This is a genomic window from Ruegeria sp. HKCCD7221 (assembly GCF_013031225.1).
Lineage (GTDB): Bacteria > Pseudomonadota > Alphaproteobacteria > Rhodobacterales > Rhodobacteraceae > Ruegeria.
Map to the genome: position 1 here is coordinate 1 of NZ_WPZE01000012.1, position 57,671 is coordinate 57,671.

50 protein-coding genes (1 of these 50 running past the window's edge) are annotated in these 57,671 nt (G+C 55.7%); 6 read left to right on the forward strand and 44 right to left on the reverse strand.

Features of this window, described 5'->3' with window-relative positions; genetic code table 11:
* Positions 1-63: 63 nt before the first annotated feature.
* Both gap and pyk read right to left on the reverse strand, forming a co-directional pair.
* Positions 64-1,065: a type I glyceraldehyde-3-phosphate dehydrogenase gene (gap, locus tag GOX73_RS19355; protein WP_171124699.1), complete on the reverse strand. Its 1,002-nt coding sequence runs from the start codon at positions 1,063-1,065 to the stop codon at positions 64-66.
* Between the two features lie 17 nt (positions 1,066-1,082).
* Positions 1,083-2,531, reverse strand: coding sequence for a pyruvate kinase (pyk, locus tag GOX73_RS19360; RefSeq protein ID WP_171126945.1), 1,449 nt, complete (start codon positions 2,529-2,531; stop codon positions 1,083-1,085).
* A 179-nt stretch (positions 2,532-2,710) separates the two neighbouring features.
* Here pyk and GOX73_RS19365 point away from each other — a divergent pair, with 179 nt between their 5' ends.
* Entirely contained in the window at positions 2,711-3,475 is a 765-nt protein-coding gene (locus tag GOX73_RS19365; RefSeq protein ID WP_171124702.1) for a DeoR/GlpR family DNA-binding transcription regulator, read from the forward strand.
* Between the two features lie 50 nt (positions 3,476-3,525).
* Here the strand turns inward: GOX73_RS19365 and GOX73_RS19370 are convergent, their stop codons facing one another.
* The 7 genes from GOX73_RS19370 to GOX73_RS19400 all read right to left on the reverse strand — a co-directional run bounded on the left by GOX73_RS19370 (position 3,526) and on the right by GOX73_RS19400 (position 10,757).
* The gene (locus GOX73_RS19370; protein ID WP_171126946.1) at positions 3,526-5,148 is read right to left on the reverse strand and encodes a dihydroxyacetone kinase subunit DhaK; all 1,623 of its coding nucleotides are present in this window, start codon (positions 5,146-5,148) and stop codon (positions 3,526-3,528) included.
* Between the two features lie 11 nt (positions 5,149-5,159).
* Positions 5,160-6,155: an ABC transporter ATP-binding protein gene (locus GOX73_RS19375; RefSeq protein ID WP_171124706.1), complete on the reverse strand. Its 996-nt coding sequence runs from the start codon at positions 6,153-6,155 to the stop codon at positions 5,160-5,162.
* Entirely contained in the window at positions 6,148-7,245 is a 1,098-nt protein-coding gene (locus GOX73_RS19380) for an ABC transporter ATP-binding protein (protein ID WP_171124708.1), read from the reverse strand. Before GOX73_RS19380 ends, GOX73_RS19375 begins: the two co-directional genes overlap by 8 nt.
* Positions 7,246-7,249: 4 nt before the next feature.
* Entirely contained in the window at positions 7,250-7,438 is a 189-nt protein-coding gene (locus GOX73_RS19385; RefSeq protein WP_170488331.1) for a hypothetical protein, read from the reverse strand.
* On the reverse strand, positions 7,435-8,373 hold the full coding sequence (locus tag GOX73_RS19390; RefSeq protein ID WP_171124710.1) for a carbohydrate ABC transporter permease: 939 nt from the start codon (positions 8,371-8,373) through the stop codon (positions 7,435-7,437). Before GOX73_RS19390 ends, GOX73_RS19385 begins: the two co-directional genes overlap by 4 nt.
* Positions 8,370-9,317, reverse strand: coding sequence for a carbohydrate ABC transporter permease (locus tag GOX73_RS19395; RefSeq protein ID WP_171124711.1), 948 nt, complete (start codon positions 9,315-9,317; stop codon positions 8,370-8,372). Before GOX73_RS19395 ends, GOX73_RS19390 begins: the two co-directional genes overlap by 4 nt.
* A 123-nt stretch (positions 9,318-9,440) precedes the next feature.
* Complete coding sequence (locus GOX73_RS19400) at positions 9,441-10,757, reverse strand: ABC transporter substrate-binding protein (RefSeq protein WP_171124713.1); 1,317 nt, start codon at positions 10,755-10,757, stop codon at positions 9,441-9,443.
* A gap of 181 nt (positions 10,758-10,938) precedes the next feature.
* On the opposite strand from GOX73_RS19400, the gene GOX73_RS19405 reads away from it, so the two are divergent.
* A complete protein-coding gene (locus GOX73_RS19405; RefSeq protein ID WP_171126947.1) occupies positions 10,939-11,997 on the forward strand; it encodes a LacI family DNA-binding transcriptional regulator in 1,059 nt (352 codons plus the stop codon).
* A 155-nt stretch (positions 11,998-12,152) separates the two neighbouring features.
* Here GOX73_RS19405 and GOX73_RS19410 read toward each other — a convergent pair whose 3' ends face one another.
* The 7 genes from GOX73_RS19410 to GOX73_RS19440 all read right to left on the reverse strand — a co-directional run bounded on the left by GOX73_RS19410 (position 12,153) and on the right by GOX73_RS19440 (position 20,190).
* The gene (locus GOX73_RS19410) at positions 12,153-13,826 is read right to left on the reverse strand and encodes an aspartate:alanine exchanger family transporter (protein ID WP_171124717.1); all 1,674 of its coding nucleotides are present in this window, start codon (positions 13,824-13,826) and stop codon (positions 12,153-12,155) included.
* A 39-nt stretch (positions 13,827-13,865) separates the two neighbouring features.
* Positions 13,866-15,491 (reverse strand): bifunctional aspartate transaminase/aspartate 4-decarboxylase, encoded by a 1,626-nt coding sequence (locus GOX73_RS19415; protein WP_171126948.1) that lies wholly within the window; start codon positions 15,489-15,491, stop codon positions 13,866-13,868.
* 248 nt (positions 15,492-15,739) lie between these two features.
* On the reverse strand, positions 15,740-16,474 hold the full coding sequence (locus tag GOX73_RS19420) for an MBL fold metallo-hydrolase (protein WP_171124720.1): 735 nt from the start codon (positions 16,472-16,474) through the stop codon (positions 15,740-15,742).
* The gene (locus GOX73_RS21090; RefSeq protein ID WP_171126949.1) at positions 16,474-17,523 is read right to left on the reverse strand and encodes an ABC transporter ATP-binding protein; all 1,050 of its coding nucleotides are present in this window, start codon (positions 17,521-17,523) and stop codon (positions 16,474-16,476) included. The genes GOX73_RS19420 and GOX73_RS21090 overlap by 1 nt, the downstream gene beginning before the upstream one ends.
* Positions 17,520-18,293 (reverse strand): ABC transporter permease, encoded by a 774-nt coding sequence (locus GOX73_RS19430; RefSeq protein ID WP_171126950.1) that lies wholly within the window; start codon positions 18,291-18,293, stop codon positions 17,520-17,522. Before GOX73_RS19430 ends, GOX73_RS21090 begins: the two co-directional genes overlap by 4 nt.
* Positions 18,290-19,135: an ABC transporter permease gene (locus GOX73_RS19435; RefSeq protein ID WP_171126951.1), complete on the reverse strand. Its 846-nt coding sequence runs from the start codon at positions 19,133-19,135 to the stop codon at positions 18,290-18,292. The genes GOX73_RS19430 and GOX73_RS19435 overlap by 4 nt, the downstream gene beginning before the upstream one ends.
* 2 nt (positions 19,136-19,137) lie before the next feature.
* The gene (locus GOX73_RS19440) at positions 19,138-20,190 is read right to left on the reverse strand and encodes an extracellular solute-binding protein (RefSeq protein WP_171126952.1); all 1,053 of its coding nucleotides are present in this window, start codon (positions 20,188-20,190) and stop codon (positions 19,138-19,140) included.
* A gap of 127 nt (positions 20,191-20,317) precedes the next feature.
* On the opposite strand from GOX73_RS19440, the gene GOX73_RS19445 reads away from it, so the two are divergent.
* The gene (locus GOX73_RS19445; RefSeq protein ID WP_171124731.1) at positions 20,318-20,953 is read left to right on the forward strand and encodes a TetR/AcrR family transcriptional regulator; all 636 of its coding nucleotides are present in this window, start codon (positions 20,318-20,320) and stop codon (positions 20,951-20,953) included.
* 251 nt (positions 20,954-21,204) lie between these two features.
* Here GOX73_RS19445 and GOX73_RS19450 read toward each other — a convergent pair whose 3' ends face one another.
* From GOX73_RS19450 to GOX73_RS19525, 16 genes are all read right to left on the reverse strand, one after another.
* Positions 21,205-22,179, reverse strand: coding sequence for a sugar-binding transcriptional regulator (locus tag GOX73_RS19450; RefSeq protein ID WP_171124733.1), 975 nt, complete (start codon positions 22,177-22,179; stop codon positions 21,205-21,207).
* Complete coding sequence (locus GOX73_RS19455) at positions 22,176-23,198, reverse strand: ABC transporter permease (RefSeq protein ID WP_171124735.1); 1,023 nt, start codon at positions 23,196-23,198, stop codon at positions 22,176-22,178. The genes GOX73_RS19450 and GOX73_RS19455 overlap by 4 nt, the downstream gene beginning before the upstream one ends.
* A complete protein-coding gene (locus GOX73_RS19460) occupies positions 23,198-24,226 on the reverse strand; it encodes an ABC transporter permease (RefSeq protein ID WP_171126953.1) in 1,029 nt (342 codons plus the stop codon). The genes GOX73_RS19455 and GOX73_RS19460 overlap by 1 nt, the downstream gene beginning before the upstream one ends.
* Entirely contained in the window at positions 24,223-25,749 is a 1,527-nt protein-coding gene (locus GOX73_RS19465; RefSeq protein ID WP_171135067.1) for a sugar ABC transporter ATP-binding protein, read from the reverse strand. The genes GOX73_RS19460 and GOX73_RS19465 overlap by 4 nt, the downstream gene beginning before the upstream one ends.
* Before the next feature lie 208 nt (positions 25,750-25,957).
* The gene (locus tag GOX73_RS19470; RefSeq protein ID WP_217351022.1) at positions 25,958-26,974 is read right to left on the reverse strand and encodes a substrate-binding domain-containing protein; all 1,017 of its coding nucleotides are present in this window, start codon (positions 26,972-26,974) and stop codon (positions 25,958-25,960) included.
* 356 nt (positions 26,975-27,330) lie between these two features.
* Complete coding sequence (locus GOX73_RS19475) at positions 27,331-27,615, reverse strand: putative quinol monooxygenase (RefSeq protein WP_171126955.1); 285 nt, start codon at positions 27,613-27,615, stop codon at positions 27,331-27,333.
* A 3-nt stretch (positions 27,616-27,618) separates the two neighbouring features.
* Positions 27,619-29,232 (reverse strand): GMC family oxidoreductase, encoded by a 1,614-nt coding sequence (locus tag GOX73_RS19480; RefSeq protein ID WP_171126956.1) that lies wholly within the window; start codon positions 29,230-29,232, stop codon positions 27,619-27,621.
* Between the two features lie 19 nt (positions 29,233-29,251).
* Positions 29,252-30,262 (reverse strand): zinc-binding alcohol dehydrogenase family protein, encoded by a 1,011-nt coding sequence (locus GOX73_RS19485; protein ID WP_171124747.1) that lies wholly within the window; start codon positions 30,260-30,262, stop codon positions 29,252-29,254.
* Positions 30,259-31,779, reverse strand: coding sequence for an FGGY-family carbohydrate kinase (locus GOX73_RS19490; protein ID WP_171126957.1), 1,521 nt, complete (start codon positions 31,777-31,779; stop codon positions 30,259-30,261). Before GOX73_RS19490 ends, GOX73_RS19485 begins: the two co-directional genes overlap by 4 nt.
* Positions 31,772-32,614, reverse strand: a complete 843-nt coding sequence (locus tag GOX73_RS19495) for a class I fructose-bisphosphate aldolase (protein WP_171126958.1) — start codon at positions 32,612-32,614, stop codon at positions 31,772-31,774. Before GOX73_RS19495 ends, GOX73_RS19490 begins: the two co-directional genes overlap by 8 nt.
* Complete coding sequence (locus GOX73_RS19500; protein ID WP_171126959.1) at positions 32,605-34,326, reverse strand: glycerol-3-phosphate dehydrogenase/oxidase; 1,722 nt, start codon at positions 34,324-34,326, stop codon at positions 32,605-32,607. The genes GOX73_RS19495 and GOX73_RS19500 overlap by 10 nt, the downstream gene beginning before the upstream one ends.
* 33 nt (positions 34,327-34,359) lie before the next feature.
* Positions 34,360-35,355 carry an aldo/keto reductase gene (locus GOX73_RS19505; RefSeq protein ID WP_171126960.1) on the reverse strand — a complete coding sequence of 332 codons (996 nt, stop codon included), beginning with the start codon at positions 35,353-35,355 and terminating at the stop codon, positions 34,360-34,362.
* Positions 35,345-36,325, reverse strand: a complete 981-nt coding sequence (locus GOX73_RS19510) for a sugar-binding transcriptional regulator (RefSeq protein ID WP_171126961.1) — start codon at positions 36,323-36,325, stop codon at positions 35,345-35,347. Before GOX73_RS19510 ends, GOX73_RS19505 begins: the two co-directional genes overlap by 11 nt.
* Positions 36,325-37,320: an ABC transporter permease gene (locus tag GOX73_RS19515; RefSeq protein ID WP_171126962.1), complete on the reverse strand. Its 996-nt coding sequence runs from the start codon at positions 37,318-37,320 to the stop codon at positions 36,325-36,327. Before GOX73_RS19515 ends, GOX73_RS19510 begins: the two co-directional genes overlap by 1 nt.
* A gap of 14 nt (positions 37,321-37,334) precedes the next feature.
* The gene (locus GOX73_RS19520; RefSeq protein WP_217351023.1) at positions 37,335-38,864 is read right to left on the reverse strand and encodes a sugar ABC transporter ATP-binding protein; all 1,530 of its coding nucleotides are present in this window, start codon (positions 38,862-38,864) and stop codon (positions 37,335-37,337) included.
* Between the two features lie 94 nt (positions 38,865-38,958).
* Positions 38,959-39,975, reverse strand: a complete 1,017-nt coding sequence (locus tag GOX73_RS19525) for a substrate-binding domain-containing protein (RefSeq protein WP_171124768.1) — start codon at positions 39,973-39,975, stop codon at positions 38,959-38,961.
* A gap of 528 nt (positions 39,976-40,503) precedes the next feature.
* Here GOX73_RS19525 and GOX73_RS19530 point away from each other — a divergent pair.
* Together GOX73_RS19530 and GOX73_RS21095 are read left to right on the forward strand one after the other, a co-directional pair.
* Positions 40,504-40,839: a hypothetical protein gene (locus tag GOX73_RS19530; RefSeq protein ID WP_171126963.1), complete on the forward strand. Its 336-nt coding sequence runs from the start codon at positions 40,504-40,506 to the stop codon at positions 40,837-40,839.
* Between the two features lie 362 nt (positions 40,840-41,201).
* Complete coding sequence (locus GOX73_RS21095) at positions 41,202-41,435, forward strand: HAD hydrolase-like protein (RefSeq protein WP_171124772.1); 234 nt, start codon at positions 41,202-41,204, stop codon at positions 41,433-41,435.
* Here the strand turns inward: GOX73_RS21095 and GOX73_RS19540 are convergent.
* From GOX73_RS19540 to GOX73_RS19560, 5 genes are all read right to left on the reverse strand, one after another.
* Positions 41,392-42,231, reverse strand: a complete 840-nt coding sequence (locus tag GOX73_RS19540) for an EamA family transporter (protein WP_171126964.1) — start codon at positions 42,229-42,231, stop codon at positions 41,392-41,394. The genes GOX73_RS21095 and GOX73_RS19540 overlap by 44 nt on opposite strands.
* Complete coding sequence (locus GOX73_RS19545) at positions 42,228-43,583, reverse strand: aspartate aminotransferase family protein (protein WP_171126965.1); 1,356 nt, start codon at positions 43,581-43,583, stop codon at positions 42,228-42,230. Before GOX73_RS19545 ends, GOX73_RS19540 begins: the two co-directional genes overlap by 4 nt.
* A gap of 99 nt (positions 43,584-43,682) precedes the next feature.
* Positions 43,683-45,125 (reverse strand): phosphonoacetaldehyde dehydrogenase, encoded by a 1,443-nt coding sequence (gene phnY / locus GOX73_RS19550; RefSeq protein WP_254429260.1) that lies wholly within the window; start codon positions 45,123-45,125, stop codon positions 43,683-43,685.
* A gap of 18 nt (positions 45,126-45,143) precedes the next feature.
* The gene (gene phnA / locus GOX73_RS19555) at positions 45,144-46,391 is read right to left on the reverse strand and encodes a phosphonoacetate hydrolase (protein WP_171126967.1); all 1,248 of its coding nucleotides are present in this window, start codon (positions 46,389-46,391) and stop codon (positions 45,144-45,146) included.
* Positions 46,392-46,410: 19 nt separating this feature from the next.
* On the reverse strand, positions 46,411-47,598 hold the full coding sequence (locus GOX73_RS19560; protein ID WP_171126968.1) for a 2-aminoethylphosphonate--pyruvate transaminase: 1,188 nt from the start codon (positions 47,596-47,598) through the stop codon (positions 46,411-46,413).
* A 116-nt stretch (positions 47,599-47,714) separates the two neighbouring features.
* On the opposite strand from GOX73_RS19560, the gene GOX73_RS19565 reads away from it, so the two are divergent.
* Entirely contained in the window at positions 47,715-48,605 is an 891-nt protein-coding gene (locus tag GOX73_RS19565) for a LysR substrate-binding domain-containing protein (RefSeq protein WP_171126969.1), read from the forward strand.
* A gap of 33 nt (positions 48,606-48,638) precedes the next feature.
* Here GOX73_RS19565 and GOX73_RS19570 read toward each other — a convergent pair whose 3' ends face one another.
* The 7 genes from GOX73_RS19570 to GOX73_RS19600 all read right to left on the reverse strand — a co-directional run.
* Positions 48,639-50,648: a putative 2-aminoethylphosphonate ABC transporter permease subunit gene (locus tag GOX73_RS19570; RefSeq protein WP_171135068.1), complete on the reverse strand. Its 2,010-nt coding sequence runs from the start codon at positions 50,646-50,648 to the stop codon at positions 48,639-48,641.
* The gene (locus GOX73_RS19575; protein ID WP_371808672.1) at positions 50,648-51,778 is read right to left on the reverse strand and encodes a putative 2-aminoethylphosphonate ABC transporter ATP-binding protein; all 1,131 of its coding nucleotides are present in this window, start codon (positions 51,776-51,778) and stop codon (positions 50,648-50,650) included. The genes GOX73_RS19570 and GOX73_RS19575 overlap by 1 nt, the downstream gene beginning before the upstream one ends.
* A gap of 135 nt (positions 51,779-51,913) precedes the next feature.
* Positions 51,914-52,936: a putative 2-aminoethylphosphonate ABC transporter substrate-binding protein gene (locus GOX73_RS19580; protein ID WP_171126971.1), complete on the reverse strand. Its 1,023-nt coding sequence runs from the start codon at positions 52,934-52,936 to the stop codon at positions 51,914-51,916.
* Between the two features lie 357 nt (positions 52,937-53,293).
* Positions 53,294-54,982 carry a Na/Pi cotransporter family protein gene (locus GOX73_RS19585; RefSeq protein WP_171126972.1) on the reverse strand — a complete coding sequence of 563 codons (1,689 nt, stop codon included), beginning with the start codon at positions 54,980-54,982 and terminating at the stop codon, positions 53,294-53,296.
* Between the two features lie 77 nt (positions 54,983-55,059).
* Positions 55,060-55,842: a DeoR/GlpR family DNA-binding transcription regulator gene (locus GOX73_RS19590; protein ID WP_171126973.1), complete on the reverse strand. Its 783-nt coding sequence runs from the start codon at positions 55,840-55,842 to the stop codon at positions 55,060-55,062.
* Between the two features lie 372 nt (positions 55,843-56,214).
* Positions 56,215-57,198 carry an SDR family oxidoreductase gene (locus tag GOX73_RS19595; RefSeq protein ID WP_254429261.1) on the reverse strand — a complete coding sequence of 328 codons (984 nt, stop codon included), beginning with the start codon at positions 57,196-57,198 and terminating at the stop codon, positions 56,215-56,217.
* Positions 57,199-57,509: 311 nt separating this feature from the next.
* On the reverse strand, positions 57,510-57,671 hold the 3' end of the coding sequence (locus tag GOX73_RS19600; protein WP_171126974.1) for a DUF3299 domain-containing protein. 630 nt of this gene lie beyond the right edge of the window; 162 of the gene's 792 nt are visible here — the last part of the coding sequence; the start codon falls outside the window, past its right edge; the stop codon is at positions 57,510-57,512.

A 57,671-nucleotide genomic window follows, 5' to 3' on the forward strand; every position in this document is an offset into this window, starting at 1 on the left:
TTGCCCCGACTGTCAAGAATTTCCCGGGCGTGGATGTCGATGATTGTGCTCATTATGTGGCCCTCAGACTTTGGTTGCCATCACGCGGGCGGTGTCCAGCATTCGATTGGAGAAACCCCATTCATTGTCGTACCAGCTCAGAATCCGAACCATTCCACCCTCGGTCAGACGGGTCTGCTGGGTGGCAAAGATCGACGAATGGGGGTCGTGATTGAAGTCTGCGGAAACCAACGGCTCATCTGTCACCGCCAGTACCCCACGCATTTCGCCGTCTGCTGCGGCGCGAATTGCGTCGTTGATCTGATCCACGGTTACGTCTTGTTTCGGCATAAAGCAAAAATCGACAGCCGAAACATTCGGTGTCGGCACCCGGATGGCAGAACCGTCCAATTTCCCTTTGAGCTGGGGAAGAACCTCACCGACAGCACGGGCCGCTCCTGTCGAGGTCGGGATCATCGACATCGCGGCCGCTCGGGCGCGGTAGAGGTCTTTGTGCATCGTATCCAGGGTAGGTTGATCACCTGTGTAAGAATGCACTGTGGTCATGTAACCGGTTTCAATCCCAAAGGCGTCGTCCAGCACCTTGGCAACCGGAGACAGGCAGTTGGTTGTACAACTTGCATTCGACACAACGATCTCGTTGCCTGTCAGACTTTTGTGGTTCACGCCATAAACGATCGTCTTGTCAGCACCCGAAGCCGGGGCGGAAACCAAAACTTTCTTTGACCCATTGCTCACGTGCTGAATGGCGCTTTCGCGTTTTGTAAACAGACCGGTGCATTCAAGTGCGACGTCGACATCCTGCCAAGCCAGCTTTGCGGGGTCGCGCTCTGCACTGACGCGTATTTCGCGCCCACCAACAAGCAAAGTGTTTCCATCAACCTGAATATCTGTATCCAGTCGCCCATGAACGCTGTCGTATTTCAACAAATGCGCGTTCGTCTCAATCGGACCAAGATCATTGATGGCCACCACGGCGACATCGTTCCGCCCTGCCTCAACCAAAGATCTTAGGACACTGCGACCGATGCGACCAAACCCGTTGATTGCTACTTTTACCGTCATTTTACTTCTCCAAAAATTTAGAATGCCGCTTCGGATTGCGCATCAAGGGATTCTGACATCGACACGACGCGCAGGATGTTCGTGGTGCCTGCAGTGTTGAAAGGAATGCCCGCCGTAACCGCGATGCGGTCATCCTGACCGGCCAGCCCCATATCCCGCGCGGCGCAGACTGCCGCTTTTACCGCGCCCTTGAAACGGATGGCGGGATCGACCGGAGCACAGGATAGACCCCAAACCAGGCCCAGCCTTCTGGCGACGGACGGATCGGGGGTCAGCGCCAGAATAGGCACGCGCGGGCGTTCCCGTGCGGCCAACGTGGCCGTCGAGCCGGACATGGTGTAACAACAGATCGTCTTCAGCGCGGTCGTCTCAGCGATTTCCCGAGCCGCAGATGTAATCGCCTCGGACACCGTGCTCTTGCAGGGGGTGCGTGCTGCTTCGATCGCTTCAAGGTAACCGGGATCCTGTTCCGTTTCCTCGGCTATAGCGTTCATCATCTGAACTGCATCGACCGGAAATTGTCCCGCTGCGGATTCTGCCGACAACATGACCGCATCGGCACCGTCATAAATGGCCGAAGCGACATCGGACACTTCAGCGCGGGTGGGCACAGGGCTGCCGGTCATGCTTTCCAGCATCTGAGTTGCGACAATCACAGGCTTCCCGGCCGCGCGGCACCCCCGCACCAGCTGCTTTTGGATTGCCGGAACCTTTTGGATGGGCAGTTCCACACCCAGGTCGCCACGCGCCACCATGATCGCATCCGACGCATCCAGAATTGCAGGAAAACAGTTTACCGCCGCCGGTTTTTCAATCTTGCTCAAAATACGCGCCCGGCCTTTTGCCAGTTTGCGCGCGTCTTCGATGTCTTCGGGCCTTTGCACAAATGACAAGGCAAGCCATTCGACACCAAGCTCGCACACAAACTCAAGATCTGCCCGGTCCTTGTCGGACAACGCAGCCAAAGGAAGCACGACATCAGGGACATTCACGCCTTTGCGGTCGGAAATACGCCCGCCTACCATAACGCGACACTCGGCATGTTGGTCTGAGCAATCAATCACAGACATGCGAATGAGACCGTCATTGACCAGTAGCGTTGCACCCGGGGTCAGAGCCCGGAAGATTTCCGGATGCGGCAACTGAACACGATTTTGACTTCCCGCGGTGCCCTCCAGATCAAACCGAAAGCTCTGCCCATCGACCAACAGCGCACCACCGCCTTCGAACAGGCCGCAGCGCAGCTTGGGGCCCTGAAGGTCTGCCAGAATACAAATGGGCGCGTTCATATCCGCCTCAACCTTGCGGATCGTGGCATGCAACCGGGCGATATCATCGTGCCGTCCGTGGCTCATGTTGAGGCGGAACACATCCGCCCCTTCGGTTTTTAGGGCACGGATGGTTTCATAGCTGCTTGAGGCTGGACCAAGCGTCGCCACAACTTTGATGTTTCTGTTTCGGATCATTCGGACCTTGCCCTTGAACCATTTTCATTTGTTATCGCTAACAATCATCATTCAAGCCAAAAGTCAACATTTTCGCGCATTCAGGCGTTCTTTTTTGGCAATTATGTTCGATAATTTCGAATTATCTTGAAAACCACACAAAAACCGCACATCTATTTTTGAGCGCAAAGGATCAAAACATGCTCGGCAAGAACAGAAAATCTGAGATTCTGCACATCGCTCAAATCGAAGGAACGATCCGGGTCGAAGATCTTGCCCGACGCTTTGGGGTCGCCGAGCAGACCATCCGCCGAGACCTTGCGCAGCTATCTGATACCGGCCAACTGGAACGCGTTCACGGGGGCGCTGTCGTGTCTTCGGGGGCGGGAAATCTCGACTATGTGCAGCGCCGCAATCGAAATACTGAAGGCAAGGCAAGAATTGGCCGAGAATGCGCCGGCAGCATTCCAAACGGCGCAACCGTTTTCATAAACATCGGAACCACCACCGAAGCTGTTGCCCATGAGTTGCTGGCCCACAAAGACCTGTTGGTTGTCACCAACAGCCTGAACACCGCCAATATCCTTGCGGTGAACCCGGATATCGAAATTGTTGTCGCAGGTGGTTCGTTGCGGCGCACAGACGGTGGTCTACTTGGCAACCTGACAACACAGGTGGTGGATTTGTTCAAATTCGACCATTCAATCATAAGCTGCGCCGGAATTGACGCAGACTTGGATCTGCTGGATTTCGATTTTCAGGAAGTGCGCGCGACGAAGTCCATCATACGACAGTCAAAGTCGACTTTTGTGGTTGCCGATAGCTCAAAAATGCTGCGGTCAGCCCCTGGGCGGATTGGGAATCTTGCCGATACCGATATCCTTTTCACCGATGCACCGTTGCCGGACGGTATGATGCAGAAGGCGCGCGAACTCGGCACATCCATCAACGTCGCGCAACCCTGAGGCGCGGTCGCAAGGCCAAGGTGGCGCCCTGCGACCGCTTGCGGTCGTAGTTAGCTGGCCAATCGTTCAAAAAGCCGCGCGACAGCTTCGGCACCAGGATCGACATGTCCCCGCAGTTGTTCTGCGTTGATATATGATGCGCGACCAGCTCGAGCCCGCAACATCGTTGCCGTTTTGTCAGCCCCAGCTCGCGCGGCAACTGCTGCATCGGGCAATCCGCCTTCCAGCTTGTCAAGAGCCGGTTTCAATGCATCAATCATTGTCCGGTCACCGGGTTGAGCACCGCCAATATCCTGCATCCGCTTCAAACCAACGTGCAACGCCTTCTGCATCGTTTCACCACTTGATGCCGCATCCCCCGCCGCCGCAAAGAAAATGGCGAGCAAAACGCCTGAAGACCCGCCCATAGTCTGACTCAGCTCTTGGCCGATTGCGCGGTACAGTTGCGTGTGATCCGCCAAAGGCAGCTTGTCCATCGCTGCGATCAGGGCACGTGCCGCGCCTGCAAGCGTCGAGCCTGTGTCACCATCGCCGGACTTGGCATCCAGTGCGTTCAGGTCAGCCTCGGCCGCTATCAATATCTCGCAGCATCTTATCAGGAACGAACGCGTCTCGGCATGATCTGAGGCCAGAGGCTTAATTGGCTTCAGGCCATCGGGCAGTTCAAGCACGGGAACGTCGACCAATGCGTTTACACCGGGCCATGCGCTCAGGTGCGTTTTGGCCTGCAATGCCATCAGATCCTCGGTCGGCGCAGGATAGACCGAGATCGAAAATCCGCGCATTTCAAGAGAAGTCATCAACGCCGCAGGTCCAACGATATGGCTAATCTGCTGCCCGATCGACGAATGCTTGAGCTCATGCGCCAGAATAGACATTTCCAGAACGGAAGCCCCGCCAAGGTTATTCAACAAAGCAACATAGCGCTGGTCAGGGTCCATCTTTGCACCCAGCTTTTCAACCATCATGGCAATGGCGGATTTAGCATCCGAGTATTCAACCTGATCAATCCCGGCCTCACCATGGATACCGAGGCCCAGTTCAGCCTTACCGCTTGGAATGCGATCTTCTTTCGGTGCGCCGGGCACCGTACAGGTGTCAAGCGACATACCGATGGACGATGTGCCAGCAATAACGCGCTCGGCTGCGGTTGCCACCGCATCGAGGTCAGCGCCATTCTCGGCCAATGCACCGGCGATTTTATGCACGAACAGCGTCCCCGCAACACCGCGTGCCTGGGGCAGATCAGGCAGCGCGACGTCATCATCCACGATGACCATATTCACATTGAGTCCAAAGGCGCGCGCACGTTCAGCCGCAAGGCCAAAGTTCAGGCGATCGCCGGTGTAGTTCTTGACGATAAGCAAGCAACCTGCCGGTCCGGTCACAGCCAAAATCCCGGCCAGAACCGCGTCGACAGAAGGTGAGGCAAATACGTCACCACACACCGCGGCGGTCAACATACCTTCGCCAACGAACCCGGCGTGCGCGGGCTCGTGACCCGACCCCCCGCCAGACACCAGCGCAACCTTCGACTTGTCCCAGTCCGTGCGCACCACCACCCTGATATGTGGATAACCGTCCAGCCGGGCAAGGCGACCACCCGATGTTGCGATCACGCCGTCAACGGCTTCTGCAACGATGTCTTCTTTTCTATTGATAAAATGGGTCATTTCAGCCTCTTTTACTGAATCCGGACGCCTTCGGCGTCGAAGAAAAACGGGTTGTTCGGAGCGATCTTGACGATATCGCCGCTTTTGAGCGAGGTGTGTGCGTCGGTTACAGTAATCAGATCATGATCCCTGAAAGACAGATGTAATCTGGTCTGATCGCCCAGATGTTCGACCCGCGTAACAAGACTGTCCTGCCCGTCCCCCTGTCCGATCTGTTCTGGGCGCAGGCCGATGGACTTGGCACCGCTTGGGGCGTGACCAAAGATATCGGCAGGCAGAATGTTGATCCGGGGCTGGCCAAGGCGGCTGGCCGCATAGATGCTGACTGGGGCTTCGTAGATTTCCCGCGGCGTGCCAAACTGGATCAGCTTTCCATTATCCAGAACACCCACATGGGTCGCCATGGTCATCGCCTCGACCTGATCGTGTGTCACATACAGTAGCGTCGCGCCACTATCCGCCTGAATGCTCTTCAGCTCAACCCGCAGATCAGCGCGCAGCTTGGCATCCAATGAGCTGAGGGGTTCGTCCATCAGATAGACTTCGGGATTTCGCACCAAGGCACGACCAATCGAAACACGCTGCATTTCCCCGCCAGACAAGGCGGTCGCCTTGTTTTCAAGTTTGTGCGCGATCTGCAATGTCTCAGCGACGCGCTGCACTTTGATCCTAATCTCGTCCTCGGGCGTCTTCAGCAAAGGGGACCGCAGCGGGAAGGCCAGATTTTCATAGACTGTCAGATGCGGGTACAGCGAGTATTGCTGAAACACCATGGCGACGTTGCGCTGAGCCGGGGTCAATCCGGTCAGGGTTTGGCCATTCATCAGGACGTCACCCTCATCCGGCTTGTCCAGCCCGGACACCATGCGCAGCGTCGTTGTCTTGCCGGCCCCGGTTGGCCCAAGAAGGACGACAAAAGCCCCATCCGGGATCGTCATGGATATGTTGTCCAAAGCGACCATGTCGCCAAAGCTTTTTGTCACATTGCGAAGCTCAACCTCAGCCATGGTTCAGAACTCCTTCGTTTCCTGCGGACAACAATGCCCTGCCCTTTTCCGTTTCGAACACCGTGATTGTACGCTCATCAAAGTGCAGGCCCGTTTTTTCGCCCACATGAACGCGATCGCTGGATGGGATGCGCGCCTTGATCTCGCCATTCGGGGTGTTCAGTGTCACGATCTGAGTGGTGCCAAGGTATTCCGTCGCCGTCACTTCGCCGCGATAGCTGGAACTGTCATCCAGATGCACATGTTCAGGTCGCACACCAAGCGCCAGATCGCCACGCGCGCCGCCATGCTGTTCGGGGATGCGAATTTGACTGTCGCCCAGATCGACCGAGTGAGTGCCGCTGCCAACAATGCCATGAAAATTCAGGAAGTTCATGGAAGGTGAACCGATGAAACTGGCCACGAACATCGTAGCGGGCCAGTCATAGATATCTTGCGGCACTCCAAATTGTTCGACAACGCCGTGGTTCATGACGACGATCTTGTCGCCCATCTGCATCGCCTCTAGCTGGTCGTGGGTCACGTAAACCGTGGTTGCCCCCATCCGGTCATGCAAGGCACGCAATTCTTCGGACATATGCTCGCGAAATTCTGCATCCAGCGCACCCAGCGGCTCGTCCATGAAGAACGCTTTGGGGTCCCGCACAATGGCGCGCCCCAAGGCGACGCGCTGACGGTCGCCTCCTGACAACCCGCCAACAGGTTTCTTCAGAATATCGGTGATCCCCAGAATCTGGGCGACCTCGTCCACCTTCTTTTTGACCTGCGCCTTGGGCATCCCTTGGCTCAGCAGGGGATAGCTGATGTTCTTGCCGACATTCATATGCGGGTAGAGCGCGAACATCTGGAACACAAAAGCGATATCGCGCTGGCTGGCAGGCTTCATACCCACCTCTTCACCGTCGATGTAAATCTCGCCGCTGGTGGGCAGCTCAAGCCCGGCCATCATACGCAACGTCGTGGTCTTGCCGCAGCCCGAGGGGCCAAGCAGCATGAAGAACTCGCCATCTTCGATGGTGAAACTCGACGACTGCACGGCGGTAAACGTCCCGAATTCCTTGCGCACGTTTTCGATTCTGATCTGTGCCATGTTCTTACTCCGGGAAGTGGCTGACGATGATGAACATCACCGTGCCAATCAGCGTGACAATGAAGGAATAGGTGAACAGGGCCAGCACAAAGGGCTGCATCAGCATGATCACACCCAACGCGATAAGGATGGAGGCCACCATTTCCCAAGGGCCACGGCGCAGCCGCAGCAGGCCATTGATAAAGCTTGTCATTTGCGTACCGCTCCGAATGTGATGCCGCGCAGCAGATGCTTGCGCAGAAGAATGGTGAAGACCATGACCGGAACTAAGAAGATCGTCGCCCCGGCGGCCACGGCGGGCCAGTCCTTGCCGCCAACACCGATGATGGTCGGGATGAAGGGCGGTGCGGTTTGTGCGGTGCCCGAGGTCAGCAGAACAGCAAAGGCGTATTCGTTCCACGCAAAGATCAGGCAGAAAATCGCGGTTGAGGCGATGCCCGTCGCGGCCTGCGGCAGCACCACTTTGTAGAAGGCCTGAAAGCGGGTGTATCCGTCGATCAATGCGGCCTCTTCATATTCCACCGGGATCTCGTCGATGAACCCTTTCAGCAACCAGACCGACAGGGAGAGGTTCACGGCCGTATACAGCAGGATCATACCCAGATGCGTGTCGTTCAACCCTAGTTGCCGGAACATCAGAAAAATTGGGATCGCCACCGCAATCGGCGGCATCATCCGGGTCGACAGGATGAAGAACAGCAAATCATCCTTGAGTGGCACCCGGAACCGGCTGAACGCATAGGCCGCAGCGGTGCCCAGCACCATACACAGAAAGGTCGAGCCGAACCCAATGATGACCGAGTTCATGAAACGCTCGCCATAGCGCGACGCGCCAGTGATAACCTGCCCCTGTTCGCGAACCATTTCATCATACCATGTCTCTGGCGGGGGCAGCGCAGCCAGGTCTTCTTCATTCAGGCGCGTGCGCTGCGTGAACAGGTTGACGTAGCCTTCCAGCGTCGGCTCGAATAGGATTTTGGGCGGATAAGAGATCGAGTCGGCAGGCGACTTAAACCCGGTGGCGATGATCCACATCAGCGGCAGGATCGTGATGACCGCATACAGTACCACAGCGGTACCAGCGACCCACTTCGTCCGGTTGGACGGCTCTGTAACAGAAAAGCTCATCTTTCTTTTACCTTGTTCAGGGCTTTGACGTAGATCGAAGCCAGCCCAAAGACGGTGACGAACAGGATGACCGCATAGGCCGAGGAATAGCCGGTGCGCCATTTCTCGAACGCTTCGCGTTTCAGGTCGATCGAGGTCAGCGTGGTCGTATTGCCCGGACCACCGCCGGTCAGCTGCACCACAAGGTCGAACATCTTGAAGTTCTCGATGCCGCGGAACAACACGGCCAGCATCAGGAAGGGCAGCGCCATCGGAATGGTGATCGTCCAGAACTGCCGCCACTTGCTGGCGCGGTCACATTCGGCGGCTTCATAGATCGAATCCGGGATTGAACGCAGACCCGCCAGACAGATCAGCATCACAAATGGCGTCCACATCCAGGTATCGGCGATTACAATGGCCCAAGGCGCCAAATGAACATCGCCGATCATAGAAAAACTGGATGGATCACCACCGGTAAAGAACGTCACTACATAATTGAACAGGCCGATTTGCGGCTGATAGAGGAAAGTCCAGAAATTACCTACAACGGCCGGGCTTAACATCATGGGGAACACGATGATCGTGGTCCACATATCATTGCCCTTGAATTTCATGTTCAGCAAATAGGCCAGTGCAAAGCCGATCAGAACCTGCAGAACGATGGTCCAGATCAGGAAATGCGCCGTGGCCTGCATCGTCATCCATGTGTCACTATCGGTCAGGATACGTTCGTAGTTGCGCAGACCGACGAAATCGATTTCACGGTTGGGCCTGTTCACCTTGTAGTTGGTAAAGCTCAGCCGGATGGTCCAGATCAGCGGAAAGATGTTGACGGCCAACAGCAGGAAAATGGACGGCGCGACGAAAATCCAGGCGATGGTTCGATCTGACAGCCCGCGCACTTTCCGAGCCATCGGCTCGGGTGTCGCTTTGGCGATTTTATCCATCGGTGTGTGTATCATTGTTTGATCCTTCATCGGCGACAGCGACGCTGTCTCCGAAGGTGGCGGAGTGCTCCGGATTAGCATTTTGCCAATCCGGAGAGGGAGCGCCGGGCAAACGGGATTGCCCGGCAAGATTTACGCTTAGATTTTGCCTTCGTCTTCGAAAGTCTCGGTCCAATCGTCGACCAGACCATTCAAGGCTTCCTCGGCCGTGCCATTGCCCGCAATCACATAGTCATGCACACGTTGCTGCATGGCCAGAAGCAGTTCGGCATAAGCTGGCTCCGCCCAGAAATCCTTAACGATCGCCATCGAATCGAGGAAGGTCTGCGCATAGGGCTGGCTGGTTGCAAAACCAGGGTCTTCGACGACCGCCTTCAGCGCGGAATAGCCACCCAGTTCCCACCAGCGAGACTGAATTTCAGGCTGTGCGAACCACTTGATGTATTCCAGTGCAGCATCCTGTTTGTCGGAATAAGAGACAACAGAAATCCCCTGCCCGCCCAATTGGGCAAACTGCCCGCTCGGACCTGCGGGGTTCGGGAAGTAACCAGACTTGCCGCCGCCCACATTCGCGTCAGCCTCAACACCCGGCCAGATGAAGGCAAAGTTCATCTGCAATGCGACCTGACCGGACTTATAAGCGTCGATGTTTTCACCCATGTACCAGTTCGAAGATCCCGGCGGTGTGGCGGTATCATAGAGGTCCTTGTAGAACTCCAGACCAGCGACCGCATCTTCAGAATTGACGAAGCCATCCAGTTCATAAGGGCTGTCGGGGTTACCATATTCGAACCCATAGTTGTACAGCGCGTTGGTCACACCCATCGTGATGCCTTCGGACCCGCGCTCGGTATAGATCGCGGCGCCGTAGACCGTCGTTCCGTCAATATCGCGGCCTTGGAAGAACTGAGCGATGTCTTTCAACTCGTCCAAAGAGTTCGGGACATCCAGATCCCGGCCGTACTTTTCCTTGAACTCAGCCTGCAGTTCGGGGCGTTCGAACCAATCCTTGCGATAGGTCCAGCCGACAACATCTCCGAACGCTGGCAGCGCCCAATAGTTGGGGGTATTCTTCGGCCATTCCGCGTAACCTGTCACGGTTGCCGGGATGAAGTCATCCATTGTGATGCCTTCGGCATCGAAGAAATCGTTCAGTTTGACATAGTGCCCATTTTCGGCGCCGCCCCCGATCCACTGACTGTCACCAATCATCAGATCACATAGTTTACCGCCCGAGTTCAGTTCGTTCAGCATCCGGTCTGCAAAGTTAGGCCATGGCACGAATTCGAAATTCATGGTGTGGCCGGACTTTTCCTCGAAGTCCTTGCTCAGTTCGATCAGCGCATTGGCCGGATCCCAGGATGCCCAGCACAGGGTCAGGTCCTCGGCGCTGGCGGCGCCGGAAACGGCCATCACCGCGGCAGTTGCAACAGAAAGTTTAAGCTGCGTCTTCATCAGAAAGCTCCTCCCATTTGTTTGGCGCCGACTCCTCTGACGGCGACTCATTGATGGAATAGTCGTAAATGAGGCACGTACCTCAGATCAAGCTTTTTCTGAGGCACGTGCCTCATTTCGCTTGCATGTGCCTTGAAACTGGGCAAATATTTTTGAACACCAAAGGATAGAAACCGACTCGATGCGACCAACAACCAAAGACCTCGCCAAAGCTGCCGGTGTCAGTCTGGCCACTGTGGATCGCGTCCTGAACAATCGCCCGGGCGTGCGCAAGAAAACCGTGAAGGCGGTGAATGAAGCAATCGATAAGATCGGCTTTGTGCGCAACCTGTCCGCTGCCAATCTGGCCAAAAGCAAGAGGTACAGGTTTCGGTTCATGCTTCCGCGCCGCGGGGATTTGTTTATTTCAGAACTGCGCGAACGCATTTCCGAAACCGACCGAGGCCTTGCGGCCGAAGGGATCGAGATTTCGCATCAGGAAATTTCGCAGGCCGATCCGCATCTGATCGCACGCACATTGCTGAAGCTGTCGCCTGATAAGGTCGACGGGATTGCGTTGATGGCGCCTGAATCACCTCAGGTGCGGGATGCCGCCATCCGGCTTCAAGAAAAAGGCGTTCAGGTTGTGCACCTCATATCCGGTCAGCTTGAAATGTCCGATATGGATTTCGTTGGCATCGACAACCGCGCCGCGGGCGCAACCGCGGCCCGCCTAATTGGCCGTTTCACTTGCGGGCGGCAGGGAAAAGTCATGGTCGTTTCAGAAACCATGAACGCACGTGACAGTCTGGAACGGCGTCACGGGTTCGATCAGGTTCTCAAGCAGGACTATCCAAATCTAATTGCACTGCCCTCACTTGAGACGCATGGTGATCAGTCACGGGCGCAAGAAATCGTCCTGAACACGTTGCGAAACAATCAAGACGTTATCGCTGCGTATATCATGAGTTCCGAAGCGCGCTCACCCCTGAATGCCCTGCATTGCAAAACTGATCACGGTGAGCTGGTCGTAATTGCACATGAGCTGACGGAACGTACACGCAGCGCGCTATTGAACAAAGAAGTGGATGCAATCATCGCGCAAAATCCCGGTCATCTGGTACGCAGCTCGGTCCGGTTGCTGCGCGCAAGGTGCGACAACCGTGAGATCATGCAGTCGCAAGAGCAAATACGCATTGAAATTCTCATCCAAGAAAATTTGATACCCGACGGATTTGCAGCAAGCTATAGCGCCCAATAGACGGCCAGCAGGATCGGATGTTTGATTCTGCCGAATTATATTCGAACGATTATCCGCATAATCTTGTTCAAAAGCTCTCGCTCTCCAAAACTGCGGTTTTGTGCGAGGTTTTGGTTTAGTTCAGCACACTGCTTGGATGTGCCACGCTTTCGACTCTAGACCAATAGCAGGACAATCACTGAACCCCATAGGGCGAGAAGGACGTTACCAACTGCATAACCCAACCCATAGCCAAGGGTTGGTACTTGGCTCTGCGCGGCCTCTTGTACAGCTGCCAAAGCGGGTGCGGATGTCCCTGCCCCACAACATGTTCCGGCCAGGACCCCTTCGTTGATTTTGAATATCTTACGACCCACAAAAATCGCTGATCCATGCGCCAGAAAAACGATTGCCAGCGCACCAAAAATCAGGGACGGGCCGCTTGCCAGTACACCAGCCACAAAACTTGTCCCCGAGGTAATGCCCACACATGCCACAAAGACGCACAGGCCAACTGAATCGAATATCCAAAGCGTGGCTTCGGGAACAAATCCAAATGTGCGGCGAACCGAGCGCAACCAACCTGCGACCAGCCCCCCCAACAATACCCCTACCGAAGTGCCCAGACCAAGCTCGACCGCGCCATAATGCAGGGCTGGAATCCCAATCAAACCACCCAACAGGATAAAAAACGCAACAAACACCATGTCCGTTTTGCTTGTTTCTCGGTCCAGATAACCCAACTTGCTTGCTGCGTCCTGAATATGGCTGCGCGTACCGGAAACTGTCAGGACATCTCCCATGTGCAATGGGACACCCCGAAAAACCGGTAGCCGTTCACCGCTGCGCATGATCCCACGAAGAAAGATAGTTCGGGCTTCGGGGCGGACGGAAAGTTCACCTAGGGTTTTGTTGACCAACTCTTTGTTAGTTACAACAATGTCGCTGGTTTCAACGGGAAGATCCAAAAGTTCAGGGTCTTCGACCTCTTCCCCCAGAAGGCTACCATGGTCAATAAGATAGGACCGCATCCCGGCGATCGCTGCGATATCTCCGTTTTGCAGGACCATGTCCCGTGACGTCGGCAGGATTTTGTTGCCTCGGCGAACGCGATCAAAGAAAGCCCGCACGTGGATCGGAACCCGAGCTTCCAATTCGGCCACGGTATGTCCTGCAAAGTCAGGATTTATGCGATAGGCCCGCGCTTCAAAGTCACGATGCTCGGAATGCCACGGGGCATCGTCATCTTGCAGTTCAGATTCATATTCAGCACATGCGTCCCGCAAAGATCGCCCATAAAACCGCGGTGCAATTTGCGTGTGGAACACAATCGTGGCGATGACACCAACAAAATATGCAACCGCAAAACCTGTCGCGATTTCGGCTTCAAATATCTGCTGGCTTGCTGCGTCAGCACCTGTTTTCGCAAATGCATCAATGGCCACACCCAAAGTTGCACTTTCAGTCGCCCCACCTGCCAAAAGCCCCGCCGCGACACCAACCGAAAGACCCATAAGTGGCGCTAAAAGGACCGCAACCAGCAACGCAATTGCGCATAATAAAACGGTAATCCCGATCTGAGGCAGGGCACCCAGGTTCAAGGAACGAAAGAACTGAGGCCCGGTGCGATAGCCAATCGAAAACAGAAACAACAGGAAAAATGTCTGCTTCAAGTCATCGGACACGACCACTCCGGTCTGCCCGACCAAGACACCAGCAAGCAGGCATCCCGCCACTGAGCCAACAGTAAAAGAGCCGAAGGAAACTTTTCCAATCGCGTAACCAAGGGTCAGGCTGCAAAACAGCGCCAATTCAGGGTGAGTTCTGAATATCGAAATGATTGCTTCCATGAAAACGGCTGTCCCTCGGCCCTATCCTGTAATGCGAGTTCAACCGTGAATCGGCAGACCTTTTGAAGCGCGATACGATTGCACGTATCCCGTCGCAACGGCACGCACCGCACGCCCGATTTTCCGATATGCATCATCATCAAGATTTGCGAAGGACACACGTGCAGACCAGTTAGGCGCGTCGAATCCCGATCCATTCAAAAGGACAATCCCATGGTCCTGCGCAAGTTTGAACGAAATGTCGAGCGGGTGGACGTTCTCTTTTATCCAATCCACGACTTCTTCACCTACATATTTCCGAAGCCAGAACTCAAAATCAATTATTCCATAGTATCTGTCGTACAAGGGGTTATCCGGTACTTCGATCCCCATACCTTCGACCAATTCAGTGAAGCGATGTTCAAGAATGCTAATGCAAAGGGCTTGATATGCCTTGTCTTCGTCCATCATCTCGACCAGAGAAAACAACGTCATCATCACTTGCTGAGGAAGTGAAAGGCCAGCCGTGTGATTCAGGGCAACATCCCGGCTGTCCGCAACAATTCTGTCTATGAATTTGAGTGTGGAGGGATCGGGTGTCAGGGTTCTGTAGCGCGCTTCGACAACCGCTTTAGTCTCGGCCGGGGCCTCGGCGATCATTTTGTCAAATATGTTGTCTTCGGCCACGAGGATTGTACCCAACCTCCAGCCCGTGCAGCCGAAATACTTGGAGTATGAGTAAACCCCGATTGTGTTTTCAGGCAGATGCGCCATCACGGATTCAAAGTTTGGCACAAAAGTCCCGTACACGTCATCCGTCAGAATGATCAGATCTGGCCGACGGGTTTTTACAAAACTGACCAATCGCTTCAATACGTCAGGGCTTATTGCGACTGACGAAGGATTTCCGGGATTCACCAGAAATAGGGCTTTGACCTTAGGATCTGCCAGCGACTCCAGATCTTCATCCGTCAATTGAAAGTGATCTTCTTCCTCGGATGAGACATGCACGACATTCAGTGAATAGTCTTCAAGTTCTGGCATTTCGAGGTAGGGCGTAAAAATAGGTGTCCCCAACGCGATCGTATCGCCCGCGTTCAAAAGCCGTTGATTTTTCAACGCTTTGAAGATGTAGCACATTGCGGCTGTTCCTCCTTCGACCGCATAGATGTCAAACTTGGCATCAGGGCGATGGCCCGCGCACATTGCCCACATCAAATATTCATGAACAATCTGTTCATTGTGAACGAGACAGCGGTCCGGCATAGGATAATGATCGCCAATGATGCTGTCGGTCAGTTCCAGCACAAAGTCATCCGCATTAAAATCGAACTTCTGAATTGCAAAATCCACGACACTTGCCAAGGTAGCCGCGGCAGGACTAGTACTTTCCGCATTGGCACAATAAGCCATCAAACGATGATAAGACCCCGGCCCTTGTGGCATTCCGGCCAACCCGACTTGTGGTTCATTCCGGTCACGCTGCGCCTCGGTAATCGCGAATTGCCCCAAAAAGAAAAAGACTTCTCTCGCTTTGGTTGCAATCCAGTTTGGGTTTCCCCGACCAGCGTTCAGATACGGTAGGGTCGAGGCGCGTGACTCTTTCTGAGCCAGCTTGATGAGCTCGTCTTTGATCTCAAAAGGGCTAAGATCTTCGAACTTGTGTAAATCAAGAGTTTCGGACATCGGTTCTTATCCATGTTTATCAATATCAGAAATTACAATTTGATAGTAGAAACGGGTCACGGCATCTGTAAACAAAAACTCAAGATTATTAGCCAATTATGTTCCAAGCGATCAGCCCCGCTTGTTTGTTCTGTTGGCGCATGGCTGGTACTCGGCTCATCAGGACAACGGTTTCCGGCCTGTGGGTTTTCTTTGGAGCTGCAGGATAAATGTGTCCCGCGAACAGGCCATCTTTGCGGGAATTGCTGTCATCGCGCCGTGTTCTTTCCATCCAACCACGCGCGAATGATTGCGCGGTGGCGATCGCGCCCGAAGCTTGGGAAGTGACCCCCATGCACAGTTTGTACAGGTAGATCATAGAGACGTACCATCGAGCGGTAATAATCGTCCGCATTGCTATGATAAGTGTCTTCGATCAACTCGCCATCATAGACAATATCGCCCGAAAACAAGATGCCTGTCGCGGCCTCCCACAAGGCAATTCCGCCCGGCGAATGACCTGGTGTATGGATCACCTCGAAATGCCTGTCCCCAAGATCGACGATATCGCCATCGTCCAGCAGGCGCGTCGCCTGCGCGCCGCTGACCGCATATGTATCGGATCGGTAGGGCAAGGGCGGTAGGCAGTCGAAAATCTCGTCCGTCACATAGGGGTCGGCCAACGTCGCCACGCGGGTTGGGTTCGCCAGAATATCGGCCTCGGCCCTGTGAACCGCGCGGTCCTCAAACTCGTGATGACAGCCGATATGGTCGAAATGGGTGTGGCTTGCGACCGCCGTCAACGCACGTTCGGTCACCAGAGGCACCCATGTTCGCAGCGACACAACACCCATACCGCTGTCGACCAGCATATCGCGGTCACGCCCACGCACATGCCACATGTTGCAGCGATAGAACGGCGTGATAAAAGGCTCATCGATCAGGGTGACGTCTTCGCCTTTGCGGGTGGTGCGGTACCAATCCTGCGGTTGCGCGCGTTGCATCAGGGGGTCTCCGGTTCGAACAGACGAAAATTCTCGACATCTGCGGATAACGATAGCACATCCCCCTGCGCCCACGCGCGGTCGGGCGCCAGATAGGCCGTAAGGTTCAGGTCCGGGGCACAGGCCGGTGACAGATGCGCCCGGCAATAGGTTCCGAAAAACGCCGCTGCAGTCACGGTGGCCTGCCCCATCGGGAACGAGCCCTGATCGTCCGCGCGGATATCCTCGGGGCGGAGGCAGATTGCGGCCGCCGCAGACGCTGGAGCATTCTGTGCGGGAAGAAGCCCAAAGGGTGTTTCTACACCAGCCCCAGATTTCACACCTTCTATATGGTTGTTTTCACCCATGAAATCCGCCGTGAACAGTGTTGCGGGGTGACGATAAACCCGGTCGGGCGTGCCATGATCTTCGATCCGGCCCCTACTCATGACCACGATCCGGTCGGCAATGGCCATGGCCTCTTCCTGATCATGAGTGACATGCACAAAGGTTGTTCCGATCTGTTGCTGAATGGATTTCAGTTCATCCTGCATGGATCGCCGCAGCTTGAGGTCCAGCGCGCCCAGCGGTTCGTCCAGCAGTAGAACGTCCGGGTTTACGGCCAATGCCCGCGCAAGCGCAACGCGCTGACGCTGACCGCCGGACAGGGCATGGGGACGTTTGAGCGCCGCGTCCTTCAGACCGACCAGATCCAACATCTGTTCGGCGCGGGCGTGGCGGGCTTTCCGGCCCATACCGCTCATACGCAGGCCAAAGCCCACATTGTCCCGCAGGGACATGTGCGGAAACAGGGCATAGTCCTGGAACACCGTGGTCGTGGGGCGTTTAACTGGCGCGACACGGGTCAAATCCTGACCGCCAATCAGCACGCGGCCTTCGGTAGGTTCCAGAAACCCGCCAAGGATAGACAAAAGGGTGGTCTTGCCGCAGCCGGATGGCCCCAGCAGGGTTACGTATTCACCGGCCTCGATCTGTAGGTCGATCCCGGACAGCGCCTGAAACTGACCGAACCAGTGATTGAGACCTGAAAACGTGACAGACGCGGTCATTGGCGGCCTTTCCGAAAGATGGTGAGTTCCAGCAGCAGCACAACCGCCACCGAGATCAGGAAGACGAAGCTGCCGATTGCATTCAGTTGCGGCGACAGGCCAGACCTGAGCAGCGACCAGATCTCAACCGGCAGGGTGACGTCAAAGCGGGTCAGCAGGAAGGAGATGATAAACTCGTCCCAACTGAGCGTGACCGACAGGAAAAAGGCCGCCGCAATCGACGGCAGCAACATCGGAACCGTCACCAGCATGATCACCTTGGGCTCGGACGCGCCCAGATCACGGGCCGCTCGTTCGGCATTTTGCTGTTGCGCCCCCATCGAGGCGTAGATGATGGCAAAAGCCAGCGGCAGGTTGATAACCACGTGCCCGATGGCGGCGGTCCATAGCGAAACGCCAAAGCCCGACCGCGTCAGAACGATCAGCAGACCCAGCCCGACGATCAGGTAGCTGACAGTCAGGGGGGCAATCAGCAGCCCTCGGATCAGGGTCGATCCCGGCAGAACGTGCCGCGCCAAACCGTATGCGGCCAGAAATCCAAGCGTTACGGCAACCGCAGACGACCCGAAGGCAACAAGGATCGAGTTGCGCAGCGCTGCCATCAAATCCTCGTCCCCAAGAATGGTCTGGTACCATTGCAGGGACGGTCCGTTAAACGGCGGCACCGGCAGCGTTCCTTCCTGAAACGAGAACAGGACCAGCACACCCACCGGCAGGTAGATAAAGACAAAAGCGGCAATCAGGTAAGCCCACGGCAGAAAACGCATCATAGCCGGTCAAGCCTTAACCAGCGGGCAGATAGCAGGTAGGCCAGCGCGACGATGCTCATCAAGACGATGGCCAGCGCCGAGGCCAGCGGGAAATCCGCACGTCGTCCCAATTGCACCATGATGACCTGTGGCACGGTTAGTTCGGTATTGCCGCCCAGAATCTGCGGCGTGACGTAATCGCCGATACACAGGACAAAGGTCAGGAATGCTCCGGTGACAATACCGGGCAGCGTGAGCGGCAAGATCACGTGCCGGAAGGTTTGAAAGGCGTTGGCGCCAAGGTCCATTGCCGCCCGGCGATAGTTCGGGGATAGCTGGATCAGGTTGGCATAAATCGTCAGGGTCAGAAGCATCACAAAGAAATGCACAAAGCCCGTTACCGTCGCAAAGCGCGTATTGGCCAGCGTGATCGGCTCGGCGATGGCGCCGATCCACATCAGGGTCTCATTCACTACGCCTTCGCGCGCCAGAACCAGCAGCCACGCATAGGACCGCACCACATAGGAGGTCCAGAATGGCAGGATCGCCAGCAGCAGGGCCAGGCGCTGCCAGCGCGGCGACACACGAAAGGCAATGATCCAGGCCAGCGGATAAGCCAGCACGACCGAGATCACAGTCACCGCCAGCGTGATTTCAAGCGAAACCAGAACCGCGCGCCACAGATACTTCTTTTCAAGCAGCTCGGCATAGTTGGCCAGCGACAGGTCCCAGACAAGCATGCGCCCTTCAAGCGAAGCAAGGCTCATCGCGCCCATCACGACGAAAGGCACGATGAAAAAAGCGATGGTCCACAGCAGGGCCGGAGTCACAAAGCCCCAGCCCCGGATCTGATCCTTGGACATGCTCACTGCTGCAGAGTTTCCAGCCACAGATCCTGCATCTCGATATCCAGATCCGCATCCGGTGCAGGATATAGCTGTGTCAGCGCCAAATAGTCAGGCTGCTGATCCCAGCGCAGGATGTCTTTCTGCGCATCGGTCAGAACGTCTCCGGCCTTGGCATTTGCGGGCATTCCCCAAAAGCACGAAGACGTCGCCAAACGAGCCTGCCCTTCCGGGCTGGTGATATATTTGATGAACTCAACCGCCAGATCTGGGTTACTGGCCCCTTCAACCACGCCGATGGATTGTGCCCAGCGAACCGCGCCTTCCTTGGGGATGGTCCATGTCAGTTCCGGCTGTTCCGAGGCCAGCACGGCCGTCAGCCACTCACCCCCACCGACAACGATATCCACCTCGCCTGTCGCCAGCGCCGTTTGCGCCGCAACCACCCCCGCGACCGAGGCCGCTCGGCTTCGCATGGTTGACAGCACACCATCGATCTTTGCCAAATCTCCCGGGCCAATCGCATCCGTTGCAATGCCTTCGGCAATAGCAGCCAGCCCCATCACGGGCAGGTAGTAGTCATAGATCGAAATCCGCCCGTCATATTTCTCGGACCAGACACTGGTCAGGCTTTCCATATCCGCGGGATCGACCTTGGCCGAGTTGTATGAGATCGTGTTGTAGCCAAATTTCTCGGTCACGGCATAGGTCACGCCGTCGACTGAGTTGTTTTCGGCCATGACCACTTCGGGGAAGTAATCCGCAGTCGAGATCGCGCCCTCGGGCAGCGGGGCCAGAACACCGGCTTCGACTGCGCGGAACACGTCGATCCCGTCCACCACAAGCACATCCCAGTCGCCGGGTCTGGATTGCTCCAGCAATGCCAGCGCCGCGCCGGTTCCTTCGTATTCGCGAAGGTTGACCTTGACGTTATGTTCCGCCTCAAACGGCGCGATCAGTTCGGGATCAGTATGGTCGCACCACACCAACGCATTCAATTCGCCCTCGGCCCAGGCAGTGCCAGCCATCAAGGCCAGCGTCGACGCGCCAAGGATTTTACGTCCGGTTTGCATTCGTTCATCTCCTGTTGATTACGGATCGCCCGGTTTTTGTGTGGGTCTGTCCGAAAAAACTTGAACAGCCTCATCTTTTAAGTCAACTCTAAATTTGGATTTGTGTTACACGAGGTCGTTTTTCCACATGGCAGGATTACGAGAGCGGCAAAAAGCAGCGCGCGAGCGTCGCATTCTGGAAGCCGCATCCGCGAAATTCCGGTCACACGGCTATCGGTCGGTGAAAATCGAAGATCTGGCAGAAATGGCCGAAGTGTCGGTCGGCACGGTCTACAACTATTATGAGACCAAGGGCGACATTCTGATTGCCACCGTCGCCATGGAGGTCGAAGAAGTCATCGCCGCAGGCGCGCCGATTCTGGCCAACCCACCACAGCGCGTAGACGACGCGCTTCTGGCGTTGATTTATCAATATTACGATCACTCGCTCGAGTACCTATCCAAGGAAATGTGGCGCGCGGCGATTGCCCATTCCATCGAACACCCCAACACACCAAGTGGTCGGCGTTACGCGGAACAGGATCGTCGGCTTGCAGCACAGGTGACCGAATTGATCAGGGTTCTGCAGGGCCGGAAGCTGGTACGCCAGAACCTAATCGCCACAGACCTGGGCACACTAATATTTGGCGCATTAAATCAGGCGTTCATTGAATTCGTCAAACAAGATGACATCACACTCGTTCAGCTCAGAACTCAAATCGCGGCACAGATCGCACCTGTCGCGTCTCTCATGTCAGGAGATGCCCCAGTGACAAATCAATAGGGTTTTTTCGCAAATTTCTTTGAAGGCAACGCAGGTTGAGCAGGAGAATCAATTTTCCTGCATCCTGTGTGAACTGCTGTAACGGGCGGAGTCTGTGCGTGAATTGACCATTGCTGATCTAGCGAAAGGTTTGCATCCCAGCATTAGTCAGATCCGGCGACCACAGGGTCAGCGACGGCACAAAGTTCAGTCGGTGACTTCAGCCAGATGTTCAGTCTTTGGCAGCAAAATCAGACAAAACCAGTGTTTTCTCAAACGGCGTTTTCGCTTGCCTCGTTTAATACCGCCTGCGCTGTAACATCATCAATGACCAAAGTGCTGATATGGCCCCCATTTAGTGCAGCACGTACCGGTTCAGCCTTATCGATACCGGAGGCAACACCAATGCGGATCGGAACTAATTTGGCGTCCTTCAGCGGCAGGCTGACAAGTCTGGAGTTAAGCGCGGTGCTGCACAGCTCACCTTCGCAATCGACCAAGTGCCCAAGCAGTTCCGCCCTGACCCCGCTATCGTAGAGCTGCGACCGGTCCTCTTCGGACAGGGGGTGCGCTTTGTAATAAGTCGCATCCTCTTCGGTTACAGCTCCCAGTCCCAAGAGAGAGACATTTGCGTTCCGCGCTTGGGTGAGCACATCGCTCACTGCACGCACTGACAGCAGAACATCTCGTTCGTCCTGCGTATCAGCATGTAAGGGCGCGTGGATCAGGGTTGCCGAACCTCCCAAACCGTCGGCGATACGGGTCGCGATGTGGTTCACATCGGTATAATGCTGGCCTTGCACCCCTCCGGTCATTGGCACCACGACATTCGACGCTGCTCCGCCCGGCTTCAAATGGTCCGCGACGGCGCTGAGCGTTTTGCCGCCAGATATTGCCAAAACGTCGGTGGGTCCAAGAATATGCTGCAGATGCTGCGCCGCCGATTTTCCGACCTGATCCAGCGTGATTTCAGCGTTTTCGGTTACGGTGTTGACCACAAGGCAAGCGGACAGCGGCCAGCGCTCCTTCATCTGGCGTTCCAGCTCGAAAAGACGTTGGAACGGGCTGTGGATGCGAAATTCGACCATGCCCATCTCGCGGCCCTGCTTGATCAGCCGGTTCACCTTGGCCGTCGACAATTTCAAGCTGTTGGCAATGTCAGCCTGAAGCAGCCCCTCTTGAAAATGCAGGGTCAGGACACGGGCGATCAGGCGCAGCGTGTCGGGATCGGGTCCGGATGCGTTCAATTTTCACTGTCCCTTCTGCTCACCAAATGGTTCGATGCCGCCGCCAGCAACAACGCGGTGCCAACGACCAGAGTTTGGAAATAGGCGGGCACCAGTGTCAACATGCCCACAGTCAAAGACATGATGATCAGCGCCCCGATAAAGGATTTCAGAACCCGCCCTTCGCCGCCGCTGAAGGCTGTACCACCCAACAGAACCACAAGTATAGCGGTTAGTTCCATCCCGTCGCCCGACAGTGGGTCGCCCAGCGACATAAAGCTGGACCGCGCAATGCCCGCCAGCGCCGCACAAACCCCGACCAGCACATAAAGCAGGATCACCGTCCGCGCCGTATTGATACCTGACAATTTCGCAGCCGTCGGATTGCCCCCGGTTGCAGCGGCGTATTTGCCCAGTTTCATCCGATCCTGCGCGATGATCATTGCAATCGTAACCAGTATGGCCACCCAAAAGGCCCACGGCAGACCAAACAGCACACCATCTCGTCCATAATCGTTGAACCAACTGGGCATTTTCAGGTCGCCGCCGGATTTGATCGCCGAAACACCATCCTCAACCAGCAACAATGCGATGCCTTTATAAAGGCTTAGGGTGATCAGCGTGGCGATGACTGGCGTGATCTTTAATTGGATCACAAGAAACCCGTTAATAGCCCCCAGCAGAACGCCCAATACAACGGTCGCAACAAAAGCCGGCAGGAAAGGTACCCCGTTGATTACGAGCATAGCATAGACAACCGCGCTCAGGCTCATGGCGCTGCCCACGGACAAGTCGATATAGCCCGAGATCATCAACAACGTGAACGCCCCGGCCAGCGTCAGGATCGGTGCCGAAATACGCAGGATGTTGATGATATTGCGCTCACTCAGGAAGTTGCCACGCTCGAACAGGGGAAACTTGTCCAGATTGGCGGTGCTTAGAACAACCACAACAAGGATCAGGACCAGATAGATGTAATAGTCCTTGAGGAACCGTTTTACACGATCGCCAGAACTGGGGTTTTGGGTCAGATCGGTCATTATGCATGTCTCCGGGCCAGAGCCCAAGTCTGAGCCATGATTGCGATGAACACCGCGATGGCCTTGAGGGTGATTTGCCAGTCAGGCGAAAGAACCAACCCGGTAGCCGCAGACGTCACGGTCGCCAATATGATTGCTCCAAAGAACATCCCGATCACTGACCCGAACCCGCCTGCAATTGCGACGCCACCCAACAGCGAGATGACCAGCGCGTCAAACTCCATCAGCATGCCACGGTTTGAGAACCCGGATTTGAATTCCGAGGCCAGCAAAATGCCAACAGCTCCGGCCATGGCCGCGCTGAACAGATACAGCTTGATGACATGCCGCGCGTTATCGACTCCCGAAAGCCGCGATGCGACAGGGTTGGCTCCGATCAGATAGGTCAACCGGCCAAACACCGTCTTGCGTTCTACAAAAACGGCCACAAGGATCAGGACCGTCATAAGCACAACCGGCAGTTTGATCGAAGTGCCGAACATGGTCATGTTCCCCAGCACACCGAAATCTGACGGCAGGTTTGTGTTACGTTGCGAGCCTTGCGTGACCACCTGCGCGATCCCCCGCGCCAGCATCATCGTGCCCAGCGTGACGATGATTGACGGCACCCGCAGCGCGACAACAAATACCGCATTGATTGCCCCGATCAGCATTGCGCCGATCAGGGCGCAGACCATCGCCAGCCAAGTCGGCATTCCCCAGCCCGAGGACAAAGCGTTCGCACCTTCGGTCGACTGCGCAAACCACACGGCCAAAACACCCGACAGTGCGACGATGCCTCCGACTGACAGGTCAAAGTTCCCCGAAACCAACAAGAACGTCACACCGACCCCGAGTGAGATCACCGCCCAGTTGTTTGTCACCAGGTTCACAACGTTCTGAAACTGAAAGAAATTCGGCACCAGAATGGAGGCTAATAGGAACAACGCCACCGCAGCTCCGGCGACAAGCGACGTGATGAACATCTCATCACTTAACCTGTTGTCCCGTGCGGCCAGCCTGCGGCCCGCAATTGCTTGGTCGGTCATGGCTTCTTTCCGCCTCCGCCGGTTACGACATTCAGAATCTGAGGAATATCGACCTCTGCTTCGTTTTGGATTTCAGCTTCAACCCGCCCGTCATACATCAGGAACACCCGGTCGCAGATGCCCAACACCTCTTCCAGTTCGGATGAAAAGATACAGATCGCGCGACCATTATTGGCCAGATCGCGGATCAGATCATAAATCTCGGACTTTGCCCCGACGTCGACGCCGCGTGTTGGTTCGTCCAGCAGCAGCATATCTGCATCCGCGAACAGGCACTTGGACAAAACGACCTTCTGTTGGTTCCCACCCGAAAGCTTTTCGGCGTACTTCTCAATCGAATTGGTCGCGATCCCCAGTTTACCGACATATTCCCGGGCAACTTCCTTTTCGCGTTCATCCTTAAACACACCGAAACTGGCAAGCTTGCGGATGTTCATGATCGGAATGTTGCGCCGGATCGTCAGTTCCGTGAACAGACCTTGCGTGCGCCGCTCTTCGGGGACCAGAGCAATCCCTGCCGCGATGGCCTCTTTCGGCGAGGAGGGACGTTTTCGGCCTAGAAAATCAATCTGCCCGTCCGCTTTGTCGGCCCCGTATATGGCGCGCGCCACTTCGGTCTTGCCCGCGCCAACGAGGCCATAAAAACCAACGATTTCGCCTTCATTCACATGAAATGAAACGTCCTTCAGAAGGTGATTGCTAAGCCCTTTGACCGTTAGCACCGGTTTGTCGGCAATTTCACCACGCGGTTCGTAGTCATGGGTTATCGCGCGCCCCACCATCATCTCTATCAACTCGGGCCGGCCGTTCACGTCCGCCAGAGGTTTGGTGGCGATGTGCTTGCCGTCACGCATGACGGTGACGTTGTCGCCCAGCTCAAAAATCTCATCCAGCTTGTGCGAGATATAGATGACCGTCACGTCCGAGTCCCGAAGCCTGCGGATTACTCCGAACAGGCGCTCGACCTCGCGTTCTGACAAGGCGGCGGTGGGTTCATCCATGATGATAATACTGGCCCCTGATGAGGCCGCGCGGGCAATCTCGACAATCTGTTTCTGCGCCACACTCAGCGATGAAACGCGCGCACTGGGGTCGATCGTCGGTTCAATTGCCGCGAGTGTTTTAGTCACCCGCTCCTCTAGATCGGACTTGACCAGGAAACCAAGCCGACTGGCCTCCATCCCGAGGGTCAGGTTTTCCAAGACAGTCAGTTGATCAACAACGTGCAGTTCCTGAAACAGCGTGCCAATACCGCTTTCGCGTGCATCCTGCGTGCTGCTAGGCGCATGATCACGACCCAGAATGGCCATTGATCCGCTTGTCGGGGCAAGCGCGCCTGTCAGCATCTTGACGATAGTTGACTTCCCCGCCCCATTCTCGCCGACCAGGCAATGCACCGTATTCCGGTCAATATCGAACGACACGGTGTCCACGGCGCGTACACCGGGGTAGTCCTTGGTCAGATCCCTGACGGACAGAGCTTTTTCCTGTGCATTGTCGGCAAAGGCAGTCTGCACGATCATTCCCTTTATTTTCGCAAGACAACAGTGGCAGCGAACTGGTCGCTTCCATGGGCCAAGCTTATCTGATTTTGAATAGGTTGCTACCAACGCCGGCCTCAGTAGGGAGGACGAGGTTACGACGTTGGCAGCAATTAAAGAACCAACCGGGCTGATCAGGTCAAAAGTCGGGTATTAGGCCTGATCGCAACGATAGGTTCGTCAGGGTCGGTTAGCCGCCGAACTGGTCCTTAAGCCACTGTTCTGCCTCATCTTTCGGCATCGACCAGTAAGATACAGTGTAGGCCTTATAGAAGAACTCCTCCGCTGTGTCTGAGGTTGGTGCGACCTTGCCATCCAGAACATCCATGATCAGGTCGATGCGGCCTTGTGCGGTTTCAACCGGCGGCAGGCCCATCGAGACTTTCAGACTGGAATTCGGATCATAGACCTGCTCGAATTCGACCGAGTCAAAATCGACGCTTGCCACGATTTCAGTCAGCGGTTTGCCGTTGTCGAACTTGCCACGACCCAGTTGCGCCAGGCCGGCCATAGTACCGACGGTCAGGTTAGAGGCTTCGGAATAGATCAAGTTCACCTCGGGCCGTTGGGTCAGCAGGTCGACAATGATCTGCTTGGCCGCTTCCTGACCCTTGCTGGAATCCAGCGCGCCCAGGTTTTCAGCGTCAGGATCAACCGAAAGCACACCTTCAGCAAAAGGCGCTGTCCGACCCGAGTTTACCTCGGTGTGGTTCGGCCAACCCAGTTGCACCATGACGATCGACTTGTCAGGATGTGCCTCTTTCCACGCTTTGGCCATCTGTGCGCCCATTTCGAACGACACTGCGGCTTCATCGCTGCGTGCGGTCGGGATGCCCGTGTCGGTGATCGGGCTGAAGAACGAGGTCATGACAATATCGTCGGCCAACGCGTCTTCGACGCCGGGCGTCGCGGCCTCAGCATCCCAGATGTGCAGAGTGGCTGCATCAAAACCGCCGGCGGCGATCTGGTCGACATTTTGAGTCATGACAGCAGAATCTGCCTGGCCGTCAAAGACCACAACCTCTGCACCATATTTTTCTTTTGCATAGCGCTCGGCCTCGGCCGCCTGAGATTGGTGAAATACGTTCGACAAGTCGGACACAAAGAATGCGATCCGCTTCCCATCATCAGCAAAAGCCCCGGCCCCACCAACAAAAGTCAGTGTCGTGGCCAGCAGACCCGCCTTGAGTACATTCCTCCGCTGCATTTTCATCTCTTCCCTTTTTGTTTCCTCCAGAGCGCGGCTGATCTGAAACAATAGGCATCAGAGCCGCAATTCCAGCCCGAACCTCTCCTCAGGAATCGATGCTGAAATATATTACAGTTTATGTTATTATTATCATTTTGCTTGCCTAGTCAACTGTTTTTGGCGCCCGATAAGCTTAAGAAATTTGTGGATCCGCTATTGCAATAATCTCATAAATACTTGAAAATAAACACATAAAGTTCATTCTCTTTAGAAGGGCGTTGCAGCACAGACGTATCCTGGTCAGCACAATGGTGACCGAAAAGAAAAATGCTCTGAATCACTGTTAGATTTTGGTGAAAAGAATCCCGCCGAGCTTACAGCTTCGCCAGCTTCTGAACGGAAATTCGCGCTTTTCCCTTCACGATTTCTTTGAACCGGACCATGTGCGGCATGCGCCCGTGACTGGTAATCGCCTCACCCCCGGACCAAATCTCGTGGATCAGAAATTCGGTCTTCTTGTCGGGTGATAAGAACACATCATAGCCCCGGTTACCTGCCTCTTGACGACTGGCATTTGCGAGATCTTCGATTGCGGTGCGCACCACTTCTGACTGGCCCTCTTCCGGCTCGATGCGCGCGATGATCACAATCTCCGACATGTCTCAGGCCCTGTTGCGGATCATGTCGGCCGCTTTCTCAGCGATCATAACAACAGGAGATGCAGTGTTGCCCGAAACGATTTTCGGCATGATTGACGCATCAACAACCCGAATCCCCCCAAGGCCATGCACTCTGAGATCCGTACCCACTACCGCCGATGCATCAGACCCCATCTTACATGTCCCGACTGGGTGGAAGATCGTGGTGGCAATGTCACCAACACCTTTCACAAGATCCTCTTCGGTTTCCATGGCTGGACCCGGCAGAACTTCCTCGGGCTGATAAGGCTTGAGGGCATTCGCCGTCATGATCATCCGCGCCTGGCGCACTGATTTCGCGGCAACACGCTTGTCATTGTCCGTGGACAGATAATTCAAACGGATATCGGGCTGGTCCGAGGTATCCGCTCCCTGAATATGGCAGGTTCCAATACTCTCAGGGCGCAGATTGCAGACCGAAACGGTAATGGCCGGAAACGGATGCAACGGATCGCCCAGTTTGTCAGTGGACAAGGGTTGAACGTGATACTCCAGATCGGGCGTCGCCAGATCAGGGTTGGATTTGGTGAACATCCCGAATTGACTGGGTGCCATGGACATCGGCCCCGATTGCGTTAACCCGTATTGCAGAGCGATCTTCGCCTTGCCGACCAACGAGTTAGCCATCGTATTCAGCGTTTTCGCGTTCTGTACTTTGAACACGGTGCGGATTTGCAGATGATCCTGAAGGTTCTCACCCACGCCTGTGCTTTCGTGATGCACAGCAATGCCATGTTCGGCCAACACATCACCTCGGCCAACACCCGAGAGTTCCAGAATTTTGGGAGAGTTGATCGCCCCGGCGGCCAGCAAAACCTCGGCCCCTGCGAAGGCATCATAGCGAACGCCTTTTTGCTGAAAGCAAACGCCTGTCACTCGCTTACCGTCGAACAACAACGTCTGTGTTTCTGCATGAGTCATTACGCGCAGGTTCGGGCGTTTCATCGCCGGGCGCAGAAAACCTTTCGCTGTATTCCAGCGCACGCCTTTGCGTTGGTTGACCTCGAAGAACCCGGTGCCTTCGTTACTGCCATCGTTGAAATCCGCGCGTGGTTGAATGCCAAATTCCTTGGCCCCTTCCTGCACAGCCTTCAGGATATCCCATTCCAAACGCTGCTTTGAAACCTTCCACTCACCACCTGAGCGGTGCATCTCACTGTCGCCCGCATGGTGATCCTCGGACTTCAGAAAATAGGGCAGCACGTCGTCCCATCCCCAACCGGCATTGCCCAGTTGACGCCAATGATCGTAGTCCTCCGCCTGCCCCCGCATATAAATCATGCCATTGACCGAGGTGCAGCCGCCCAGAACCTTGCCGCGCGGATAGACCAGGGAACGCCCGTTTAGCCCCGGCTCAGCAGCGGTTTTCATCATCCAGTCAGTGCGCGGATTGCCAATACAATAGAGGTAGCCAACGGGGACATGGACCCAGTGGTAATTGTCCGATCCGCCCGCCTCTAGCAGTAAAACCCGCGTCTTGGGGTCTTCAGTCAGGCGGTTTGCCAGAACACAGCCCGCCGTGCCTGCACCGACGATAATATAGTCGTATTCGCCATCAAGTTTCCGGGCGTGTGTCATGAAATTCTGGTCTTTCTGGTTAGAATGCGACGACAAGTTTGCCGATCATGCGACCGGTTTCGATGAGCGCGTGAGCCTCTTTCAGCGTTTCCGCTGACAAGCCGTTCAGTGTTTTTTGTTCGGTCGTTCGGATGATCCCGTCATCGACCATACTGGCAACACGAGCCAAAATCTGCCCCTGCCGAGCCATATCTGCCGTTCCAAACAGCGAACGGGTGAACATCAGTTCCCACATCAGAGCAGCGGACTTGCCCTGCAATGCCGAGATATCCAGCTTTTCCGACGTTTCGACAATGGTTCCAATGCGGCCCTGCGGCGCGATCAGTTCACACATGGCATCCCAATGCTGTGCGGTGTCGGCGTATTGCGTGATGTAGTCCACGGTTTCATGCCCTGCGGCCTGCACCTCGGCGATCAGATCGCGATGGTTAACCACCTGATGCGCACCCATGTCCTTGCACCAATCGACCGTTTCAGGGCGAGATGCAGTGGCGATCAGATTCAATCCAGTCAGCCTACGTGCAAGTTGCAGGGTAATCGAACCCACCCCGCCGGCCCCGCCGATAACCAGCAGGCTGGCCGGCGTTTCATTTGTGGGAACTTGCAATCGGTCAAACAGTATTTCCCACGCGGTCAGCGACACCAAGGGCAAAGAGGCCGCCGCGGCGGGGCCCATCGACTTCGGAGCAAGTGATGTGATGCGATGATCGACCGCCTGCAACTCAGCATAAGACCCTGGGCGATCGGCATCGCCAGCATACCACACCCGGTCACCTTTGGTGAATCCTGTAACGTCGGGGCCCATATCAAGCACAATACCTACGGCGTCATATCCCAGAATGAACGGCTCGGCATGGTCCTGCTCGGCTGCTGTTCGGATGCGGCGCTTGGCATCTGCGGGATTGACCGAGATTGCCTCGACCTCGACCAGCAGATCGTTGGGTCGAAGAACCGGCTCTGGCAGGTCGACATCCATCAAGCTGTCAGGCGCGTCAATTGGAAGTGATTTCAGAAATCCCACGGCTTTCATGCTGATTTCCTTTCGGTTGAAGTTTGAGCGCTGTCCCAAAACCCGCGCATGGCTTCGATAAGCGCAAGGTACTGCGCGTAGCGGTTATCGTAATGGGCTTTCATGTCCGCATTCGACTGGAACTCGGCCTTGCGGCGGGTCATCTGACCGATGGCCTCTTCGTAGGAGCCGTACGCGCCCGTTGCCACCGACACACCAATCGCCGCACCCAAAGCACCAGTTTCCTGCGCTTCGGCCACATAGATCGGTACACCAAGGCAATCGGCGAACATCTGCGGCCAGACAGGGCTGCGCGAGCCACCGCCAGACAGAACCGCCTGATCAAAACTGACGCCTGCGGTTTTCAGAACCTCGATATGGCGGCGGTGCTCGAACAAAACACCCTCGAACAAGGCGCGCAACATGTGGCTTTCACCGTGCCAGCCCGCAACACCATAAAACCCGCCCCGGAACGACGCCCCCTGCCCCGAACCATAAAGGAACGGATGGAAGAACGGGTCATCCGCCGCAGGGGTGACCTCGGCCACCTTGTCATTGCAGAACCCAAAAGGATCGTCGTGATGCGCGCCGCGTTCGACGAATTCACGCACATACCATTCAAGATTGGCGGCCGACGTCGCGCTGGCCTCGATGTTCACGAACCGGTTGGGGCCAAAGCCCGACACCATGAACAGATCATCGTTGACGGCAGGTTTGTCCGAAAACACCTGATTGATGCTCCAGGTTCCTGCTATGATCGACGCCTCGCCCGCACGCACGACGCCCGAGCCCATTGCGCTGGAGACCACATCGAAATAGCCCCCAATCACCGGTGTGCCTTCGGCCAGGCCGGTTGCTGCGGCGGCCTCGGCGCTGACGGTTCCGGCGATATCCGCCGGGTCGATCAAGCGCGGGAGCATCTCGCGCGCGTCTTCCAAACCGTAAAGCGCCAACAGTGTGTCGTCATAGGTGCAGTCCGGCATCCGGGTCAGACCACTGCCCGACATGTCCGATATCTCGCTGACCTGCTCATCTGTCAGCTTGTAGGTAATGAAATCCTTGCACAGAAGCACAGTGCCGGTCTGTACATAAATCTCGAGCTGGTGGCGTTTGATCCAAGCCAGCAGAACCGGGGTTTGCGACGGCCACGGTTTTTGCAAACACAGCGCGTGCAGAGCATCCCCTGCGGCTTCGGACAATTCCTCGGCCAGACCGGCAGCGCGCGTGTCAAGCGACTGGATGCCGACAAGCGGTTCACCCGCCTTGTCCAGCAGGTACAGCCCGTTGCCATGCCCGGCACAACCGACGCCAATAATCTGATCCGACGTGACCCCGGCCTTGTCGATGCAACCAGAGATCACCTGCCGTGCATTGGCCCAAAGCTCATTCAGGTCACGCTCCACATGTCCCGGTTGCGGGGTCGAAGACTGACCGTCCAGCGCCTGCATCGCCACGGGCTGCCCGTTTAGGTCGAAGAGCACGGCCTTGATGACCGTATTCCCCGCATCCAGGCCCAATATGTATTGGTTGTTAGCCACGGTTATAGATATCCCACGCTTCTTCGCCGCTGGCCTTATCATGGATCATCGCCATCAATGCTGCCACAACCGCCTTGGGATTGTCGTGCTGATAGATGTTGCGGCCATAAACCATCCCTTGCGCACCCTGCGCGATCAGTGCCGCCGATTTCATCAACACGTTCTTCAGTTCTTCCTTACCACCGCCGCGCACCAGAACGGGCACGCGCGCAGCCTCAATCACGCGGTGGAAGTCCTCGGGGTTTTCGGTTGGGTCTGCCTTGATGATATCAGCCCCCATTTCCGAGGCCAGTCGCACCAACGTCACGATCTTCTCGGCGTCACCATCCACCTGATAACCACCGCGCACTTCATTGGGCAGCATGACCAGAGGTTCGATCATCAACGGCATACCGTATTTGTGACAGGCCACGCGCACCTTGCTGATGTTCTCGACGCACTGACGAAACAGTTCAGGCTCGTCCGGCAGCATGAACAGGTTGACGACAACGGCGGCGGCGTCCATTTCCAGTGCGCCGATAATCGGCTCGTCTGCGTTTTGCAGCATCGACCACATCACCCGGTGGCGCTGATCGTTATAGGGGTTGCCCATGTCGATCCGCATCACCAGCGCGGGCTTGTCCTTTTCGGGGCGCAATTGCAGCAGGTCGGCTTGCCCATAGGCACACTGAATGGCATCCGGCTTGGCCCTAATCAGCGTGTCCATGACACCCGCCATATCCTCAAGCCCGACCATAAAGCTGGGCTCATTGCAGACCCCGTGGTCGATCGCCACGTCCAGACATCCGCCATTGGTAAACATCCGGTTCATTCGGGCTTTGGTACTTACACGCATTCTGTTCTCCGTTCCTTGTTTCGTGCGGTTAGAGTTTCGGCGGACACGCCGTAATACTCGGACAATTCATGTATAAGCGTTTGGGTCTGATCAGTGATTTCCTGCGGGCTGATACCGCGTTCGGCGGCCACAAGAGTTCCCAACTGGCCCAGCAGCGCATCCGAAATCTGCCCTGTGATCGCCAAAGCGGTCCGGCGCAGGACGATATCAGACAGGGTTTCGACAAATTCCGTGCGCAGCAGCCAAATAATCTCGGCCTCGGTATAAGGGCAGCCAGCCAACAGTGGCGTATCCTTAACCGATTGGCAGAACTGTCCCACATCGTCGGCGTGCGTGCCGTAATGTTCCATCAGGTGCAGCGCGCGGTCGGGCGAAATGTGAAAGTCCTCGACCAGCCTGTTTTGCAGCGTTTTCGCATCATCGGGAAACTGTGCTCCGCCCCCGATAGGCAATCCAAGGGTCGACGTCTTACGCGGTTTTTCAAGCGCGGCCAGAACCTTATCCGTGGTCTGTTCACCAAATGCGCGGAAGGTCGTCCATTTACCACCAACCATGCAGAACTGCGGCACCGATCCGTCCAGCCGCGTCGTGTAATGACCACGCGAAATCCGACCGGTGAAATCCTGATCACTGTGCGGCAGCGGGCGGATCCCGCTATAGCTGAACACAACCTGTTTGGCAGCGATCTGAATCTCAGGAAATACCAACCGCAGTGAACCGAGAATATAGTCGAACTCTTCCGGCTCACATCGCACGCGCGTTGCTTTGTCGACGCGAATATCGGTTGAACCCGCCAGCACCTTTCCCTGATAGGGAAACACGATACAGACCCGCCCGTCGGTATTTTCGAAATAGACCATATGACCGCCAAGCGCCTGCAACAGCGCCGGGTTGTCGATGATCAGGTGCGAACCCTTGGTGCCCGAGACCATCTGCTGACTGGCTTCGCCGCCCAGGCTGCGGACTGTATCATCCAGCCAGGCACCAGTGGCATTCACGATCACCTTGGGCTGAACTGGCAATTGCTGACCGCTGCGCCGGTCTGTCACAGCATAATCTTCACCGTCCCGCGTCATTTCGGCATAGTTCAAAGCTATGCAATCAGGCGCGGCGATCTGCACATCGCGGATCATTTCGACACACAGACGTTCTGGATGCGTGATCTGCGCGTCATAATACACGGCTGATCGAGTGGCCTTGGGCGTTAGCTCAGGCCAGTCGCTGCGCGTTCGCCCTGCGCTGTTGAAATGATGCTTTGGCAGGATACGCCGCTTGCGCGTCACCCAATCATACAGCGACAACCCCAGCTTGATCGGCATCGCACCACGACTAGAGGGTTTGCCCTGCCAACCGACAAAACTGGCCACCGCGTTTAACATACCCGAAAACACCGAAGTGATCGGAATGACCGTCGGCAAAGGCCGCACCATATGAGGAGCGTTCAACAGCAGTGCATCGCGTTCGCGCAGCGACTCCTGCACCAGATCGAATTCGCCATTCTCTAGGTAACGCAATCCACCATGGATCATCCGCGACGGCGCGGCGCTGCACCCCGAGGCAAAGTCGTTGCGCTCAACCAGCAAGACCCGCAGCCCCTGCAAGGCCAAATCCCGATAAACTCCAATCCCGTTTATGCCCCCGCCGATAACCACGGCGTCAAAAACAGCGTTCTCGTGCAGCTTTGTCAGGCATTGTTGTCTTTGTTCTGACATGGTGGTCCTGTTCGTTGCGGGGGCCTTGGGGTCTTAGCTGTCGAGATCGCTCAGGTGCGCGATAGCTTGCGCACTGATGTCAGCGGTTTCAGCTTCGGTCAGGCGCAATTGGCCCGCCTTGGCATTCTCGGCCGCCTGTGCCGCGTCACGCGCGCCGCAAAGCGAGAATGTGATACCGGGTTGTTGCACGGTCCAAGCGATTACCGTCTGCGCCAGCGTCGCGCCATGTGCCTCGGCAATAGGCGCGATGGTCCCCATCAGATTGGCAACCTTCTGGCGATTAGCCATCGAGAAACGCGGATTGTCCTTGCGCTGATCGTCGCCTTCGAACACCCGATCAGGACCGATCTTGCCACTGAGCAACCCTAGCGCCAGCGATGAATAGCTAAGGACCGACACACCATTCTCGCGGCACATAGGCAGCAGCGTGCCTTCGATGTCGCGCTTGACCATCGAGTATTCTTCCTGAATGGCGTCCAACTGACCGGAGGCGACATAAGCCTTGACCTCATCGACCGAAGTATTGCTGGCCCCGATAGAGCGGATTTTGCCCTGCTGTTTCAGGGTCTCTAACGCCTCCATCGTTTCAGCGATGGGGGTGGTAGGGTCCTGCCAATGGGTGATGTAGTGGTCGATGTAATCGGTACCCAGTCGGGTCAAGCTTTTCTCGACCTCATAGATAATCGCGTCCTTGCCCAGATAGCGATGCACCGGCTTGCCGTCATAGTCGAAGAAATGGTTGCCCTTCTGCGTATGCCAAACCAACCCGCATTTGGTGGCCAGCACCACCTTGTCGCGGCGCCCTTTCAATGCCTTGCCAACAATATCTTCGGCTACGCCCTGCCCATAGGCAGGGGCCGTGTCGATCAACGTAATCCCCGCATCGACCGAGGCCTGGATTGCGGCGATGGATTTCGCCTCATCCGTTCCGCCCCACATCCACCCGCCGATGGCCCAGGTTCCAAGACCGACCACAGAGGCCTCGATACCAGAGTTTCCGATTTCCCGCGTCAACATTTCATGCGACATTTCGTGCTCCTTCCATTTCCCGTAAGACTGCAGTCGCTGTGCTCTCGTCCAAGATCAGCGAATTGAGAAACTTTCCGTTCAGTACCGCCTTGATCGGCAGCACTTTCTGCGCTCCTGCGGTCACCCCGATCACCCGCTTGCAATGCGCAAGATCGTTTGGCGACACCGAGACCAGCCGCGAGTTCAGCGCATAGTTCGAGACCGAGCCGTCGATATGGATCAGGTGGGCCAGAAACTCTCCGATCACGCCCATGCCCATCAGCATCTTACGATCTGCTTCGGGCACTGGGTGAAGGTCGTAGTAGCTGGAGCCTTCCGGCTCGATTGACCCAACTCCTACAAGCGCTACATTGGCGTGGCGGGCCAGATCCAGCACCTCGCGGATCGAAGAGACCTGTTCCAACATGTCCCGCTGATCGCGGCTCTCCGCAAATAGCGGCGCATGCAACAACATTGTCTTGCCGCCCAACCGCTCTGCCATCTGCGTCGCCAAGTCATTAACATCTGTATAGTATTTGCCCTGAATGCCGCCGGTCAGGGGCACTACAGTAACATCGACTGCGCGTTCGACCTCCAACGCTTCGACCGTGGCGCTGACGGCTTTTCCGCCAGTGATCGCAATAACATCACCTTCGCTAAGGTTTTCGATCAAATGGTTGGCAGCGGCCCGCCCGACTTGTTGCAGAGTTGTTTCTTCGCTACCCGCAACCGAAGGGGTGACGATGGCCTCAGACAGGCCCGACGACTTTGTCAAATCCCGTTCGATATCCATCAGTGTCTCGAACGGGCTTTCAATGTCGATCTTGACCATGCCCATCTTGCGGCCCTGTGTGATCAGACGGTTGACCTTCGAGTTCGACAGGTTCAGCGCCCGCGCGATATCGGCCTGTTTCTGGCCTTCCAGATAGTGCAGGACCAGAACGGTGTGGATCTGCCGGATCAGCTCAAAGTCTTTCTTCTTGTCGACCATCACCCTCGCCTTTTGTTCAGGTAATGGTCGATGGTCACTGCCGCCAACAGGATCGAGCCGCGGATGATGTCCTGCCAGTAGACCGACACATCCAGCAGCGCCAAGGAACTGGAGACCAACGACAAAAGGATCACGCCCAGGATTGCGCCAAGGATTGACCCCGACCCGCCATTCAGGCTGGCCCCGCCAATGACGGCGGCGGCAATGATGGTCAGCTCCAGCCCCAGCCCGAAGGTCGGTTGGGCCGAGCCGAACCGCGCCATGTAGATAATGCCTGCAATGCCACACAGAGTTGAACAGAGCGTGGTGGTCAGGAAGATCACCTTTCTGGTGCGGATACCCGAATAGGCGGCGGCCTTTTCGTTGCTGCCAGTGTAGAACACTTTGCGGAACATAGTCGTGCGCCGCAGCATGAAGTCAAAGGCGATCACGAAGACCAGAAAAATGACGATCACGATCGGGATCTGCCCGATGGTGCCCTGCCCGATGAACTTGAACTCGGGAGGTAGGGTATAAAGGCCCAGCGGACGCCCTCCAGTGAACAGCAGGCATGCGCCCCGCGCGATCACCATGATCGCCAGCGATACGATGAAATGGTGCATCCCTACGCGCGTCACGAAGAACCCCATGAACGCGCCAATACCCGTACAGAGTGCAATTGCCATGGCCGAGGCCACCCATGGGTTTACTCCACTCAGAAACAGCCAGCCCGCGATCACCATGGCCAGTGCCGTGACCGAGCCCACCGAAAGGTCAATGCCTCCAGATATCAGCAGGATCGTCATCCCGATCACCAGCAAGCCATCCACCGCAAAGGCCATCGACATTGCCCGCATGTTAGCCCAGGTCAGAAAATACGGTGAGGCAAAGGACATGATCAGGAACAACGCCAGAATGATCACGATCAATCCGGTTTCGCGCATCCGAAACAGCCGTTTCAGAAACGGCATATTGTCGGCCGCATCCGCTTGGGCCAGATTTACGGTGTTGTCCATTTTCGCTTCTCCACTCATGCGACTGATGCCTGCGCGTCCGTGACCGAGGCCAGATGCATGATGTTTTCTTCTGTCATTTCATCGCCTGTGACTTGGCCGCTGATACGCCCTTCACGCACCACCAGCACCCGGTCACAGACACCAATCAGTTCGGGCAACTCGGACGAAATCACAACGATCCCGACACCATCGTTTGCCAAGTCTCTCAGGATCTTGTGAATTTCCGATTTCGCGCCCACGTCGACACCTCGGGTCGGCTCATCCAGAAAGATCAGCCGCGGATTGACCGAGAGCATTTTAGCAATTGCCACCTTTTGCTGGTTCCCCCCCGACAGGGACGAAACAGGATCACTCAACGACCCGCATTTCAGGTTCAGCTTACGCCCCAAAGCCTCGGCCTGAGCCTCTTCGGTGCCGGTCCGGATCATTCCGAGCGGCCCTGCCACTTGTTCGACCTTCAAGGCTGACACATTCGACGCAATCGACATATCAAGGAAAACGCCGTCGCCTTTTCGGTCTTCAGACAGGTACACCATTCCCTTGGCGATGCTGTCTTGATAGTTGCGTAGCGCTAACTTTTCACCATTGAGCCAGACATCCCCCGTGACATCCCCCTGAAGCTGGCAAATGCCTTTGACGATCTCGCTTCGTCCGGCACCAATCAATCCCGCGATGCCCAGAATTTCGCCTTTCTTCAGCTCAAAGCTGACGTCCTGAAACCGCGTCGCTTCGGATAGACCCTTAACTTTAAGGACGGTTTCCTCCGAAATCGCGCCTTCGGCGGCTTTATCGGGATACAGGTTGTCGATCACCCGGCCGACCATCGCGTTGACGACATCGCTGGGCTGAATATCTGCTACGTCATTCGTGACAATGTGCTGCCCATCGCGGAACACCGACACACGGTCGCAATTGTCGAATATTTCGACCATCCGGTGCGAGATGTAGATGATCGAAATTCCCTGATCTGCCAGATTGCGCATGATCCCAAACAGGGTCTGAGCCTCGGTTTCCGTGAGTGCGGCTGTAGGCTCATCCAAAATCAGAATGCGGCAATCCAGCGTTAGGGCCTTGGCAATCTCGACCAGTTGCTGATTCGAGATAGATAGGTTTTTTACCAGAACCGAAGGGTCGATATCGCTGAGTTGGCGAAATACATCCACCGCCTCGCGTTCCAGTTTCTTGTAGTCCATCAGCCACGACCGGCTGACATTCGTGGTGGCCATAAAGATATTCTCGGCCACCGACACATCCGGGCACAGGGCGATTTCCTGATGGACGAAACCAATGCCCAGTTGCTGTGCCATTGTGGGCGACGAGATTTTGACCGCTTTACCGTCCAGCACAATATCCCCGCTGTCCGGTTGCAAAATCCCGTCGATCACATTCATTAGTGTCGACTTGCCCGCGCCATTCTCGCCTGCAATCGCGTGAATCTCACCCTTCTTAAGTTCGAAATTTGCCCCTCGCAGCGCCTTGACCGGACCAAAGGACTTGCTGAGGTTTTCGATTTTGAGGATCACATCCCGCATCACGATGTTCATTTCTTGGCTAACTAAGTCTTAGAGTTGAGGACCGCCCACCTTAGAAGACGTCTTTAGGCAGCAAACGGTCCTCGGGGAGAAGCATGTTTCCCGATCAGGCCGGGTCACGGCCTTCCATGTAGACGTTCAGATCAAAGCTGTCGGCATTGTCCTTGGTGATGACCGCAAAGCCATTGTCCATGAACGGGATCTGAACCGGGTTGAATCCACTGGTCTGCCAGTCGTTGAACGGATCAAAGATGTCCGCCCGGTTGGCCAGATGCACCGCCATGAAGCCCATGAAGCCTTGCACACCCTGATTGGGGTTCAGCGACATGTGGATGTTGCCCGCGCGAATATGCTCCAGCGTTGTGGGCGTGACGTCCGCATGCATGATCAGGATGTCCGATTCAGCTTCCAGCTTGGCGGCCACGGCACCTTCAGCAGACCCCGCTTCTGGGATCCAGATTGCCGCGACATTCGGGTTGGCCTGGATGATCGAAGCCGTCGCACGATAAGCCGCGTTGCTGTCCTGATTGGTCGCCTGACGGCCCACCAGTTTCATATTCGGATAGTTGGCCTCCATATACGCGATTAGCGATGTCACGCGCAGGTCATGGTTCGACTGGCCGGGGTTCTCCAGAACCGCATATTCGGCGCTGTCGCCTACCTGCTTGACGATTTCTTCCGCTGCGAATTTTGCCTCGGCATGGTTGTCCGAAGTGATATAGCCGGTCCGCTTGGAATTCGGGCTATCGGCGGCAAAGGTCACGATCTCGGTTCCGTTGCCGATGGCGCGGTCAATCGGCTCGATGAACGGGTCAGACTGCATCGGGTGAAGCAGAATTCCCGCAGGCGATTTCACCAGATCCTGCTCGAACGAGGCGATCTGTTTAGTGATGTCGTAATCCGGGGTTCCCGAGAAAACGGTCTCGCATCCGAAGGCTTCGGCGGCCTGCTTGAAGCCCTGATAGACCGGTACCCAATAGGGGTGACCCGAAACCATGACGTTCATGATATAGGTCTCGCCCGGATCACACATGATGCCCTCGGCCTGTGCCGGAACCGCCGCTACACCAGCAACTGCAATTGCGGCAGATGCAACAAACCCATTGATTTTCTTGTACTTCATAAAACTCCTCCCAAGAGCGTGTCCCTGCACCTGCCTCGTAGTTTTCCTCCATTACGTGGCAAATGCAAGAAATTTCATTAATTGCGTTTTATTGCAGTAAAGTTGTTTTAGAGGTCAGCCAAAACACCCGTCAACAGCTTTGTGAAAATTTTTGGTACTGATGAAATTTTTTTCATACATTGTTTATAGGAGTGCCGTCAAAATTAAGGCTGGCTCCAACCCACGTAAAACGTCAGGGATCAACAATGCTCAAATGAAAAATATTTTATAAGACGTACTAAATTCAAATATCCTTTAACCCGCCAATCCCTTTTTTGCACGCTCGGTCGAATATCGCTCGGCGACGCGCAGTTGGATCTGCGCCAAAAGTGCCGCACGAGGTATTTGGGAGGATAACTATGAACAGATTATTGGCGTCGGCTTTCGGACTAACACTGGCGACTCTTGCGGCGACGTCTTCCTCTGCCGCTGAAGAATGTGAGGGATTGAATTTCGTTTTCTTTCCCGGAGGTCCAGAAGGAGGAACCTTTGCGTCTGTGGTGTATAACGGAGCTGTCATGGCCTCAGAGCACACTGGATGCGATGTCGGGCCTGTCCGCAGTCTTCCTGCAGTCCGAAGTCACCTATTTCTGGCCCACCGGCGACGGCTTCCTGTTGCCCGCGTTGGCGGCGGTGTTTATCGGAGGCACGTCGGTCTTTGGCGGGCGTGGTTCGATGTATGGCACCTTCGTAGGCATCCTGATCATCGGATCGCTTGAGGCCGGTATCGTCGCAATGCGCGTGCAGGGCTTCTATACCCAACTGATCTATGGTCTTATGAACACGATCGCTGTCTCGATCTATGCGCTGGTTATGAAAAAGTGACCTCTTTTCCAGTACAGCCCCGAGATACGGAAGTCCCCATATGGCTGCCAAGACGAAGATCACCGGCTCGGGATAGCAACCAGCCCAGCAGGAATCCATACAACCAAGATCGTTGCAGCCGAGAAGTTGGCGCAACTTCTGGAACCAAACGCGTTGGTAGTGGTTTTGGGGTCTGCCAATCTCGCCAATTGGGTTCGGGATCAAGGCTTCGTTGTTTCTGACGAAGATGTTTCTGCCTTTCTCGCGCGAATTGATCCTGGTTTCAGCTATGAAAAGTGTCCAGGGCGCAATCCGCTACTTTACGAGGCGCACTCTTTATCGGCACCAATCCGGACACGATGGCTCCATAGGAAACCGGAGTTGTGCCCGGCACAGTTTCATTGTTACAGGCAATTGAAACGGCCTCTGGTGTATCACCAATCAAAGTTGAAAAACCCGAGCCTTTCTTACTCAATTGCGCGCTGGAAACCCTGGGAACTGAAAAGCAGTCTACTATTACGATTGGCTATCAAATGTCGACTGACGTCGCATCGGCGCAAGCAGCCGGGCCAGTCACCGCGAAAACGCCAATACGACAATTCCAATGGCAACGGTGATCGCCGCAAAAAGTCGATTGGATTTAGGCCCTTCGCCAAACCACATAACGCCGATTATGGCGGCGAAGACTACAGAACTCTCGCGCAGTGCGGAAACCATGCCCAAAGGTGCAAACGTCTTGGCATATAATACAAGACCATACGCCAGTCCCGATATTACCCCGCCAGTGAGACCAGCCCAAACGAAGTTTCTGGGCATGGCTACAAGTCTTTGCCAACGAGTCGTAAAGACAAAGAAGGCAACGAATATTTCTGCGACAAACAGTAACGCGATATAGCCCAGCGTGTTTTCGGACAATCTTATGCCTATTCCATCAACAATTGAATAAGACGCAATCATCAGCCCGGTGCCGAGCGCTGCCGCTATTGCGATCCAATTGGTGTGTTTACCCAATCCGGCAAGAGCCAGAAATCCAATACCCACAGAAATACAAAGAATCCCGATCCACGCCCCGATCGAAAGAAACTCATTTGCGAAAAAGATCGCGCCCAGTGCAACCAGGATCGGTGTTATTCCGCGTGAGATCGGATAGACCACCGACAAGTCGCCATGCTTGTAGGCGGCGTTCAAAAACCAATAATACCCCCAGTGGATAAGGGTTGAGGCGACGATAAACGGAACCGCTGCCCAGACCGGCAAGCCCAGAAAAGGCAGTGCAAACAATGCCGGAATAGCGTGACCCAGCGACACCAACCCCAGAACGATGGCTTTGTCAGGTGCGCCTTTGACGATTGCGTTCCAGGACGCGTGAAGAATTGCCGCAGTCAAAACGATCAGCACAATCGAGAGAGTCAAGCTTGCGCCTTTATCGCCGCAATGACGGTATCCAGCGCGCGATCCAGATCATCCCGCGAAATGGTCAGCGGCGGAGAAAGCGTCAGCACGCAGCCTTGACTGATCTTGAAGCTTACACCGCCGTTCAGACAATCATAATAGATGCGTTCGGCACTGGCATCGTCTGCCTCGCGGGTGCTGCGGCTTTTGACGATCTCGACCCCGAACATCAGGCCACGGCCCCGGATATCCCCTACGATCTCAACCTGAGCCAGTTCGGATTCCAGCCGCCCCATCGCGTGGGCCCCCAGTTCGGAGGACCGGTCGACCAGACCTTCATCTTCTATGATCTGGATCGTGGTCAAAGCGGCGCGCGACGTGACCGGGTTTTTTTCATGCGTGTAATGCCCGATCGCAAAATCTCCGCACACGTCCAGATCGCGGCGGGCGATGCAGGCGGCAATGGGCAAGATGCCTCCGCCAAGGGCTTTGCCAAGGGTAACGATGTCGGGCACGATCTCATCATGTTCGAAGGCGAACATCTTACCGGTCTTGCCCAGGCCAGTCGGAATCTCATCCATGATCAGCAACGCGCCATGCCGATTGCAGGCCTCGCGCACCGATTTCCAGAATCCCGCCGGGGGCACATAAGGCACCGCACGCATGGGTTCCGCGATCACGGCGGCAACATCGCCTTCGCGTTCCAAGGCGAATTCAACCATCTTGGCACAGGCCAGACCGCAGGTTTCAGGCCCGGCGTGGTTATACGGACAGCGATAGCAGGCGAAGGGTGCGACGTGCTCGGCCCCCGGCATCAGAGGGCCTGCGATATGGCTGCGAAACGTGGCCTCTCCGCCGACTGAAGCCGCACCAAAACCTGCGCCGTGAAAAGCATCCCAAAAGCTGACGGTCTTGAACCGGCCCGTCGCAGCACGCGCGATTTTCAGCGCCACCTCATTGGCGTCCGATCCGCCGGTTGTGAACAGGGTTTTGCCCAGATCACTGGGCGCGATCTCGGCCAGCTTCTCAGCCAGTTCCACCGCAGGATCATTGGTAAAGCGACGCGGGGCAAAGGGCAGGTCATCCAACTGTGCCTTGATCGCCTTGATCAGACGCGGATGACCATAGCCGATGTGATGGACCGAGTTGCCATGGAAATCCATGTACCGGCGGCCATCCAAATCTTCGATCCAGATACCTTCTGCCTTGGCGATGGTGCTAACGCAGGGGCTGGACAGACTTTGATGCAAAAACGCATCCGAGTCCCGTTTCAGCAACGGCGCGGACCGAGGGCCAATCGACGACTTTAACCAAGACCTACGCGCATCCGAGGTGTTGGACTCACCTTCAGTGTGGGTAATGCTGACTGACATATGGTCCTCGATTCTGGCTCGCATCCGGTGAAGTCAAATGTGCGAGGCCCCGTTTGGGGCCCCGCGAGCTGGGGAGAATTTCTGGTTTCTCTTATTCCCTCACCTTGGCCACGGCAGCGAATAGGTTTTGACGTTGGTGAAGAACTTCATCGCTTCGATCACGCCTTCTTTCACGCCGTTGCCGCTGTCCTTAATGCCGCCGAAGGGGGACATTTCGATGCGGTAGCCGGGTTGTTCCCAGATATTGCAGGTGCCAACGTCGAGGCCGTTGATATAGGCAATCGCACGGTTCAGGTCGTTGGTGCAGACGCCAGACGACAAGCCGAACTCGGTCGAGTTCGAGATCGCCATCACCTGATCATCATCGTCGGGTACGCGGACGATGGGAATGATGGGGCCGAAGGTTTCCTCCATCACCAGCTCGCTGTCATGGGGCACTTTATCGACCACGATGGGCGGCAGCAGCGCGCCCTGACGACCGGGGTGATAAAGGATTTCAGCACCCTCTTTTTCGGCCATGTAGACGCGGTTCTCAAACAGTTCCGCCGCCTTGTCATGGATCACGCAGCCCAGCTCAGTCTCGGGGTCCTGGGGGTCGCCGAACTTGATCTTCTTGGCCTTTTCCAACACCAGCGGAACAAACTTGTCCGCCACACTGTTCTGAACCAGAATGCGCTTGATCGCGGTGCAGCGCTGGCCCGAATTGCCGGTGGCACCGGCCACGGCAATGGTCGCGGCCTTGTCCAGATCGGCATCGGTCAAATCGTTCAGCACGATCAGGGGATCATTACCCCCCAATTCCAGCGCCTGGCGTTTGTAGACCGCCTTGGCCGCGATCATCTTGCCGACCGGAACCCCGCCGGTGAAGGTGATGATGTCGATCTTGTCATTGGTGATCATCTCGTCACCGATATCCTGCGGCCAGCCGGTGACCACCTGGAACATCTCGGGCGGCAGACCGGCCTCATACAAGATGTCAGCCAATGTCAGACAGGTCATCGGCGTCAGTTCAGTCGGTTTGCAGACCATACAGTTGTTGGTGGCAATCGATGGCGCGATCTTGTGACTGACCATATTCAGCGGGTGGTTAAAGGGCGTGATCGCACTGATCGCGCCTACGGGTTCGCGGGTAGTGAAGATCTTGCGATCCTTGCCATTGTGGGTCAGGTCGCACGAGAAGATCTCGCCATCATCCTTCAGCGCCTCGGCGGCGGCGAACTGATAGACATCCTGCGCGCGTTTGGTCTCGTAGATCGCGTGCTGGTGGCAAATGCCCAACTCCAGCACCAGCCATTTGGCGAGGTATTCGCGCCGCTCGCCGATCAACTCTCCGGCGCGTTGCAGGATCTGACTGCGTTCGTACCGGGTGAGCTTGGATTCGTAATTCGCCGCAATCTCGAACGCCTTGCGGGCGTGCTCGGCCTTGCCCGCAGGGACATGGCCGATCACTTCGTTGGTGTAAGGATAGAGAACGGGCACCGTCTCGTCGGTAAAGACGATCTCGCCGCCGATGCGCATCCCCTCATTTCTGATCTCGGTCATCGGTTGATCTTTCATGGCTTACTGGGCCGCCGCTGTCGTGGCGTAGAAAAACGCATCAAAGTTGCGCAGATCGGGCGCGTTGCCCAGATCAATCACGCGATTGACGATGAAGGGCACTTCCTGCTCGGTCAAGCCACCATGACTGCGCAGCGGCTCGCCCAGGGCCGCCAGATCGTGCCGGTCCGCCGAGGTGCCGATGGTCATCCCTCCGGTGCAGACCATAGTCAGATCCCCGATGCGGTCGGCGGGCAGTTCGTATTTGGCAACCGCCTCTTCCTTGGTCAGTACTTCCATCATCTCAGGAAGAGCAGCCACGTTGGCCTTGACCTCTGCACGGTCGGCACCTTCGGGCAGGTAGACCGTGGCAAACGATCCCAACGCCCCGTGATGGACCACATACGGATCGGTGATCGGCAGGATTACACGGGCCTTGCCCTCACCCAGCCAGTCGTCAAACACGTCCTGCATATAGATGACCGACGGCTCTTTCGAGGTCGGTTCGTGCTTGGCCTTCATGCCGTGGTCGGCGGTCACAACAATGGCGGCACCCATTTCGTCCAACTGCGCCAGATACTTGTCAAACATGGCGTAGAAATCCAGCGCACCCTGGTCTTCCGGGGCGAACTTGTGCTGCACATAGTCGGTGGTCGACAGGTACATCACGTCCGGGCGCATCTCTTTGAGCAGCTTCACACCGGCGGCAAAGACAAATTCCGACAACTCGGCGGAATACACTTCCGGAACCGGCATCCCCAGCCAAGCGCTGGCATTGTCGATGCCGTGTTCTGCATTGGTGGTCTCACCCGAGCGTTCAGCCGAGAAGGCAACAGCGCGGTCTTCGTCAAACTTCAGGCCAGCCCCCAGCAGCGCGCGCAGCTTGTCCTTGGCGGTGACCATTGCGACGCGATAACCCGCCTCATAAAACTGCGAGAAGATGGTTGGCGCACGCAAGAAGCGCACATCGTTCATCATCACCTCTTCACCAGTTTCCGGGTCATAAAGGAAGTTGCCGCAAATCCCATGCACGATGGGCGGGCGACCGGTGGCGATCGACAGGTTGTTGGGGTTGGTGAAGGACGGGATCACCGAATGCGCCAGCCGGTCGGTGCCGGTTTCACGGATACGCTTGAGCGTCGGCATCAGCCCTTTGGCGATGGCTACATCCAGATATTCCGGCTCGCACCCGTCCAGACAGATGGCAATGGCAGGGACTTTGGGGGCCGGGTAAACGCGCTCATTCGCCGTCACGGGGGTTTGAATAGTCATTTAGGGGTGTCCTTGTTTCTTATGCAGCCAACTTGGCGCGTTCTTTAAGTGCGAGTGCCGGAGGAGCCGCGCTGGCGACCCCCATCTCGGCCAGAGTTTCCTTGGCAGCAGCAACAACCTGCCGCATAACTTGCTCGTCCATCTGCCCGATGCAGCCGACGCGGAAACTGTCCACAACCGTCAACTTGCCCGGATAGATGATAAAGCCTTTGTCCTTCATCAGATCGTAGAAGCGCGAGAACACGAACTTTTCGTCCGCGGGGCAGAAAAACGTCACAATGATCGGGCTTAGCCAGCGGTTCTGAAGCAGCGTCTCGAACCCAAGCTCGCGCATACCTGCAACCATCACGTCGCGGTTTTTCGCGTAACGCGCACCGCGTCCTGCAACACCACCTTCGGCCTCGTGCGCCCTAAGTGCTTCGAGGAAGGCGGCAACCACGTGGGTCGGCGGAGTAAACCGCCACTGGCCGGTCTTTTCCATATGCGCCCATTGCGCATGTACATCCAGCGACAGCGAGTGGCTGTTGCCCTTTGCGGCCTCCAACTCATCCTTCCGGGCGATGATAAAGCCAAAGCCAGGCACGCCTTCGATGCATTTGTTAGCCGAGGACACCATCGCCTCATACCGGATTTCTGACGGCTTCAGTTCAATAGCGCCAAAGGCAGACATCGAATCGATCAGCAGCTTCCGGCCCGCCGCATAGACCGCCTCGGAAATCTCTTCGACCGGGTTCAGAATGCCCGAGGAAGTCTCGCAATGGATCGCGACCACGTGGGTGATAGCCGGATCGTTGGCGAGGATTTCGGCCACTTCCGAACCGCGCGGAGGCAGGTAATCGCCCTTGTCTAGAACCAGATGATCACGTCCGAGGTATTCCAGCGTCTGCGCCGAGCGCTGGCCATAAGCCCCGTTCGCAAGAACCAGTGTCTTGCTTTCCCGCGGGATGAACGATGCCAACATCGCCTCAACGGAAAAACTGCCACTGCCTTGCATCGGCACACAATCATAGGCGTCACCGCCTTCGCCAAGCAAGGCAAGCAACCGGGTGCGCATGTCACGAGTCATGGCGCGGAAATCATCATCCCAGCTCCCCCAATCGCGCAGCATCGCTTGTTTTACAGCATAAGATGTCGTCAATGGACCTGGCGTCAGAAGAAATGGTTCGCCCAGTTTCGGCGACGGGATTTTTGGATCTGATTGGATCATTTTGGCGCTCCGGGAGGTCATCTTAGGACTACATTTGCATCACGAATTTCCATATGTAAAATCGCTAAAATCAATCTGATCATAGGTAGAACTTATGGAAAATCAGGAAGGGAAAAATGCGACATAGCCAGCTGAGAGCGTTTCATTATGTGGCCTTGCACGGTGGGTTTTCCCGTGCAGCCGAAGTCCTGTTTCTGACCCAGCCGGCTGTTTCGGAACAGGTACGCAGGTTGGAGCAGGAACACGACCTGTTGCTGTTTCAACGTGAACGCAAACGCGTTTTTCTAACGCCTCAGGGCGAACGTTTGTTCCGATACACCAAACAGTACTTTGAGATTGAGACTCAGATCGAAGATTACCTGTCTGAATCCAAGGCCGCTGTAGAAGGCGAGCTTCGCATCATCGCGGACTCGGCACACCATCTAACCGATTTCCTTGGGCCTTTCCGGGCCGCATTTCCTTTGATCAAGCTTACTGTGAGATCTGGCAACACCAACGAAGTCCTGGACGAGCTTAGGGCCTATAACGCCGAAATCGGTATCGTCGGCAGCCCCTCTCCTGGCAATGACATGACGCTTTTGAATTTGGGTGAGTCGAGCATCATAGCCTTCGCTAACCGTGAATTGTTACCAAAGGCCACGACCAGTTTAAGATTCAACGAGCTGGACACTTTGCCATTGGTGTTTCGAGAAAGCGGCTCAAAAACTCGCCAGAAACTGGAAGAAGAAGCTGAAAGAAGAAAGACGAAACTAAATCCGGCTATTGTGGCCGAAGGACGCGAGGCGGTACGCGAACTGGTCGCATCTGGCGCCGGGATCGGATTTGTCTCCCAAGCCGAATTTGGCCGCGATGATCGCCTCAGGCAGATTGAACTCAAGGACGTGGACCTGCGTATGGGTGAAAGTATGATCTACCTCTCACAACGCCAAGAGGTCAAAGTCATCCGCACGTTTATGGATTTCGTCAAGCGCGTACAGGCGACAAAGCCAACCTCTGAAGCGGTGTAAGCAGCCCCGGAGGTTGGAAAATCTGGCCCGGGCTCAGCGGCTGCGCCAGGCTTGAGTGCGGCTCAGAATGCCTTTTGATGCAATCAGGTGCAGGATTCGGGCCGCCGCATTGGTGTAGAAGATCATCATTCCCATCGCGGCAGCAGGTGCGATATCTCCCGCATCATCCATATTCAGCACCGCAATTGAGGCCAGCGTCGTCTTGGGCGAATACAGGAACACCACCGCCGACACCGTCGTCATCGCGTTGACGAACAGATAGATCGAGATATCCAGGATCGCAGGCAGACATACCGGCACCGTCACCCGCGCGAACAGCTTCATAGTTGGCTGCTTGAGCGAAGCCGAAACAGATTCAAACTCTGTATCCATCTGCTTGAGAGCAGTCACCGCCGTCAGGTGCGACACGGTATAAAAGTGGGTTACCGAGCAGATTACAAGGATGGCCATCGTACCGTAGATCGCGTTTAGCGGGTTCGAGGGGTTGTTGAAGAAGAAGATATAAGCCAGACCCAGCACCATTCCGGGGATCGCCATCGGCAACATGGCAAACATCTGGAACAGCGCCCGCCCGGTTTTGAAGCCGTTTGACTTTTCCACCAGATAAGCACCGAAGAAAATGATCGAGGTGCCGATCACCGCCGTCAACAGCGCCATCTTGATCGAGTTGAAGTACGACCCCCAGCCACCGCCATCCATCTTGTCGAACTGATAGTTGTTCAGGCTCAGGCTCAGGTCATATGGCCAGAACTTGATCAGCGCGGCGAATTGGCAAACCGCCAGCATTCCAACGATAAACAGGGCAACCATGCTGCAATAGATCAGCATGATGCGATCGGTTTTCGGGTTGGATTTCGGCCGATACGGCACCGAACGCGCCGACAGCAGCGCCACCTGTTTCGACTGCACCAGACGGTCGATGGCAAATGCCAGAATAGCCGGAACCACCAGAACAACCGAGACGACAGCGCCCATTTCAAAGTTTTGTTGGCCGATCACCTGCTTGTAGATATCCACTGCCAGAACGTTGAACTGACCACCGATTACCTTCGGCAGGCCAAAGTCGGTGATCACAAGGTTGAACACAACAAAAGCCGCCGAGATCAGGCCATAGCGCGCACCCGGAATGGTCACGGTCCAGAAGGTACGCCAAGGGGTTGAGCGAAGACTCGACGCGGCCTCATATAGTCGAGCGTCTGAGATTGCCAAAGCCGTCGATATGATCAGGAAAGCATGTGGGAAAGTGAAGAAGACCGAGCCGATGACGATGCCGATGGGGCCGTAGATACTTGCCCCAAACAACAGCTCTTTCAGCATCCCCTGATTGCCAAACAGATAAACCAGTGCGATGCCAGGCAACAGCGAGGGAACAAGGATCGGAGCCATGGCGACCAGCCGGAACATGCCCTTGAACCGCATACAGCTGCGGTTCAGCGCATAGGCAAACCAAAAGGCCAGCGTGACGGTTATGATCGTGCTTACGATCGCAATCCATATCGAGTTCTTGACCGAGTTGAACAACGCCGGCGTCGAGAAATAGTTGGCGAAGTTTTCTATACCAGTCGCTTTTACCGGGCGCAGTTGCACGCGCCGGAAGGTATTCGAATCAAGCACGACCCAGTCTGTGCCTTTCTGCAGGTTCGACCCGATCAGGAACCGACCATCGGGCACCGTGTTTCGGATTCTATACATCACCGGGCTACGGAAACTGAAATCGGGGAAGAATGGCGTAACCGACAGCCGCCCGTCAGAGCCGGTCGAAAGTTCCTGATCGGTATAGGCCCCGGTTTCCGTATTCAATTGGGTGCCGTTCAGGATGGTTCCACTGAACACACCGTTGTCGTCACTGACCTGAAACTCGTATTGCGACAGCTCTATCCGATAGGTCGAGAACGACTTGGACAGCATCGCCCAAAGCGGAAACGCCAGCGTCACGACCAGGTACAGGGCGATGACCATCATGCCACCGCGCATGATGAGGTCGTCGCGGCTCAGCTTGCCCTTGATCAGCGGGCCAGCGGGGAGAGAGGTGGTGTCAGTCATCAGCCCTCCTCCGCCGGCGTGAAGGCCATCAGACGGTTGCGGGGCAGTTCGATCATCATCTGCTCGCCCGCTTCAAGACCCAGACGACGGACCGCATTGATCGAGAAGTCACCGATCAGCTCCCTCGCACCGAAAGTCTGATGCGACAGGCGGCAGCGCCAGAACGAACCGAGGAACTCCATTTCAGTGATCAACACCTCAAACGCATTTTCTGGCGTTGTGATGACGTCCGGCGCGTCCGGTGAACGCGCGCCTTCGCCATGCGGAATGATATCCTCGGGGCGAACGGCCGCGACGATCCGGTTGCCTTTCTGCAGGCTGTGCGGCTCGCATTTCAGTATTGAACCGCCCAATTCCAACGTCTCGGCATCGCCCGCGACGGCGGGTAGCTGGTTCATTTCACCAATAAAATCGGCCACGAACAGGTTGGCTGGGTGGCGGTAGATCTCGGTCGGAGTGCCAACCTGCTCGATCACGCCATGGTTCATGACAACGATCCGGTCAGCCATGGCCAGCGCCTCTTCCTGGTCGTGTGTCACCATCACGGTGGTCACGCCCAGCTTACGCTGCAGTTCCTTGATCTCGTGCCGCAAATGTACACGGACCTTGGCATCAAGCGCCGACAGCGGCTCATCCAACAGCAACAGACCAGGATTGGTGGCAATGGCGCGCGCAAGCGCAATCCGCTGTTGCTGTCCACCCGAAAGCTGGGCTGGGTATTTGCTGCCCTGATCCGGCAGACCCACGAGGTTCAGCAGTTCAGCCACGCGCACTGCAATTTCTGATTTGCTGCGGCCAGTGTTTTCTAGCCCAAATGCAATGTTCTTTTCGATCGTCAGGTTCGGAAACAGCGCGTAGGACTGGAACACAATGCCAAAATCGCGCTCGGACGGGGGCAGGTTCGAGACATCCTTGCCATCCTGCATCACAGTACCCTTGGTTTGCAGGTCCAGACCTGCGATCGCGCGCAGCAGGGTTGTCTTGCCGCAACCGGAAGGGCCCAGAAAACAGATGAATTCGCCTTCGTTGATGTCCAGCGAGATATCCCGGAGGGCCAGAAATTCGCCAAACGCTTTCCAGAGGTCTTGGATACTCAGATAGAGATCACCGGGAGAGGTTTTCTTGAGCACGGGGAGTGGTCCTTGAGCTTTGCGCAGCAGCCATGACGCAAGAATGGCCAGAAATTCGCCGCGTCGGTCATATGAATTATTAGGGGAGGCGTATCCAGCGGACGGAGGGGCATTAAGCCCCTCCGGCTTGAGTGGTTATTCTTTGGGCTCGGACTTACCATCATAGCGCGACTGCCATTCTTTCAGGATAGCGGCGCGATTATTGGCTGCGAACTCAAAGTCATTCTCGATCATCGCGTCCAACAAACCGTCGGGGAAGTGTTCAACCGGTTTGGCAACGCCCGGCATTGCGACAACGGCATAGCCCACGTTGTACATTTCGTTGGCTTCTTTGGTGACCGAGAAATCAACAAGTTTCTGTGCTGCTTCCTGATTGGCCGTCCCGGCAACAATCGCGGTCGCTTCCATATCCCAGCCAACGCCTTCGCTTGGCACGATGATTTCCAGTGGCGCGCCCGCGGCCTTGGATTTGGCACCGCGGAACGCAAACGAAATCCCGATCGGAATCTCACCGGCGGCGGCCAGCTTGCACGGCTTTGAACCAGAGTGGGTATAACGCGCAATGTTCCCATGCAGCGCGTCCATGTATTCCCAGCCACCTTCTTCACCGAACAACTGCAACCAGCTTGAAACGTCGAGGAATCCGGTCCCAGACGAGTTCGGGTTCGGCATGATGACATGACCCTGATACTGTGCGTCGGTCAGATCTTTCCACGATGTCGGCGGCGTCAGGCCCGCCTTTTCGGCCTCGACCGTATTGTAGCAGACCGAGGCGACCCAAGCGTCCATACCCACCCAACTGGGAACATCGCCGCTGTCGACAAATTTGGGATCCAGCTTTTCAACACCAACTGGTGCATAGGGTTCTAGCATGTCTTCGGATTTCAGCAGCAGCAGCGATGTAGCGGCCAGACCCCAGACCACATCAGCCTGTGGGTTGTCGCGCTCGGCCAGCAGCTTGGCGGTAATAATGCCTGTGGAATCCCGTACCCAATTGATCTTGATATCTGGGTGAACCGCGTTGAATTCTTCGGCATAGCGGGCCAAATCTTCTGCTTCAACCGCAGTATAGACAGTCAATTCAGTTTCGGCAGCGGCGGCGGTGGCGATCAGGGCGCCCGCGACAGTGGCGACGAACTTGGACGTATTTTTTTTCATGTCTTCCTCTGTTGTGTAGATTTTGACGTAGGCACCATTCTTGCGTGGCGCTTCCATTACCTGTTCTCGGCGCGGATAATGTTGACAGAAATCTAGAACAAGAAAAGTCGATAATTTCTACTACATCATAAAAAATATTTATGTATTTCAAGCGCGCGGGAAATGTAGCGGCATCTGGCCATTCCGCCGAAAATTTGGGCAAATATGCCATTCAACTGTCCGGGCACCTAAAAAATCGCCCCATCCAAGCAGCGTATGCGTATTATCGACTGCCATTTTTCGAGATGTGCTCAAAGGCTCGCGCGCCTTAGGCGTGCGGCAGTCGCGGGTTCAGAACTTTGGTCCTAAAGACTGTGTTCAAGCACTCGTTTTGTGGTCGCGTGCGGGTAGAGTTTCGATCAAGCGCGTTTCCAGAAGCTGTCCGCTGGAATAAAGAATTGGCGTAGATATGGCGGCGACGTGGCTGTTGAATTCGCGCAAAGCCCGCAAAGTCTCCAGATGAACGTCACTGGTTTCAAAACTGTCAACCGCACCGTTCTGCAAACGTCGAAAATGGCGTTTTCGGCTATCTCGTTCGGCGCGCTTGATCTCGGTTTTTTCAGAATTCAACAAACGCGCACTTTCCAGATCTTCCGAGATGATCACATTGCTCGCCAGCTTTATGTTTGCCAGAATCTTTTCGTGTATTGCCTGCAGTTCCGCCCAGCCTTCACGCGAAAACTGTTTCCCGGATTCCCGGAGTTCCAACGCAAGGACCGTAAGGCGTTTTGCAACCACATCTCCGGCAGTTTCCAGACGAACCGCGTACTCCAGGACATCCCTCGCAATATCCGAGCTTTTGGAATCCATCTTGTCAGCAGGAAGAGCGGCCACGAAAGCGCGGATGTCTGTCAGGCATTGATTGACTTCCAGGTCGACATCCTGAACAGCCTTGATCTGTTCTTCAGTCCCGGAACGATAGAGTTCAAGCAAAGGGGTGAACATCATTTGCACCAGGTCTGTCATCCTCAGCAGTTCCCGCTTCAAAGCGGAAACGGCCAGCATGGGATTTTCTGAGGCCGAAGCATCAAGTGCGCTGACTGGTCGACCCATCGGGTCCGCCTCGACCATGGGTTTGGCCTCGGGGAGCAATCTTTCGAAAGGCGCCTGAAGCACCCTGCAAAATGGCAGCGCCAAAACAAGCAATACGGCATTAAAAGCCAGATGCGCTCCGACCAACATCTGACCATGGTAGTCTGAACCAAGCAAACCCGATCGTATCGCCAGGTTGGCGGCAAACAGACATAAAACGGCCCAGGCCCCGCGCAACAGCAGATTGGCAAAAGGAATGCGCCTGGCGCTGACCTCCATCCCTCGGGTCAACCAAACTGGGATGAGCGCGCTGCCAAGATTGGCCCCCAAGACCAGCGACAAACCAGCAGCAAATGGCAGCGCTCCGATCTGTACCAGTGTCACACACATCAGGATTGCCGCCACCGAGCTGTGCATGACAAATGCCAACGCACCACCAACCAGAAAGGCCGTCACATAGTCACGAACAAGGTAATCAGCGATTGCAGGCAGAAAGGCGCTGTCGCGGATCGGGTCCATAGCCTCGCGGAGAAAGCGCAGAGAAATCAGTATGAACGCAACGCCCATAAGGATGCGCCCGATCTGGCGCGGTTTCTTGCGTTCTGTCTTGACAAACAGCCAACCCCCGACGGCCAGCAAAAGTGGTACCAGCCAGTCCAGCCGAAAAGACAGAATCTGAATAACAAGCGCCGAGCCCAAATCACCACCCAACACGATGGCCAGACCAGCGGAAAACGACAGGTACCCACCGGCGGCGAAACCGGAAGCAAGCAGCGCGACAGCCGCCGAGCTTTGCAAAACCACCGCAAGTACTAAGCCGGTAAAGCTTGCGCCCAAAACACCATTGTTGCGTGTAAGAACTCTTTGGAACGAGGCGCCATAGCTTCGCTCGATCCCGGTGCGAACCATCCGAACCGCAAAAAGCAGAAGCATTGTCGCGCCCGCAAGTTGCATTATGAAAGTCAATATCGCCATTCTTCAGTCCACGCATTCATTTCGCTTGCGTATTGCAAAGCATCGTCAGTTTAGGCCCGCACCTTGCTGGGGTGATGTTATTCCGGGTCTACGAAAGTTTTGATTTCCCAGCGCGCAAGACTTGCTGCCAGTTTCTTTCCAGGCGCAGCATCCGTCACCAATTGGTCCACGGACTGCGGCTCAAAACTCTGATGTGGTCCAGTTGTTTCGAATTTCTGGTGGACCATGGCGACCGTCGTCGAACTGCTCCGCTCGACAACAACCGAAGCCAGCTCGCTCTCGACTGCGCTTTGGTACTGAAACCCAAATTTGGAATCCAAGCCATCCGGGCTCAGGATGGCGATGTCATAGGTATAGCGGCGCGCCTGAGCTTCAGCGACAAAGCCGAAAGTCCCCATTTCGTCTTTCCTCATTTCACCGCCAAGCACGAACACACGATTCCCGTTATGTTCGAGAAGTTTGTGCGCAACATTCATCGAATTGGTGACAACCAGCAGGTTTCTTTTGACTCTAAGGGCTTCGGCCACGAAGACTGTCGTGCTGCCGACGTCCATAAACACAGTTGCGCCGTTCGGCACCAGGGGGGAAAGCGTCTTTGCAACCTTGAGTTTTTCATTGGTGAACGCGCCTAAGCGCTGGAAAAAACCGATTTCACCCTGTTCTTCCAGTAAACGTACCACCCCATGATTTCGTTCTACGATGCCCAACTTGGAAAGCGACTTAATGGTACGTCGAATGGTTTCTTCCGAAACACTCAGCACTTCTGCCAGCTCGATGTTGCGTGCGTGACCACCCAACTGGCGCAGAGCGCCTGTCAGCTGCAATTCTCTGGGAGAGAGTACCTTTTTCTGAGCCGCCATATCCAAACACCGCCATCAATCCACAAACACTTGCACCGATCCTAACATAAATACACAATTCTGTCGCTTTTGGCAAAATATTCCACAAAAATGAGGATATTTCCTCACTGACCCTTGCGACCATACGCACAAGCGATGGTTCCTTGACTTTCGTGTCGACAATTGGAAAGTCTGCTCGCGATCGCCTTCAAAAGCGCGGGGCACCCGAACGGTGTTATCCTGTTCGTTGTGTTTTCTACATTCGATTCGGCGTCTCGTGCGGCGATCTTGAAGAAATCAAAGCCAAGCGGGACGTATCGGTCGATCATACAACACTGAGTCAGTTTGCCCGCTTTTGCTCAACGCGGCCGCGACTTGGCCGTGAAAAAGCGATCAAATCACCCGGTCGTTCCCCCCGTCCAACGGTATTTGGGCACCGGTGGTCCTACGAAATCCCTCCCCGACCAGACTTAGCGCAGCCTTGGCAACATGATCCGAGGTAATTTCAGCTTTCATGAGGTTGCGGGTCTTGTAGGCTTCGACCGAAAGACCATAGCGTTTCGCGGATCGATCCAACGCTTCATCGGTCCAAAGGTCCGTATCGAAAACTGCATCCGGGTGCAGCGCGTTTACCGTGATCCCCGCTTCGGCCAATTCCAGCGCAAGAACCCGCATAAGCTGCGTCTGACCTGCCTTGGCGACGGAATAGGCTACCGCTCCGGCTCCGGGTGCAGGCACATTTCGCGACGCCATGAACAAAATCGACGGATCGAAGCCATGGCGCAGGTAGGGAATCGCGGCGCGCGCAAGGATCATGTGCGCGTCCTGATTGACCCGCATCGAACGCGACCAGTTGTCGTCGTTCATGTCTTCAACATGTGCGCCGGCAGTAAATATGCCCGCGTTCGAAATAAGGATGTCGAGGCCCCCGTAAGAGCGCGCGACGCGCGCCAGCGCATCTTTAACAGAAGAGGCGTCCGTCGCATCCACAACAACCCCTTCCAGCCCCGATGCAGAAAGCACTTCGGCAATTGCAGGGTTGATGTCAAAACCGACTACGACCGCGCCCGCGGCGTGCAGCTTTTGCGCAATGGCCCGACCAATGCCAGTAGCGGCTCCCGTGACTACCGCGATCTTGCCCGTCAGCTCCGGGCCTTTTGGTTGCTTTTTCAGCTTGGCTTGCTCTAACTCCCAATATTCCAGCCCGCGCAGATCAGCTTCGCTGAGACCCTGCCAACCACCGGTTTTGTCTGCATAGAGCAGGGTTTTGGCGGTTGTGCACGCAACATCGGCAGAAATATTGGCGCGCTTCAGATTTGGGCCAAAGCTGCGAATGTTGCCAGTGGTGCTGACCGCCCAATGTGGATTGAGTGGCAAGCGCTGCAATGTCTTATCGCACGCGCGGTCAAAATAGGCTTGGTAGTCACTCGCGAACCAGTGACATTTCTACTTGGTTGCAACACAGATAGCGAACGAGCGCTTGGCCAAATCTATGCCTAAGATGTGTATGTTTTCCATCGGTTATTCCTCCCTATCGCGACCCGCATTGGGTGCTCCGGATCAATATTAACCGGCAGGAGGGGCATCCAATCCATCAGCTTACACCCCGAAATCGCTCACTAAATCGCAAGATGTTGACTGAACGGTTCAGCAGTAACTTCCTCAAACCCTTCGTAGATGTCCAATACTTAGCCATCGAACTGAAGAACGGCACGTGCATCGAGGCTGTAGTTGGAAACCACTATCGCTGCACCATCATAAAAAGAAACATCACTAAGCCGTTCTTGTGCGTTTATCTCACCTTCGACCCAAAACGCGTCAAAAATTGATCTGAACTCGACACCCTTCGA

Excerpts from the sequence above, each read along its gene's own strand:
- gap (WP_171124699.1), bottom strand. The coding sequence starts at position 1,065 with ATGACGGTAAAAGTAGCAATCAACGGGTTTGGTCGCATCGGTCGCAGT.
- GOX73_RS19565 (WP_171126969.1), top strand. The coding sequence starts at position 47,715 with ATGCGACATAGCCAGCTGAGAGCGTTTCATTATGTGGCCTTGCACGGT.
- GOX73_RS19455 (WP_171124735.1), bottom strand. The coding sequence starts at position 23,198 with ATGACCGATCTGACCCAAAACCCCAGTTCTGGCGATCGTGTAAAACGG.
- phnY (WP_254429260.1), bottom strand. The coding sequence starts at position 45,125 with ATGACCGAGATCAGAAATGAGGGGATGCGCATCGGCGGCGAGATCGTC.
- GOX73_RS19445 (WP_171124731.1), top strand. The coding sequence starts at position 20,318 with ATGGCAGGATTACGAGAGCGGCAAAAAGCAGCGCGCGAGCGTCGCATT.
- GOX73_RS19500 (WP_171126959.1), bottom strand. The coding sequence starts at position 34,326 with ATGTCAGAACAAAGACAACAATGCCTGACAAAGCTGCACGAGAACGCT.
- GOX73_RS19485 (WP_171124747.1), bottom strand. The coding sequence starts at position 30,262 with ATGAAAGCCGTGGGATTTCTGAAATCACTTCCAATTGACGCGCCTGAC.
- pyk (WP_171126945.1), bottom strand. The coding sequence starts at position 2,531 with ATGATCCGAAACAGAAACATCAAAGTTGTGGCGACGCTTGGTCCAGCC.
- GOX73_RS19570 (WP_171135068.1), bottom strand. The coding sequence starts at position 50,648 with ATGACTGACACCACCTCTCTCCCCGCTGGCCCGCTGATCAAGGGCAAG.
- GOX73_RS19405 (WP_171126947.1), top strand. The coding sequence starts at position 10,939 with ATGCGACCAACAACCAAAGACCTCGCCAAAGCTGCCGGTGTCAGTCTG.
- GOX73_RS19390 (WP_171124710.1), bottom strand. The coding sequence starts at position 8,373 with ATGAGCTTTTCTGTTACAGAGCCGTCCAACCGGACGAAGTGGGTCGCT.
- GOX73_RS19495 (WP_171126958.1), bottom strand. The coding sequence starts at position 32,614 with ATGCGTGTAAGTACCAAAGCCCGAATGAACCGGATGTTTACCAATGGC.
- GOX73_RS19510 (WP_171126961.1), bottom strand. The coding sequence starts at position 36,325 with ATGGTCGACAAGAAGAAAGACTTTGAGCTGATCCGGCAGATCCACACC.
- GOX73_RS19395 (WP_171124711.1), bottom strand. The coding sequence starts at position 9,317 with ATGATACACACACCGATGGATAAAATCGCCAAAGCGACACCCGAGCCG.
- GOX73_RS19480 (WP_171126956.1), bottom strand. The coding sequence starts at position 29,232 with ATGACACACGCCCGGAAACTTGATGGCGAATACGACTATATTATCGTC.
- GOX73_RS19475 (WP_171126955.1), bottom strand. The coding sequence starts at position 27,615 with ATGTCGGAGATTGTGATCATCGCGCGCATCGAGCCGGAAGAGGGCCAG.
- GOX73_RS19440 (WP_171126952.1), bottom strand. The coding sequence starts at position 20,190 with ATGCAAACCGGACGTAAAATCCTTGGCGCGTCGACGCTGGCCTTGATG.
- GOX73_RS19505 (WP_171126960.1), bottom strand. The coding sequence starts at position 35,355 with ATGTCGCATGAAATGTTGACGCGGGAAATCGGAAACTCTGGTATCGAG.
- GOX73_RS19435 (WP_171126951.1), bottom strand. The coding sequence starts at position 19,135 with ATGTCCAAGGATCAGATCCGGGGCTGGGGCTTTGTGACTCCGGCCCTG.
- GOX73_RS19365 (WP_171124702.1), top strand. The coding sequence starts at position 2,711 with ATGCTCGGCAAGAACAGAAAATCTGAGATTCTGCACATCGCTCAAATC.
- phnA (WP_171126967.1), bottom strand. The coding sequence starts at position 46,391 with ATGACTATTCAAACCCCCGTGACGGCGAATGAGCGCGTTTACCCGGCC.
- GOX73_RS19375 (WP_171124706.1), bottom strand. The coding sequence starts at position 6,155 with ATGGCTGAGGTTGAGCTTCGCAATGTGACAAAAAGCTTTGGCGACATG.
- GOX73_RS19585 (WP_171126972.1), bottom strand. The coding sequence starts at position 54,982 with ATGGCGATATTGACTTTCATAATGCAACTTGCGGGCGCGACAATGCTT.
- GOX73_RS19430 (WP_171126950.1), bottom strand. The coding sequence starts at position 18,293 with ATGATGCGTTTTCTGCCGTGGGCTTACCTGATTGCCGCTTTTGTCTTT.
- GOX73_RS19560 (WP_171126968.1), bottom strand. The coding sequence starts at position 47,598 with ATGATCCAATCAGATCCAAAAATCCCGTCGCCGAAACTGGGCGAACCA.
- GOX73_RS19520 (WP_217351023.1), bottom strand. The coding sequence starts at position 38,864 with ATGAACATCGTGATGCGGGATGTGATCCTCAAAATCGAAAACCTCAGC.
- GOX73_RS21090 (WP_171126949.1), bottom strand. The coding sequence starts at position 17,523 with ATGACCGCGTCTGTCACGTTTTCAGGTCTCAATCACTGGTTCGGTCAG.
- GOX73_RS19465 (WP_171135067.1), bottom strand. The coding sequence starts at position 25,749 with ATGATCGTGCAGACTGCCTTTGCCGACAATGCACAGGAAAAAGCTCTG.
- GOX73_RS19400 (WP_171124713.1), bottom strand. The coding sequence starts at position 10,757 with ATGAAGACGCAGCTTAAACTTTCTGTTGCAACTGCCGCGGTGATGGCC.
- GOX73_RS19545 (WP_171126965.1), bottom strand. The coding sequence starts at position 43,583 with ATGTCAGTCAGCATTACCCACACTGAAGGTGAGTCCAACACCTCGGAT.
- GOX73_RS19415 (WP_171126948.1), bottom strand. The coding sequence starts at position 15,491 with ATGTCCGAAACTCTTGATTTACACAAGTTCGAAGATCTTAGCCCTTTT.
- GOX73_RS19410 (WP_171124717.1), bottom strand. The coding sequence starts at position 13,826 with ATGGAAGCAATCATTTCGATATTCAGAACTCACCCTGAATTGGCGCTG.
- GOX73_RS19420 (WP_171124720.1), bottom strand. The coding sequence starts at position 16,474 with ATGCAACGCGCGCAACCGCAGGATTGGTACCGCACCACCCGCAAAGGC.
- GOX73_RS19370 (WP_171126946.1), bottom strand. The coding sequence starts at position 5,148 with ATGACCCATTTTATCAATAGAAAAGAAGACATCGTTGCAGAAGCCGTT.
- GOX73_RS19580 (WP_171126971.1), bottom strand. The coding sequence starts at position 52,936 with ATGAAAAAAAATACGTCCAAGTTCGTCGCCACTGTCGCGGGCGCCCTG.
- GOX73_RS19470 (WP_217351022.1), bottom strand. The coding sequence starts at position 26,974 with ATGCAGCGGAGGAATGTACTCAAGGCGGGTCTGCTGGCCACGACACTG.
- GOX73_RS19525 (WP_171124768.1), bottom strand. The coding sequence starts at position 39,975 with ATGAAGTACAAGAAAATCAATGGGTTTGTTGCATCTGCCGCAATTGCA.
- GOX73_RS19380 (WP_171124708.1), bottom strand. The coding sequence starts at position 7,245 with ATGGCACAGATCAGAATCGAAAACGTGCGCAAGGAATTCGGGACGTTT.
- GOX73_RS19385 (WP_170488331.1), bottom strand. The coding sequence starts at position 7,438 with ATGACAAGCTTTATCAATGGCCTGCTGCGGCTGCGCCGTGGCCCTTGG.
- GOX73_RS19590 (WP_171126973.1), bottom strand. The coding sequence starts at position 55,842 with ATGGCGGCTCAGAAAAAGGTACTCTCTCCCAGAGAATTGCAGCTGACA.
- GOX73_RS19515 (WP_171126962.1), bottom strand. The coding sequence starts at position 37,320 with ATGGACAACACCGTAAATCTGGCCCAAGCGGATGCGGCCGACAATATG.
- GOX73_RS19460 (WP_171126953.1), bottom strand. The coding sequence starts at position 24,226 with ATGACCGACCAAGCAATTGCGGGCCGCAGGCTGGCCGCACGGGACAAC.